This window comes from Bacillus sp. MC1252, assembly GCF_056838025.1.
Window position 1 is genome coordinate 1,783,434 of the sequence record NZ_CM166369.1, and the last position, 57,671, is coordinate 1,841,104.

General features: G+C 42.9%; 50 protein-coding genes and 1 pseudogene (2 of these 51 cut by a window edge). 16 read left to right on the top strand and 35 right to left on the bottom strand.

Going from position 1 to position 57,671, the window contains the following annotated elements:
- The 6 genes from ACYH0L_RS08955 to ACYH0L_RS08980 all read right to left on the bottom strand — a co-directional run.
- Window positions 1-897 carry the 5' portion of a LacI family DNA-binding transcriptional regulator gene (locus tag ACYH0L_RS08955; RefSeq protein ID WP_230030233.1) on the bottom strand. Its footprint begins 144 nt before the window's first position, so only the first 897 of its 1,041 coding nucleotides appear in the window; the start codon lies at window positions 895-897; its stop codon lies beyond the left edge, outside the window.
- A gap of 186 nt (window positions 898-1,083) precedes the next feature.
- Window positions 1,084-1,776 (bottom strand): D-allulose 6-phosphate 3-epimerase, encoded by a 693-nt coding sequence (gene alsE / locus ACYH0L_RS08960; RefSeq protein WP_099728390.1) that lies wholly within the window; start codon window positions 1,774-1,776, stop codon window positions 1,084-1,086.
- An 18-nt stretch (window positions 1,777-1,794) separates the two neighbouring features.
- The gene (locus ACYH0L_RS08965) at window positions 1,795-3,057 is read right to left on the bottom strand and encodes a PTS ascorbate transporter subunit IIC (protein WP_230030234.1); all 1,263 of its coding nucleotides are present in this window, start codon (window positions 3,055-3,057) and stop codon (window positions 1,795-1,797) included.
- A gap of 25 nt (window positions 3,058-3,082) precedes the next feature.
- On the bottom strand, window positions 3,083-3,349 hold the full coding sequence (locus tag ACYH0L_RS08970) for a PTS sugar transporter subunit IIB (RefSeq protein ID WP_099728392.1): 267 nt from the start codon (window positions 3,347-3,349) through the stop codon (window positions 3,083-3,085).
- Between the two features lie 15 nt (window positions 3,350-3,364).
- Window positions 3,365-5,437: a BglG family transcription antiterminator gene (locus tag ACYH0L_RS08975; protein ID WP_482354483.1), complete on the bottom strand. Its 2,073-nt coding sequence runs from the start codon at window positions 5,435-5,437 to the stop codon at window positions 3,365-3,367.
- Between the two features lie 147 nt (window positions 5,438-5,584).
- Window positions 5,585-6,016 (bottom strand): MarR family winged helix-turn-helix transcriptional regulator, encoded by a 432-nt coding sequence (locus ACYH0L_RS08980; protein ID WP_230030538.1) that lies wholly within the window; start codon window positions 6,014-6,016, stop codon window positions 5,585-5,587.
- A 158-nt stretch (window positions 6,017-6,174) separates the two neighbouring features.
- On the opposite strand from ACYH0L_RS08980, the gene ACYH0L_RS08985 reads away from it, so the two are divergent.
- Window positions 6,175-7,695, top strand: coding sequence for an MDR family MFS transporter (locus ACYH0L_RS08985; RefSeq protein ID WP_367308194.1), 1,521 nt, complete (start codon window positions 6,175-6,177; stop codon window positions 7,693-7,695).
- Between the two features lie 41 nt (window positions 7,696-7,736).
- On the opposite strand, the gene ACYH0L_RS08990 is transcribed toward ACYH0L_RS08985, so the two are convergent.
- The 5 genes from ACYH0L_RS08990 to ACYH0L_RS09010 form a co-directional block, all read right to left on the bottom strand.
- Window positions 7,737-8,606 (bottom strand): class II fructose-bisphosphate aldolase, encoded by an 870-nt coding sequence (locus tag ACYH0L_RS08990; protein ID WP_249705543.1) that lies wholly within the window; start codon window positions 8,604-8,606, stop codon window positions 7,737-7,739.
- A 2-nt stretch (window positions 8,607-8,608) separates the two neighbouring features.
- Window positions 8,609-9,067, bottom strand: coding sequence for a PTS sugar transporter subunit IIA (locus ACYH0L_RS08995; protein ID WP_230030238.1), 459 nt, complete (start codon window positions 9,065-9,067; stop codon window positions 8,609-8,611).
- A gap of 14 nt (window positions 9,068-9,081) precedes the next feature.
- A complete protein-coding gene (locus ACYH0L_RS09000; protein WP_230030239.1) occupies window positions 9,082-10,503 on the bottom strand; it encodes a PTS fructose transporter subunit IIC in 1,422 nt (473 codons plus the stop codon).
- Between the two features lie 12 nt (window positions 10,504-10,515).
- A complete protein-coding gene (gene pfkB, locus ACYH0L_RS09005) occupies window positions 10,516-11,430 on the bottom strand; it encodes a 1-phosphofructokinase (RefSeq protein ID WP_230030240.1) in 915 nt (304 codons plus the stop codon).
- A 129-nt stretch (window positions 11,431-11,559) separates the two neighbouring features.
- On the bottom strand, window positions 11,560-12,336 hold the full coding sequence (locus tag ACYH0L_RS09010; protein WP_099727817.1) for a MurR/RpiR family transcriptional regulator: 777 nt from the start codon (window positions 12,334-12,336) through the stop codon (window positions 11,560-11,562).
- Between the two features lie 162 nt (window positions 12,337-12,498).
- On the opposite strand from ACYH0L_RS09010, the gene ACYH0L_RS09015 reads away from it, so the two are divergent.
- Complete coding sequence (locus tag ACYH0L_RS09015) at window positions 12,499-13,905, top strand: phospholipase D-like domain-containing protein (RefSeq protein WP_230030241.1); 1,407 nt, start codon at window positions 12,499-12,501, stop codon at window positions 13,903-13,905.
- A 10-nt stretch (window positions 13,906-13,915) separates the two neighbouring features.
- On the opposite strand, the gene ACYH0L_RS09020 is transcribed toward ACYH0L_RS09015, so the two are convergent.
- From ACYH0L_RS09020 to ACYH0L_RS09030, 3 genes are read right to left on the bottom strand one after another with little or no spacing between them, the layout of a single operon-like run.
- Window positions 13,916-14,401 (bottom strand): DMT family transporter, encoded by a 486-nt coding sequence (locus tag ACYH0L_RS09020; protein WP_099727819.1) that lies wholly within the window; start codon window positions 14,399-14,401, stop codon window positions 13,916-13,918.
- Between the two features lie 21 nt (window positions 14,402-14,422).
- Window positions 14,423-15,109 carry a Crp/Fnr family transcriptional regulator gene (locus ACYH0L_RS09025; protein WP_099727820.1) on the bottom strand — a complete coding sequence of 229 codons (687 nt, stop codon included), beginning with the start codon at window positions 15,107-15,109 and terminating at the stop codon, window positions 14,423-14,425.
- Window positions 15,110-15,122: 13 nt separating this feature from the next.
- Window positions 15,123-15,548, bottom strand: a complete 426-nt coding sequence (locus ACYH0L_RS09030) for a DMT family transporter (protein ID WP_099727821.1) — start codon at window positions 15,546-15,548, stop codon at window positions 15,123-15,125.
- Between the two features lie 211 nt (window positions 15,549-15,759).
- Here ACYH0L_RS09030 and ACYH0L_RS09035 point away from each other — a divergent pair, with 211 nt between their 5' ends.
- From ACYH0L_RS09035 to cysI, 3 genes are all read left to right on the top strand, one after another.
- A complete protein-coding gene (locus ACYH0L_RS09035) occupies window positions 15,760-17,187 on the top strand; it encodes an aldehyde dehydrogenase family protein (protein WP_099727822.1) in 1,428 nt (475 codons plus the stop codon).
- 208 nt (window positions 17,188-17,395) lie between these two features.
- Window positions 17,396-19,213, top strand: a complete 1,818-nt coding sequence (locus ACYH0L_RS09040) for an assimilatory sulfite reductase (NADPH) flavoprotein subunit (protein ID WP_099727823.1) — start codon at window positions 17,396-17,398, stop codon at window positions 19,211-19,213.
- 32 nt (window positions 19,214-19,245) lie between these two features.
- Window positions 19,246-20,964 carry an assimilatory sulfite reductase (NADPH) hemoprotein subunit gene (gene cysI / locus ACYH0L_RS09045; RefSeq protein WP_099727824.1) on the top strand — a complete coding sequence of 573 codons (1,719 nt, stop codon included), beginning with the start codon at window positions 19,246-19,248 and terminating at the stop codon, window positions 20,962-20,964.
- A 29-nt stretch (window positions 20,965-20,993) separates the two neighbouring features.
- On the opposite strand, the gene ACYH0L_RS09050 is transcribed toward cysI, so the two are convergent.
- The 10 genes from ACYH0L_RS09050 to ACYH0L_RS09095 all read right to left on the bottom strand — a co-directional run bounded on the left by ACYH0L_RS09050 (window position 20,994) and on the right by ACYH0L_RS09095 (window position 33,124).
- A complete protein-coding gene (locus tag ACYH0L_RS09050; RefSeq protein ID WP_482354468.1) occupies window positions 20,994-22,925 on the bottom strand; it encodes an AMP-binding protein in 1,932 nt (643 codons plus the stop codon).
- Window positions 22,926-22,942: 17 nt separating this feature from the next.
- Entirely contained in the window at window positions 22,943-24,466 is a 1,524-nt protein-coding gene (locus ACYH0L_RS09055) for an acyl-CoA carboxylase subunit beta (RefSeq protein ID WP_099727826.1), read from the bottom strand.
- Between the two features lie 18 nt (window positions 24,467-24,484).
- Window positions 24,485-25,267: an enoyl-CoA hydratase gene (locus ACYH0L_RS09060; RefSeq protein ID WP_099727827.1), complete on the bottom strand. Its 783-nt coding sequence runs from the start codon at window positions 25,265-25,267 to the stop codon at window positions 24,485-24,487.
- 12 nt (window positions 25,268-25,279) lie between these two features.
- A complete protein-coding gene (locus ACYH0L_RS09065) occupies window positions 25,280-26,188 on the bottom strand; it encodes a hydroxymethylglutaryl-CoA lyase (protein ID WP_099727828.1) in 909 nt (302 codons plus the stop codon).
- A gap of 12 nt (window positions 26,189-26,200) precedes the next feature.
- Window positions 26,201-26,416 carry an acetyl-CoA carboxylase biotin carboxyl carrier protein subunit gene (locus tag ACYH0L_RS09070; RefSeq protein WP_099727829.1) on the bottom strand — a complete coding sequence of 72 codons (216 nt, stop codon included), beginning with the start codon at window positions 26,414-26,416 and terminating at the stop codon, window positions 26,201-26,203.
- Window positions 26,413-27,762, bottom strand: coding sequence for an acetyl-CoA carboxylase biotin carboxylase subunit (locus ACYH0L_RS09075; RefSeq protein WP_482354469.1), 1,350 nt, complete (start codon window positions 27,760-27,762; stop codon window positions 26,413-26,415). Before ACYH0L_RS09075 ends, ACYH0L_RS09070 begins: the two co-directional genes overlap by 4 nt.
- A gap of 8 nt (window positions 27,763-27,770) precedes the next feature.
- Window positions 27,771-29,408, bottom strand: a complete 1,638-nt coding sequence (locus tag ACYH0L_RS09080) for an AMP-binding protein (RefSeq protein ID WP_099727831.1) — start codon at window positions 29,406-29,408, stop codon at window positions 27,771-27,773.
- Window positions 29,409-29,450: 42 nt separating this feature from the next.
- Complete coding sequence (locus ACYH0L_RS09085; RefSeq protein ID WP_230030248.1) at window positions 29,451-30,593, bottom strand: acyl-CoA dehydrogenase family protein; 1,143 nt, start codon at window positions 30,591-30,593, stop codon at window positions 29,451-29,453.
- A 161-nt stretch (window positions 30,594-30,754) separates the two neighbouring features.
- Complete coding sequence (locus tag ACYH0L_RS09090) at window positions 30,755-32,293, bottom strand: glycoside hydrolase family 10-like protein (protein WP_482354470.1); 1,539 nt, start codon at window positions 32,291-32,293, stop codon at window positions 30,755-30,757.
- A gap of 24 nt (window positions 32,294-32,317) precedes the next feature.
- A complete protein-coding gene (locus tag ACYH0L_RS09095) occupies window positions 32,318-33,124 on the bottom strand; it encodes a tyrosine-protein phosphatase (RefSeq protein WP_099727908.1) in 807 nt (268 codons plus the stop codon).
- Window positions 33,125-33,273: 149 nt separating this feature from the next.
- On the opposite strand from ACYH0L_RS09095, the gene ACYH0L_RS09100 reads away from it, so the two are divergent.
- Window positions 33,274-34,035: a DeoR/GlpR family DNA-binding transcription regulator gene (locus tag ACYH0L_RS09100; protein WP_482354471.1), complete on the top strand. Its 762-nt coding sequence runs from the start codon at window positions 33,274-33,276 to the stop codon at window positions 34,033-34,035.
- Between the two features lie 71 nt (window positions 34,036-34,106).
- Here ACYH0L_RS09100 and ACYH0L_RS09105 read toward each other — a convergent pair whose 3' ends face one another.
- Complete coding sequence (locus ACYH0L_RS09105) at window positions 34,107-34,685, bottom strand: branched-chain amino acid aminotransferase (RefSeq protein ID WP_367308205.1); 579 nt, start codon at window positions 34,683-34,685, stop codon at window positions 34,107-34,109.
- Between the two features lie 125 nt (window positions 34,686-34,810).
- Here ACYH0L_RS09105 and ACYH0L_RS09110 point away from each other — a divergent pair, with 125 nt between their 5' ends.
- From ACYH0L_RS09110 to ACYH0L_RS09135, 6 genes are all read left to right on the top strand, one after another.
- Window positions 34,811-35,944 (top strand): CdaR family transcriptional regulator, encoded by a 1,134-nt coding sequence (locus ACYH0L_RS09110; protein WP_099727836.1) that lies wholly within the window; start codon window positions 34,811-34,813, stop codon window positions 35,942-35,944.
- A gap of 77 nt (window positions 35,945-36,021) precedes the next feature.
- Window positions 36,022-37,428 carry a glycolate oxidase subunit GlcD gene (glcD, locus tag ACYH0L_RS09115; RefSeq protein ID WP_249705535.1) on the top strand — a complete coding sequence of 469 codons (1,407 nt, stop codon included), beginning with the start codon at window positions 36,022-36,024 and terminating at the stop codon, window positions 37,426-37,428.
- On the top strand, window positions 37,425-38,762 hold the full coding sequence (locus ACYH0L_RS09120; protein WP_249705534.1) for a (Fe-S)-binding protein: 1,338 nt from the start codon (window positions 37,425-37,427) through the stop codon (window positions 38,760-38,762). The genes glcD and ACYH0L_RS09120 overlap by 4 nt, the downstream gene beginning before the upstream one ends.
- A 78-nt stretch (window positions 38,763-38,840) precedes the next feature.
- Window positions 38,841-40,328, top strand: coding sequence for a spore germination protein (locus ACYH0L_RS09125; protein WP_249705533.1), 1,488 nt, complete (start codon window positions 38,841-38,843; stop codon window positions 40,326-40,328).
- A 12-nt stretch (window positions 40,329-40,340) separates the two neighbouring features.
- A complete protein-coding gene (locus ACYH0L_RS09130) occupies window positions 40,341-41,438 on the top strand; it encodes a GerAB/ArcD/ProY family transporter (RefSeq protein WP_099727840.1) in 1,098 nt (365 codons plus the stop codon).
- Window positions 41,435-42,535, top strand: a complete 1,101-nt coding sequence (locus ACYH0L_RS09135; protein WP_230030252.1) for a Ger(x)C family spore germination protein — start codon at window positions 41,435-41,437, stop codon at window positions 42,533-42,535. Before ACYH0L_RS09130 ends, ACYH0L_RS09135 begins: the two co-directional genes overlap by 4 nt.
- A gap of 44 nt (window positions 42,536-42,579) precedes the next feature.
- Here ACYH0L_RS09135 and ACYH0L_RS09140 read toward each other — a convergent pair whose 3' ends face one another.
- Window positions 42,580-42,810 (bottom strand): excisionase family DNA-binding protein, encoded by a 231-nt coding sequence (locus ACYH0L_RS09140; protein WP_099727842.1) that lies wholly within the window; start codon window positions 42,808-42,810, stop codon window positions 42,580-42,582.
- Window positions 42,811-42,974: 164 nt separating this feature from the next.
- On the opposite strand from ACYH0L_RS09140, the gene ACYH0L_RS09145 reads away from it, so the two are divergent.
- The 3 genes from ACYH0L_RS09145 to uptA are packed head-to-tail and all read left to right on the top strand — an operon-like array spanning window position 42,975 to window position 44,923.
- A complete protein-coding gene (locus tag ACYH0L_RS09145) occupies window positions 42,975-43,382 on the top strand; it encodes a GtrA family protein (RefSeq protein WP_230030253.1) in 408 nt (135 codons plus the stop codon).
- A 4-nt stretch (window positions 43,383-43,386) separates the two neighbouring features.
- Entirely contained in the window at window positions 43,387-44,268 is an 882-nt protein-coding gene (galU, locus tag ACYH0L_RS09150; protein ID WP_482354472.1) for a UTP--glucose-1-phosphate uridylyltransferase GalU, read from the top strand.
- Between the two features lie 52 nt (window positions 44,269-44,320).
- The gene (uptA, locus tag ACYH0L_RS09155; RefSeq protein WP_099727845.1) at window positions 44,321-44,923 is read left to right on the top strand and encodes an undecaprenyl phosphate transporter UptA; all 603 of its coding nucleotides are present in this window, start codon (window positions 44,321-44,323) and stop codon (window positions 44,921-44,923) included.
- Between the two features lie 39 nt (window positions 44,924-44,962).
- On the opposite strand, the gene ACYH0L_RS09160 is transcribed toward uptA, so the two are convergent.
- Window positions 44,963-45,784, bottom strand: a complete 822-nt coding sequence (locus tag ACYH0L_RS09160; RefSeq protein ID WP_482354473.1) for a uroporphyrinogen-III synthase — start codon at window positions 45,782-45,784, stop codon at window positions 44,963-44,965.
- Between the two features lie 142 nt (window positions 45,785-45,926).
- Here ACYH0L_RS09160 and ACYH0L_RS09165 point away from each other — a divergent pair, with 142 nt between their 5' ends.
- Window positions 45,927-46,547 (top strand): acetate uptake transporter, encoded by a 621-nt coding sequence (locus ACYH0L_RS09165; protein ID WP_099727847.1) that lies wholly within the window; start codon window positions 45,927-45,929, stop codon window positions 46,545-46,547.
- 37 nt (window positions 46,548-46,584) lie between these two features.
- Here ACYH0L_RS09165 and ACYH0L_RS09170 read toward each other — a convergent pair whose 3' ends face one another.
- From ACYH0L_RS09170 to nasC, 8 genes and pseudogenes are all read right to left on the bottom strand, one after another.
- The gene (locus tag ACYH0L_RS09170) at window positions 46,585-47,601 is read right to left on the bottom strand and encodes an LLM class flavin-dependent oxidoreductase (RefSeq protein WP_099727848.1); all 1,017 of its coding nucleotides are present in this window, start codon (window positions 47,599-47,601) and stop codon (window positions 46,585-46,587) included.
- A 685-nt stretch (window positions 47,602-48,286) separates the two neighbouring features.
- Complete coding sequence (locus ACYH0L_RS09175; protein ID WP_256498670.1) at window positions 48,287-49,654, bottom strand: MATE family efflux transporter; 1,368 nt, start codon at window positions 49,652-49,654, stop codon at window positions 48,287-48,289.
- Between the two features lie 19 nt (window positions 49,655-49,673).
- Window positions 49,674-51,158 carry a D-alanyl-D-alanine carboxypeptidase/D-alanyl-D-alanine endopeptidase gene (gene dacB, locus ACYH0L_RS09180; protein ID WP_099727850.1) on the bottom strand — a complete coding sequence of 495 codons (1,485 nt, stop codon included), beginning with the start codon at window positions 51,156-51,158 and terminating at the stop codon, window positions 49,674-49,676.
- Between the two features lie 129 nt (window positions 51,159-51,287).
- Window positions 51,288-52,268, bottom strand: coding sequence for a pectinesterase family protein (locus tag ACYH0L_RS09185; protein WP_099727851.1), 981 nt, complete (start codon window positions 52,266-52,268; stop codon window positions 51,288-51,290).
- A gap of 89 nt (window positions 52,269-52,357) precedes the next feature.
- Window positions 52,358-53,059, bottom strand: coding sequence for a DUF421 domain-containing protein (locus tag ACYH0L_RS09190; RefSeq protein ID WP_099727852.1), 702 nt, complete (start codon window positions 53,057-53,059; stop codon window positions 52,358-52,360).
- A gap of 66 nt (window positions 53,060-53,125) precedes the next feature.
- Window positions 53,126-53,449: a nitrite reductase small subunit NirD gene (nirD, locus tag ACYH0L_RS09195; RefSeq protein WP_256498673.1), complete on the bottom strand. Its 324-nt coding sequence runs from the start codon at window positions 53,447-53,449 to the stop codon at window positions 53,126-53,128.
- 23 nt (window positions 53,450-53,472) lie between these two features.
- A pseudogene (gene nirB, locus ACYH0L_RS09200) lies at window positions 53,473-55,883 on the bottom strand (nitrite reductase large subunit NirB).
- Window positions 55,884-55,974: 91 nt separating this feature from the next.
- Window positions 55,975-57,671, bottom strand: the 3' portion of a protein-coding gene (nasC, locus tag ACYH0L_RS09205; RefSeq protein ID WP_256498674.1) for an assimilatory nitrate reductase catalytic subunit NasC. Its footprint extends 442 nt past the window's final position; the window shows 1,697 of its 2,139 coding nt (coding positions 443-2,139); its start codon lies off the right edge, out of view; the stop codon is at window positions 55,975-55,977.

The window sequence follows — 57,671 nt, forward strand, 5'->3', positions numbered from 1 at the left end:
GACGGTCGTGAGCGTGGGGCTTGAAAATGAAGCGGCTTCAATGTCATTAAACCCAACAATGGATACATCTAGAGGCACACGGAGACCCGCTTCATGTAGAGCGCGCATAGCACCGATCGCCATGGAGTCACTTCCGATAAAAAAGGCTTCTGGGAGATTTCCTTTTTGGATGGCTTGCTGCATAAGCGTATAACCTTCTTGCATGGAGTATTCACCAATGTGGATGTCATCCATATGAAGACCTCCTGCCTCTTGCATTCTTTTCATAAAAGTCGTTTGTCTTTCGTCCTCAATGACAGCGTTCCCTTCGAAATAATGTTCCCGTTCTTTCCCGCCGATATAGCCTAGGTGTGTGTAGCCGAGAGATTGCAGGTGACGAATCCCGCGATCAGCCGCTCTTACAAAGTCCACATGTACGCAATCATACAAATCTTCATCTGCATAATGATTGATAAAAACAATGTGCTCCATGCGATTTGTCATTTTTTCAACAGTATCGGGGCTGATTCGTCCAATGACGATCAAACCGTCTATATCCTTTAGCATCGCACCTTTGTCCATGCTTCTCAGGCGAAATGTATGGAGGGTGGACAGGTCTTGTTTGGCATATTCTTTTTCGATTCCTTTTCGAATGGATGAAAAAAAGGGATCATTTAATTCTTCATCAATGGATTGTGCGACAACGACACCGATGACTGGGGATACAGATGGGCTTTTTCCTTCTGGTTGATCGGCTTTTCTTGCTCTCACTGGGGTATAGTTTAATTTTTTGGCTATGTCGAGGATGTTTTGTCTTGTTGCGTGTGAAACGGCTAGCGTTTGGTCGCCATTTAACACACGGGATACAGTAGAAACGGACACTTTTGCATCATGAGCAATATCTTTGAGTGTGGTCATAGGCAAACTCCTCACGGCTTATTTGACTAAATGTTTACTAAAGATATTTGAAGAATAACACATAAATAAAGCGCTTTCAATTATAAATTTGCGCTTTTAGTCATGTTTTTGAGTATGTGTTGGTGAACGTGCAGTGCTTTTAGTAAATTTACGTAAAAAAGAGGATGGGTTTCATCCTCTCTTTTACTAAGGCGATTCAATTGTGGCTGTTTCTTTTGCAAATAATTGCTTCATTGTTTCCCAGGCGGTGTCGAGTTGTTCATGAAGGCCAAATAAGCCTGAGGTGCCGATGATGTAGATCTCATTTCCAGCCTCAGCAAGGAGGCGGAAGGTGTTTTCATTACAAGAGCCGTCTACTTCGATTGAAAACGAGTATCCTCCCTTCTCTTTTACATCCTTCACCTCTTTGATTTTCTGAAGCATTTCTTGAATAAAAGGCTGTCCGGCAAAGCCTGGATCGATCGTCATGATCGTCACTCGGTCTATTAAATGAATAAAAGCATCTAACGCCGCAACTGGTGTGGCAGGATTTAAGACAAAGCCGACCTCACACTCTCTTTGGTGGATATGCCGGATGATTCGAAAGACGTCTTTTTGCACGACTTCTGGGTGTAAACAAATCATGGTTGCGCCTGCATCAATACATGCATCGATTAAAAATTCCTGGGGGTGTTCGGCCATAAGATGAACATCAATCGGTACATCTGTCAGTTTCCGAAGCTGTTCAATGAAAAAGGGTGATAAGGTGATATTCTTCACGTAATGACCATCCATGATGTCGACATGATACCGATTTGCTCTCGTGTTAAGAAGATGAATTTGTTCACGGAAGTGTGTTAAATCCATGCACATCAGTGAAGGTGAAAAAATGGCTGTCATTCTCAGCCTCCTCCTTTTTTAAAGATGAAATAAAAACTTGATCATTCCAATCAAGATTCCGATGATACCGAAGTCTGTATCTCCAAAAGTTGTCCCTTCAAAGCCAAGAGTTCCTAACACAGGGAGTAAACAAGCAGGTAAGAATGAAAGAAGTAATCCATTCACAAATGCCCCTGCGACAGCACCTCTCACCCCTCCTGTTGCATTGCCATACACTCCTGCTGTAGCACCGCAAAAAAAGTGCGGGACAAGACCAGGGACAATCACAGTTAAACCAAACAAAGGCAAAAGGAAAATGGACAAAATTCCTCCTGCAAAGCTGCATAAAAAACCGATGATGACCGCATTTGGAGCAAATGGAAAAACGGTTGGCGCATCAAGGGCCGGCTTTGCTCCTTTCACAAAGCGATCGGCAATCCCTTTAAAAGCAGGCACGATTTCACCAATTGCCATCCGAACCCCTGCTAAAATAATATATACACCAGCTGCAAAGGTAATGGCCTGGATGAGAATAAAGACGGCGAAATTCGTGCCTCCGCTGATCTGTTCTATAAAGGAAATCCCTGCAAACGGTGCGATCGCAAAGAACAGCAAAGCCATTGTGATCGAAATTGCAACAGATGTATCTCTTAGAAAGCCGAGTGATTTAGGCACTTGAATGGTCTCTGTAGATTTCTCTGGACGGCCTACCCATTTGCCGATCATTCCCGCTGTAAAATAACCGAAGGTACTGAAGTGGCCGAGCGCGAGATCATCGTTTCCGGTGACTTTCCTTGTATAGGGCTGAAGGATAGCGGGTGCAATCACCATAGCTGTACCTAATATGATCGAACCGGTGGTGACAAGGAGCGCTCCGTGCATTCCGGCTGTTGAGAGAACGACTGCGAGCATCGCAGCCATATATAAGGTATGGTGACCTGTTAAAAAGACGTATTTAAAGGGTGTGAATTTTGCCAGTAACAGATTGACCAGCATGCCAAAAATCATAATGAGCGCTGTCTGTGTACCGAATTCCTTTTGGGCAATGGCCGCCATGGCATCTGTATTTGGAACAACTCCTTGAATGTGAAAGGCTGCTTCAAACATTTTTCGAAAAACACCAAGTGAATCAGACACGACTGTGGCGCCGGCTCCTAATATTAAGAATCCCATGGTTGTTTTCAAGGTGCCTGACACGGTATCTGCGGCTGATTTTTTCTGCAAAAGTAAACCGGCTAGTGCAAACAAACCGATGAGAATTGCAGGCGTGCCCAATATATCGTTCATGATCAGTTCTATCATGATGTGAATCCCCCTTTTTCCTGACTTATATGTGTTTGCGAAGAACGTCTTTAATGGATTCCTGGTCTAACAAGTTATTTAATCCAGCAACCTTTCTTGTACCGTCATCCAGTTGATCAATAATGTCTTTTGCTCCGATATACAGATCGGCTTTTTCATTTTTACTTGTACTGAGATCGGTATGATCCACTTTAGCTAAAAGGCCTAACTCTTCTAAAGCTTTTTTGACATTCATTTCTACAATAAAGCTGCTTCCTAATCCGTTTCCGCACACAACAAGAATTTTTTTCATTCTCTTTTTCCCCCTTTATACTTGTGAAAATTGATCAATTAGTTCTTGAATCGATGCTAATTCCTCTGCTTCAATTAATTGTTGGATTCGTTTTTCATCACTTAGCAGCATGGTCAGCTGTTTGAGTGCTTTCAGGTGAGTCATACTGTCAATGGCAGCTAGCACAATGACGAGCCGAACCTGCTTTTTTTCATCCTTTGAAAAGTAAACAGGCTGTTTGAATGACATGAGTGACATGCTTAATGTGTTCACGCCGTCCTCTGGTCTGGCATGCGGAATCGCCACTTGTGGTGCAATCACAATATAAGGCCCATTTTGATGAACGGACTGAATCATGGCTTCCACATAACCTCCCTGAATGGCATTTTGATCGAGTAAAGGCTGCGCTGCTTTTGTGAGGGCCTCTTGCCACGTTTCTGCGGTTTGCTGGAGCTGAATGGTTTCTTCTGTTAATAAATCGTTTAACACTGGTTTCCACCCTTTCTGATGGGATACATATTCGGGATGAAGCAGCTCCTTAAGATCACGAAGCAGTGCTTTTTCATTTTGTACGATGGTATGCTGCTGAATGATGTTGAATAAAACGTCTACCCTTTGCTCATCAAGCCTGGTTTCCCCGCCATCCCCATATTGGAGCAATATTTTTTTCTCATAGGCGGTAAGAATAGGGTGAACGACGTGAACGGGTTTTCCTTTAAACGAAATCGGTGTTGTTGATACAACAAAGTCGGCATCGATGGATGACAATTCTTCATATGAACGCTTAGATAACAGAGCGCGTACCTCGATGTAGCCGATTAATTCAAGCAGCTGTGTTTTCAGCATGTGACTTGTGCCAATTCCTTCGCCGCAGACAATGTATACAGAACGCCTCTCAATCGGTGAAATCCCTTCTCTTCTCATCCAGCCGCCAAAATGCATCGCAACATACGCAATTTCGTGGTCGCTCATCTTTGAACAGGTCGCCTTTTCTAAATGGCATGCGACCTTTTGAGTGATTTCAAACACCTCTGGCTGTGCTTTTTTCATCGAATCTGTTAATTCATTGATGATCCCAACGTGATAGATGAGCCTGTAATAGGCCGGAATTAAATGCATGGTTAAGTTTTTCTCTAAGGCTTCTGGCTCTTGAAAGGAAATACAAGCATACCGCTGAAAGTCAAATATCATTTGTCTGGCGATGGTACGAATGAGATGCTCTTCAGGTTTTTTACTTGATGGAAGCTTTTGTTTCTTTGCGCTGAGCCATAGCGTGCTAAGAAAATAGATTTCATCATCATGAACATGAAGACTGGTTTCTTTTTGAATCTGTGCCATGAAGCGAATAGCAGCCAAGCATTCATCTGTTTCCTGCAATGTACGCTTTTCTTCGTTTGAAAGATGCACAGCACGTCCTAGCTTCATCCGCTTGAAGTAGAAAAAGAGATCCAAAGACAGCTGATCCAGCATGTCATCTGCAAACTCGAGCTTAAGTTCTTGTTCTGAGTGCTGGAGGAGAAGGTGTAACCGCTTATATGAAATAGGGCCCTTTAACCAAAACGAAGGAAACGTTTTTTCGTTTTTGATCATTGTTCGAATGAAGTGGATATAGGGCTTTAAAGCCAATCGAATCGCTCTTTCGTCACCTGATAAAAAATAGCCGCAGGCTGCCTGATAATGAAGGGTGAGCTGCTGCTTTGAAAGCGCCTCTTTTAGCTGTTTCATATCTTCAAGCAATGTATTCCGGCTTACCTTTGTCATCTCTATGAAATCATCAATCCTTAAGCGTTTCTCGCTGCACGCAATGGATAAGAGCAGAATCGCACGCCTTTCCTTTACACATGGTTCATAATCATGACCGACGAGAATGGTGTCTGCTTTTTTCAGAATCGCTTCTTTCTCACTTGGATTTAAATAGTAGCCAAACTGTGCTTTTCGCTGAACACGGCTAAGCTGATGTGTTTCGAGCCAGTTATTCATTCGTTTGATGTCGGAGTAGACGGTTCGAGTAGAGACATTCAGTCGATTCTGTAAGTCTTCGATTGATAGATAAGATGTCGTGTGAAGCAGCATCGATAATAAAGTGGTGCCCCTTTTGGTTAAATACAGATGGAATCCCTCCCTTCTTCCCTTTGGTTATAAGTTTAATCAACTGACTGGCGGCAAAGAAGTCCAAATGTCTTCAGCTTTTGATGTGCAGCTTTTGGGTTCCCATTTTTTCCATAAGAAAAAGCACACCCGCATGAGTGTGCTTTGTTACGATTTAGATTTGAGCAGTTGGAGTTCTTGATCCATGATATGAGCTGTTTCGGAAATAAATTGAATGATGAGATCTAATTCTTCGGGCTTGTACTCATTTGTCAGTTCTTTGGTTGAAGCTGATAAAGATCGGAAAAGTTGTTTCACCTGTGATTTCCCCGCAGTCAGTGGAACAATGATGACCCTTCGCTTGTCTTTTGGGTCCTTCTCCCTTTTGGCGTAGCCTGCTTTTTCAAGCCGGTCAATAAGAGCCGTGACGGCACCTGAGCTAAGACCTGTTTTTTCACTTAATTCGCCTGCTGTGAGTGGTCCCAGTTCGTTTAATAAATCGGCTGATTTGAGATCTGTTGGGAAAAGGCCGAGCGATTGAGCGGCCGCTTGGTGGAACAAAACCGTTCGTGTGGCAAGTCGCCTCATCGTATGAATCATCAGGTCTGCTCTGTCTTCAGCCCCGTTCTTTATTGACAACTTGTTCTCCTCCCTTTAAAATCAATTTATCTTGATCATCAAGATAAATGTTCTCTTACTTAATGATTAAATTGATCATAGCAAAAAAAAGAAGAGAACGTAAGCAGGAGGTAAATGAAATGAATACTGTGGATAAAGGCAAGGCATCCACTCGCTTCGTTGTCATCGGTTTGCTGTTAGGTATTTTTATGGCAGCGATGGACAATACCATTGTCGCAACAGCGATGGGGAGCATCGTAGCAGATTTAGGCAGTTTTGATAAATTTGCTTGGGTGACCGCTTCTTACATGGTGGCAGTGATGGCCGGAATGCCGATTTATGGAAAGCTTTCTGATATGTATGGTCGAAAGCGTTTTTTTCTGTTTGGACTTATTTTCTTTTTAATTGGATCTGCGCTGTGTGGTATTGCACAAACGATGGATCAGCTCATTATTTACCGAGCCATTCAAGGGCTTGGAGGCGGTGCACTGCTTCCGATCGCATTTACGATTATCTTTGATATCTTCCCGCCTGAAAAGCGCGGAAAAATGTCAGGTATGTTTGGTGCAGTATTTGGTTTATCAAGTGTACTTGGCCCGCTGTTAGGTGCCATTATTACGGATTCGATCGGCTGGCATTGGGTTTTCTATATTAACGTGCCAATCGGTATCGTCAGTGTGATCTTGATCGCCAGATACTATCAGGAATCGCTTGAGCATCGTAAGCAGAAAATCGACTGGTCAGGTGCCATTACTCTTGTCGTTTCAGTTGTAAGCTTGATGTTCGCACTTGAGCTTGGCGGTAAATCTTATGCTTGGGATTCCGTACAAATCCTAACACTATTTGCTGTATTTGTTGTCTTCGGTACCATCTTTTTTATCGTTGAGCGTAAAGCTGAGGAACCGATTATTTCATTTTGGATGTTTAAAAATCGTTTATTTGCGACATCTCAAATTTTAGCGTTTTTATATGGCGGGACGTTTATAATTCTTGCCGTCTTTATCCCTATTTTCGTGCAGGCAGTGTACGGTGAATCTGCGACAAGTGCAGGCTTCATTTTAACTCCGATGATGATAGGGTCCGTCATTGGCAGTATGATTGGCGGAACGATGCAGACGAAAGTACCTTTCAGACGCCTTATGACCATTTCTGTGATTTCATTTTTCGCTGGGATGATGCTGCTTGCCAACATGTCACCAGATACAGCAAGACTCTGGCTCACGCTCTTTATGATGATATCAGGCTTTGGTGTCGGCTTTAGCTTCTCCCTTCTGCCATCTGCTTCAATGAATGATCTCTCTCCGCGCTATCGCGGCAGTGCGAACTCAACCAATTCGTTTATGAGATCTCTTGGGATGACGTTAGGTGTGACGGTTTTCGGGACGATTCAAACAAATGTCCTGACGAATCGTTTAGCAGATGCCTTCAGCGGAATGAAAGGAGCCCCTTCTCAAATTGGCGATCCGCAATCCATTTTCCAAGAGGGTGCCCGCTCACAAATTCCGCCTGATATTTTAAATAAAGTCATTGATGCGATGTCACAAAGTATTACGTACGTATTTATGATTGCTTTATTCCCGATTGCACTTGCGGCGATTACGGTCGTATTTATGGGGAATGCACGAGTACGCACATCAAACGAAATGAAAGAAAGTGAATAATGTGAAAAAGCAGAGCGATGGTGGCTCTGCTTTTTTTCGTCTCATTGATATAAAAGATGGGCTTTGCCTTCACTGCCAACGATCCGTATTTTAGATGTGACCATGTCCTTTGCTGCTTGTTTTGCTTTTTGTAAATACATACGCGGATCTAAGCTTTCGGGTTCGTTTGAGAAATGATCACGAATGGCTTCGGAGTAGGCGTTTTTTAGTTCAGTTGAGACATTGACCTTAGCCATACCAAGTGTTACACATCTTCTGACATCCTCTTCTGGTACAGCTGAACCTCCGTGCAGGACAAGTGGTACATTGACAAGCGCTGCAATTTGTTCAATGCGGTCAAAATCAATATCCGGTACCCCTTTATAAATGCCGTGGGCGGTGCCGATCGCAGGCGCTAAAGTGGGTACCCCTGTTTCTTCTATAAATTGACGGCACTCTGATGGAATGGCTTTTTCAGCATCCTTTTCATCTACCACGATGTCATCTTCTACGCCGCCTACCTTGCCTAGCTCGGCTTCTACATTCACACCTACTTTTAATGCAAGATCAACCACTTCTTTTGTGCGGCGTACATTTTCTTCATACGAATGCATCGATGCATCGATCATAACGGATGTATAACCCGCCCTGATACAGGTAAGAATCACATCAAAGTCAGTACAATGATCCAGGTGAAGACCGATTGGGATTTGATATTGGTCAGCTGCCGCCTTCACTGTATCTGCAATGGCTTTTGCTCCAAGAGATTGAACCGTTCCGACCGTCGTTTGCAAAATCACAGGTGACTTTAATTCAGCTGCCGTTTCGAGCACCCAATAAATACTGTCAAAGGAGTGCACATTGAATGCGACAATTCCGTATTTTTCTTTTTTTGCAGCTTCAAGCATCGGTGTTGTTGAAAGTAAAGGCATGGTCAAACATCCTCTCTAGTCAAAATTTCTGTTTTTAATACAGCGAGCATTTCTTCATTTGTTCTTGTTTCGAGCAGCTTTTGACGTTTCGCTTCATCCATTAAGCCTCGTGAAAGAGCAGAAAGTGCTTTTAAATGAGTGGTCCCTGCTTCATTTTTTGGGATCAGTAAGGATAAAAAGAAAAAGCAAGGCTTTCCATCAAAAGCGTCCCATTCAATTCCGGTTTCAGTGCGGACGATCACTAGTGCTGGTTTCGTGATGGCGTCTGTCTGTGTATGCGGAATGGCAAATCCATCTTGAAAGCCTGTTGTACTAAGAGCTTCCCTTTCAGCTAAGCCTTCTTTGACATCCTCTGGCGATGTGCAAATACCTGCTTTGCAGGCAATGTCAGCAATGGCTGCGAAAACGCCTGCCTGTGAAGAAGCTGTTTCATGAAGATTCATATAAATATGTTCCATCATTTCTCTTCCCCCTATTAAACTGCGGCTTTGTCTATTTTTTTACGGTAAAGTCCGTATAGAATCGCACCGATCATAGATCCGATCAATATGGAAAGCACCCACTGAAATGCGCCTGTGACGACTGGTAGGACAAGGAATCCGCCATGCGGTGCAGGAACCTGTACGCCGAACAAATAAGTCAAAATAGCAGAGATGGCCGAACCAAACATAATAATCGGCAGGACAACGACTGGGTTTTTGGCCGCAAACGGGATGGCCCCTTCGGTAATATGTGTAGCACCTAGAATATAGTTGATCGCCCCTGCATTTCGTTCTTGTGGTGTGAAATGTTTTCGGAAAATCGTTGTCGCAATCGCAATGATAAGCGGCGGTGTAATGCATGCAGCAGACACACCTGCCATGAAATAAAGATTGCCTTCTGCAAGTAAAGCCGTTCCTGTCACATAGGCTGCTTTGTTAAAAGGTCCACCCATATCAAATCCACACATAGCCCCAACAATTAAGCCTAAGAGCAGCGGATTCGTGGATTGAACGGATGAGAGAAAATCCATTAGTGAATTATTTAACCCTGTAATTGGAACTAATAGAGGAGTCATCACAGCCCCTATCAAGAAAATACCGATGACGGGATAGATGAAGATCGATTTTAATCCATCAAGTGATGCAGGTAATTTTTGAAGCATGAATTGAAGCAATAGAATGATATATCCTGCTGCAAAACCTGCGATAATACCACCTAAGAAACCGGCACCTCCATCGTTTGCAAGCAGCCCTCCTATAAATCCAACAACCATCCCTGGCCGTCTTGCGATCGAATCAGCGATAAATGCTGCTAAAATCGGAACCATTAAGCTAAAGCCGAGTCCGCCAATGCTTTTCAAATAGGCAGCAAACGGGTGATACGTTTCATGCTGAGGGTCAGCAGAGTAGATGCCAAATAGAAAAGAAAGGGCAATTAAAACCCCGCCGCCTACGACAAATGGAAGCATGTGTGATACACCGTTCATTAAGTGCTTATAGATGGTGTGTATCCATTTATTTGACGTCTTTTGCTGAGTGGGTGAAGGTGCAGATGCAGATGTATTCTCGGTAACAGCAGCCCTGCCTTTCACTTGATGAATAGGTGCATCTCCATTTAAAATACTCTGGATCAGCTCAGCTGGCGTGCGAATTCCTTTAGATACAGGCACTTCTATGAGTGGTTTTCCATGAAAACGGTCTGTGTGCACATCTTTGTCAGCTGCAACAATGACTCCATCAGCTTCCATAATGTCTTGGTCCGTTAAAGCGTTTTCAATTCCTACTTGACCATGCGTTTCGACTTTGATGTCGACCCCTAATTGCTCAGCAGCTATTTTTAAGGCCTCAGCTGCCATAAATGTGTGCGCAATGCCTGTTGGACAGCCGGTTGCAGCGACAATTTTTTTACGGCTCATGTTGACTCCCCCTTATATGTTGTGAATGTGAATTTGCTCTATCAGCGACTTGATATCATGTAAATCACTTAAGCCTTTTGAAAATGCGGTAGATGCTCCTGTTGCAATCCCGTAGCGTAAGCATTCTTCGGCTGAATGTCCTTCAAGCTGTTTACTAATAAATGCTGCGAGCATGGCATCTCCTGAACAAGCTGTGTTTACTACCGTGCCTGTTGGTGCGTTTCCTTTTAACACGTCTTCCTTCGTGATGAATAGAGCCCCTTCTCCTCCGCGGGAAATGAGTACTTGCTCTGCACCCATCTCGATGAGTTTTTCTCCGGATTGAATGAGTTCTGTTTCTGATAAATGATGTGTTTTGCCGAAAAAAGCGGCCAATTCTTCTTCATTTGGTTTTAATAAATACGGATTGTACTGAAGCGTCTCAAGAACCGCTATAGAGCTTGTATCTAAAATGAATTTGACGTTGTTTTGATGACAAATTGCAGCTACTTCTGAAAAAATGCTGGCTGGTACGCCCTTTGGCAGACTGCCTGACATAATGAGGATACCGCCCTGCGGGATTGCTGAAATTTTCTCGCGAAAGGCGTGAAGTGCTTTTGCCTGAATGGCAGGACCTTGATTCACAAGCTTGTATTCTTCTGTTGTATTGATAAAAACGTTAATGCGCGTAATTCCTTCAACCGGGATAAAATCTGTTGGAATGGAAAGATCTTTTAAGGATTGCTCAATATATGAACCAGAAAACCCGGCAATAAAGCCTAATGCAGTGCTGTTAACGCCATATTTTTTTAGCATAATCGACACATTGACGCCTTTTCCATTCGGCTGATAATCCTCATCTTCTGTGCGGTTCACTGTATTTGCCCGCATTTCTTTTAATGCAATATATAGGTCAATAGCAGGATTTAAGGTGCAGGTATAAATCAATTGGTTTCACCTTCTTTCTTTTCTCTAAAGAAAGTATCTCATACGATTCAATGAAAATGTTTTCAGATTGTGTAAAGGTTTTCATGAGGAAAAGCCTTCCAGCACAAAGTCTAGAAGGCTTCTTATCGGTTATTTCATTCGGATCACGTAGGCGTCTAGTAAAATGCGGGCAATGACATGAAGAGACAGGCGGGAGCGGACTTCATAATCTGGGAAGAAAGATTGTTCGCCTTTATATCCGACTAGTGTCATGTCTGATATTTTACTTAATGTAGAATCAATTCTTGTTGTGACGGTAATGGTTGTGACCTGCTTCATGCTTAGATTTTGACAGGCTTCAACTAGTTCTGCTGTTTCTCCATTTAATGAAACAAAGATGGCAAGTTCGTTTTTATCAATGTCGCGCGATTTTAGTCGAATGATATTCGGATCGTCGTGCACTTCACATGTTTTTCCGATGAGCTGTAATTTGATGGTCATCTCTTTGGCAATCATCTCTGAGAAGCCTCTGCCAAAAATATAAATTTTATCTGCATCATGTATTTTTTGAACGGCATCTTCAATTTGCCCAATACTTTGCAGCTGTATCGTCTTTAAAACCTCTTCTTCATTTTTACGAATCGCCAGTTTGATGTCTTCATCAATATTTTTTAGCTGGTCGCTTTCATCTGTCATTTTCTTTTCTTGTTTCAATCGATATTTAAAGGATGTATAGCCGTTGTAACCAATTTTCTTCATCAGTCTGACAATAGTGGCTGTCGACACATTGGCTCTTTCACTTAAAGTAACGATGGATAAGGTGGAGATGTCCTCTAAATGCTGGTGAATATAATGGAGTAAGTACCGTTCTGTTTCACTTAATGTTTGATACACATCACTTGGAATATTAAATAATGGTTCATTCAATGCGATTCCCCCTTACTTATTTCATACTATAATTAAATGTCCTGTGAAAACAAGTTGATTCTTTTGTCCTGTAATTTTTTATTAGAAGGCGAAAATGAGTGGAATTTTATTTTTAACATAAACTAAGAAAAAGTAGTGTCTGTGCGAAAGGAGCTGATGACTATGCTTCATCTCTTCATTTTTCTAATTCTTCTATATGTGGTATATGTATTTTTGACCGCATTTGTTTTGTTTTATTTACCGGTACAAAAAACATGCAAGGAGCATTGCATTTATAAAGCCTCTTCTATCTCAGGAGACGACCAAGGCACAAATCAAGTCATGCTTCTTGACGACGGGTTTGAGTCGGGTCAAGTCAGAATCCAAATGATTCGTGAGGCTAAAAAGGTGATTCGTCTGAGTTATTATTCCATTCAAAAGGGAAAAACAGCCGAATGGGTACTTGGTGCTTTAATTGAGGCAGCTGATCGAGGAGTGAAGGTTCAGCTATTATTAGATGGCATCTGCCACAGCCTGCGTGGGCCGCTGAAGCATTTGCGCTATGCCGTAGCAAATCATCCGAACATGGCGATTCGTTTTTATGAGCCCTTTCGTTTGTTCAAGCCTTGGACGTGGCATAACCGTCTTCATGATAAGCTGCTTTTGGCTGATGGAAGAGTCGCAGTGATGGGCGGAAGAAATATCGGTGATAAATACTTTGCAGATCAGCCGCCGAAAAACTTTGCTTATGACCGTGATGTGCTGCTCTATAACGCCAAAAAGGGAAAAGTATTAGATGAAATGGAGCAATATTTCGTTTATCTATGGAATCATAACTTTACGAAAAGAACGAAAGATGTGTTCTCTAAGCAAAAAGCGAAAAAAGGGTTAAAACTGAGAAAGCAGCTGCTCAGATCCTATCACGAAGCGATGCACACGAAAGAACCTTTTGTCATGTCCTCCTTTGATTGGACAGCAGATGCCACTTGTGTGAAACAGATTGCATTTTTCACAAATCCAGTGGAGCGCTTCAATAAGCGTCCTCTCGTGCTGAAAAAATTAAACGATCTAGCTCACCGGGCAAAGCGTTCTGTTCTCATACAGACGCCTTATGTGATACCAACACGTCCCATGAAAGATGGACTTACTCCCTTAGCTGAAGACATTCAAACGACGCTCGTCACGAATTCTCTTACAGCAACACCAAATCCTTTGGCTTTTGCAGGATATTTAAGCACGAAAAAGGAACTGATGAAAACTGGCGTTCATTTGTATGAATATGAAGGCCCGTATTCGATTCATGGGAAATCGATGGTCATTGATGATTACTTAAGTATTATCGGGACATATAATTTAGATGCAAGGTCCAGTTTTTTAAATACAGAATCGATTTTGGTCATTGATAGCGCACCGTTTGCGTTATCTCTTACGCAGGCAATCGAGCGGAAAATCGCCTATAGTGTCCTCGTGGCTAAAGACCGAACAGAATATAAAACGAGCAACTATGGGAAGAAAAAAAAGCCTTTGATGAAAAGGCTCTTTTTAAATGGCTTATCGACGATAACCGTTATTTGGCGGCGATTGATCTGAAAAAGGGCAGCTACTTTTGTGGCAGCCCTTTTTCTTGCGATTGACCCTCTTCTGCTGACTCCAATTTGGTCAATTTAAACACCAAGATCCCAGCAACAATCACAATGACACCTAATAGTTTTGTAAAAGAAAATGCCACTTTTTCTAACCCAAGCCAGCCAAGCGAATCAAACAAAAGCGCGCAGCCTAGCTGTGAGGTGAGGACAATCGAGATCCCATAAGTGGGGCCTAGACGTTTGATGCTCTGAACAAGGCAGATGACAACCCCTACCCCAATGGCTCCGCTTACCCAGTACCAGGCTTCCATATGCCTTAATTGAAACATGCCAGTTCCTTCTAACATAAGACCCATAAAGAGTGAAGCAATAAAGCCCATTCCAAGAACAAGTGTCGTTGTTGACCAAGAGCCTGTATGCTCATTGACTTTACTATTAAAAATGGTTTGTAAGCTGACGAGTGCACCAGCTGTGATCGCTAATATTATTCCTATGATCATATATAAATCCCTTCGTTTCTTCTATTCATAAATGTTGTGCTCTGCTATTTCTAAAAGCCCTTTCCGGTCACGAATCGTAATCTTTCCTCTTCGCCTTTCAATCAGCCCTTTTTCCCTGAATTGCTGAATGACCCGATTAATATGACGGTAGCTCGTCCCAATTAAGCTCGCCGCATCAGTGAGACGCAGAGGGCGCGTTCGCGTGGTGTCGTCATCTGTTAAAACAGATAATAAATAGCTTGCGAGCCTGACTTCCACAGGATATAAAAGGTGGAAGCTTAAATCGTTTGATTTTGTATAAAATTTGTTTGTGATGCCTTTTAGCAAAAAGGTTAAAACATGAGGGTCATCCTTTGCATGGTGCATGAGCGCTTGATGGGAAATTCTTAGTATATGTACTTCTGTGACAGCTTCGACTGTATTGACCATATCCGTCTGCTGGACATATTCAATATCTCCAATCGCTTCAAGAGGATTTTTAAAGCAAAGAATAAAGGTTTTCCCTTCCTTTGTGGTGGTGAAAATCTTTAATTTTCCTTTCACTAACAAGTACAAGTACTCCCTCTTATCCCCTTTTGAACAAATCAGCTCACCTTGTTCATAGCGCCACAACGTCACATGTGACATCAAGTTCTGATGAAAGACGTTTTGTAAATGATGCGCCTTGATATAAGAGGAAAAAAGAGATTCATCGTGAAGCTCCTCCATCTGACTCCCTCCTTTATAGCTTTAAAATGATCACGCCCGCAATCATCAAAAGAATTCCTGCATAATGAGGCCATTTCATTTTCTTCTTCTGTACACCAAACCATCCTTTTGCATCAATTGCAAAGGTCAACGCAAGCTGTGCTATCAGTAAAGCAGCGATGGTGAGTGTCACACCAATCATTTGAATCGCGGTGACTTCATTAAAAATAATAATGGCTGCAAATGCCCCGCCAATTAAATAGAGTGGCTGCACCTTTTGATATTCTCGAAAGTGCCCATCCCGTACGATGAGTAAAATGAATAGAGAGATGATAAAACCGGTTAGCTGCGTGATAGTTGCCGCCTGCCATGTGCCGATATCCTGGCTGATTCTTGCGTTGGCTACGCCTTGCAGTGTAATACAAGCGCCTCCTAATAATGCGAAAATAACACCTTTCATTCTTTCAAATGCTCCTTCTTTTTCAGTCTAGTTCTATTAAATGATAGATGCCCTGATGTTGAAAAGGACATATGTCCCACTTTGCGTATTATATCAGAAACTTTTTCTATTGCAGTTTCTTCGTTTTAGATTTTTCACAGTGGGTACAGTTTTATATCAGCTGAAAACAGAATATTGAATTGAATCACATATAAAAAGGAGACATGTCAGAATGAGAAATCAAGAGAAACATTTTATTAATGGACAATGGGTCGCTTCAACAGGAAACGAAACGACGGAAGTGATTAATCCCGCTACAGAGGAAGTCATTGGCACAATTAGCTTAGGAACAAAAGAAGATTTAGATAAGGCCGTCAAGGCAGCTCGTGCCGCGTTTCCTTCTTTCTCAAAGACGTCTCGAAATGAACGAGTAGAGATGCTGGAAAACATTGTGCGCGGGTATGAAAAGCGCAAGGATGAACTTGTAGAAGTCATGACACAAGAGCTCGGTGCTCCGCTTAAAGTATCAGAAGAGGTTCATTACAAAATGGGACATGAACACTTCTCTAAAGCAGCAGAAGCACTTAAATCCTATACATTTACCGAGGACCGCGGCGGTCATACCATTATAAAAGAAGCCATTGGCGTCAGCGGACTGATTACACCGTGGAATTTCCCAACAAATCAAACATCACTTAAAATTGCTGGTGCGATTGCAGCAGGCTCACCCGTTGTCTTAAAGCCTGCGGAAATTACACCATTTGCTGCGATGATTCTTGCAGAAATCATTGATGAAGCAGGCGTACCAAAAGGTGTCTTCAACCTCGTGAATGGAACCGGTGAAGTCATTGGGGACGGCATTAGCTCACATCCTGATATTGATTTTGTTTCATTTACTGGTTCAGGTGCCGTCGGCTCTAAAATTATGGAAAATGCTGCAGACAATATGAAGAAAGTGGCCCTTGAGCTTGGCGGGAAATCCCCTCTTATCGTTTTAGGTGATGCAGATATGGATGAGGCAGCTGAAACCGCCGTTCATCATATTGCGATGAATACAGGTCAAGTGTGTTCGGCAGCCACACGAGTTCTCATTCCAGAATCGATGAAAGATTCGTTTGAAAAAGCGCTGCTGAATGCCCTGCCGAAGTTTACAGTTGGTGATCCGAGAGAAGATCACGCCACTGGCCCGCTCGTATCCAAAAAACAATGGGATACCGTGCAGTCTTATATTGAAAAAGGAATCGAAGAAGGCGCTACCCTCCTTGCAGGCGGAACTGGTAAGCCGGACGGCATTGACAAAGGATATTTCACGAAGCATACGATTTTCACAAATGTGAAAAATGATATGGCCATTGCACAAGAAGAAATATTTGGACCAGTGATGAGTGTCATCACGTATCAGGACCTAGATCATGCCCTTGACATCGCCAATGATACGGTTTATGGCCTTGCCGGATATGTTGTTGGAAAAGATGAAAAAACATTAAAATATGTCGCTGAACATATTCGTGCTGGCCAAATCACCATTAACAATGCCGAAACAGATTACTTTGCCCCATTTGGAGGCTTTAAGCAATCTGGTATCGGAAGAGAATGGGGAGATTTCGGTATCGAGGAATATTTAGAAGTGAAAGCTGTGATGGGGCTTCCAACTGCATAAGTCAGATAAAAAAGGAAAACGGCCATCCGTTTTCCTTTTTTATGCCCTCCCCTATTCGTACGTTCTTTGTCATTAGAAATCTTAATCATGACAATCAATATTATATATTTTACTTAATGGCAAACTTTCGGTAAAGTTCAAATTGAACCTATATATATAATTCCTATCGAATTAATCTATGTTTATATTCCTTGTGAGGTGGATATCGTTGCAACTTCATGTATTGAACAGTCCGTTTAGCCAGCAGCAGGCAGAACTACTCAATCAGCTGCTTCCGACTTTAACAGATCAACAAAAAATTTGGCTTACCGGTTATTTATCAGCACAGGCAGCTCTAGCCGGATCAGAAACGGCCACTCTGGCCCCTACTCCTTCCGCCGCAGTACCTGCACAGTCTGTCAGTAAAGATGTGACCGTACTTTATGGCTCGCAAACAGGCAATTCCGAAGGTTTAGCGAAAAAGACAGCGCAGCATCTTGAAGAGAAAGGTTTTCAAGTGACGCTCTCTTCTATGTCAGATTTTAAACCAAATAATCTGAAAAAAATAAACAATTTACTGGTGATCGTCAGCACACATGGCGAGGGAGATCCGCCTGATAATGCCCTTTCTTTCCATGAATATGTCCACGGCAGACGTGCGCCAAAGCTTGATCATTTAAGCTTCTCTGTTCTTTCACTAGGCGACAGCTCATACGAATTCTTCTGTCAGACGGGGAAAGAATTTGACGAGCGCTTAAAAGAACTTGGTGGAACGCGTCTTTTCGACCGGGTCGACTGTGACCTTGATTATGATGAACCGTTCTCTGAATGGCTTCAAGGGGTGACATCTTCTCTAAGCGAAGGTGAAGCAGCAATACTACCGCAAGAATCAGCGGGAGAAATAAGTAAAGCTGCTTCTGAATACTCAAGAACGAATCCCTTTTATGCTGAGGTGCTTGAAAATGTTAACCTGAATGGCCGCGGATCTAACAAAGAAACCCGCCATTTGGAGCTTTCTCTTGAAGGATCAGGACTTGTTTATGAGCCGGGCGACAGTCTTGGCATTTATCCGACAAATGATCCTACGCTTGTTGAGGAACTAATCAAGACATGCGGATGGAATGCAGAGGAAGCCGTAACCGCTCATAAAAACGGAGACACTCTTCCTTTAAAAGAAGCACTTACCTCGCACTTTGAGATTACAGTATTAACAAAACCTCTTCTTCAAAAGATCGCGGCATTCACGAAAAGTGAAGACTTGCAGGCCCTTTTAGAAGAAGGAAACGAAGAAAAGCTAAAAGCGTATATAGCAGGCCGAGACTTATTAGATGCGGCTCGCGATTTTGGTCCTTTTGAAGGAACAGCAGCAGATTTCACGTCTATTTTAAGAAAAATCCCTGCACGTCTATATTCGATTGCAAGCAGTCTAAAAGCAAATGACGAAGAGGTTCATTTGACAATAGGTGCTGTGAGATATGATGCACACGGGAGAGAACGTCAAGGGGTCTGCTCGATATTATGTGCAGAGCGCTTGCAGCCAGGTGATACGTTACCTGTTTATATTCAGCACAACCAAAACTTTAAACTTCCTCACGATACTGATGCACCGATCATTATGGTAGGACCAGGCACAGGCATCGCCCCTTTCCGTTCATTTATGCAGGAACGCGAGGAAATCGGTGCAAACGGAAAGTCATGGTTATTCTTCGGTGATCAGCACTTTGTGACGGATTTCTTATACCAAACAGAATGGCAAAAGTGGTTAAAGGATGGCGTCTTAACGAAAATGGACGTGGCTTTCTCAAGAGATTCAGAGGAAAAGGTATATGTCCAGCACCAAATGAAGAAACACAGTAAAGAATTATTCGAATGGCTTGAGCAAGGTGCCTATGTCTATGTTTGCGGTGATGAAAAGCATATGGCGCATGATGTTCATGGTACCCTTCTATCGATCATTCAAGAAGAAGGTGCGATGAGCAAAGAGAAAGCAGAAAGCTATCTTGCCAATTTACAGCAGCAAAAACGCTATCAGCGTGACGTCTATTGATTTGATGCTTGAAAGAAAGGAGCTTTTACGACATGGTGAAGACAGCATTAACAGCGCCGGATGGACCTCCGAGCGACGTAGAGGAAATTAAAGAAAAAAGTGATTATTTACGGGGTACGTTAAAAGAAGTCATGCTTGATCCGATTTCAGCGGGAATTCCTGATGATGACAACCGGCTGATGAAGCATCACGGCAGCTACTTGCAGGACGATCGTGACCTTAGAAATGAACGGCAAAAACAAAAGCTTGAACCTGCCTATCAATTTATGCTGCGCGTACGCCTGCCTGGCGGAATCGCCACATCAAAGCAGTGGCTTGTGATGGATGAGCTTGCTCACAAATACGGCAACGGCACGTTAAAGCTGACAACTCGTGAAACCTTCCAGCTTCACGGTATTTTAAAATGGAACATGAAAAAGACCATTCAAGACATTCATTCCACCATGCTTGATACGATCGCTGCTTGCGGGGATGTGAATCGGAATGTCATGTGTACTTCAAATCCCTATCAATCAGAAGTGCACCATGATGTGTACGAGCTGGCAAAAAAATTAAGTGATGACCTGCTTCCACAAACAAGAGCGTATCACGAGATTTGGCTTGATGAGGAAAAAGTAGCGGCAACGCCAGACACTGAAGTTGAGCCGATGTATGGTCCGCTTTATTTACCAAGAAAATTCAAGATTGGCGTTGCGGTCCCTCCTGCTAACGATATTGATGTCTTTTCACAGGATCTAGGCTTCATTGCGATTATCGAACATGATCAATTAGTCGGCTTTAATGTCGCGATTGGCGGCGGAATGGGTATGACTCACGGTGATACAGCGACCTACCCTCAACTTGCAAAGGTCATCGGTTTTTGTACACCTGAGCAGGTTGTGGAGATTGCCAAACAAGTGATCACCATTCAGCGTGACTACGGAAACCGTTCAGTAAGAAAAAATGCCCGCTTTAAATATACGGTGGACCGGCTCGGCCTTCAGAATGTAAAAGAAGAGCTTGAACGCCGCCTTGGATTTGCCCTTTTAGACGCCAGAGGTTATCACTTTGATCATAACGGTGACCGCTATGGCTGGGTAAAGGGCATTAACGGAAGATGGCATTATACGATGTTTGTTGAAGGCGGGCGCATCACAGATTATGATGATTATCCGCTGATGACAGGCATTCGTGAAATTGCAAAGATTCATACGGGTGACTTCCGCTTAACAGCGAATCAAAATTTAATCATTGGAAATGTCACATCTCATAAAAAGAAACAAATCGAGCAGCTGATACAGGAATTCGGTTTGTCAGACGGCCAGCAGCACTCTGCACTGCGCCGCAGTTCAATGGCTTGCGTTTCTCTTCCAACATGCGGCTTAGCAATGGCAGAAGCAGAACGCTACCTCCCTCGCTTGATTGACAGAATTGAAGAGATTGTAGAAGAAAACGGCTTAAGTGATAAAGAAATCACCATTCGAATGACTGGATGTCCAAATGGATGTGCCCGTCATGCTTTAGGTGAAATTGGCTTTATCGGAAAATCACCTGGCAAATACAACATGTATCTTGGCGCTGCGTTTGATGGCAGCAGGTTAAGTAAACTGTACCGGGAAAATGTGGGTGAGGAAGACATTTTAAGCGAGCTTGGCTCTTTGCTCCCTCGCTACGCAAAAGAACGAGAAGAAAATGAACATTTCGGTGATTTTGTGATACGGGCAGGTATTGTCAAAGAAACAACCGATGGAACGAATTTTCATGTGCAGTAAAAAAGACAGGGATCCTTCCTGTCTTTTTTCTATTGATTCTGTTTCCTTTTCAGGTATGCGGAAATGCTCTTATACACATTTGGGTTTTCTAGTGAAGAAAGATCTGGTGAAGGCTTCTGTTCATACGCCCCTTTTAATAAACGCCGGACAATTTTTCCGTTTCTTGTTTTCGGTAAAGCTGAAATGAGATGAATCTCTTTTGGTATGAGCGCTTTTCCCGCACGTGAACCAACATGTGCTTTGAGCTCTTGAATGAGCTTGGCTTCTTCAAAAGATTGTGAACTGGTCACTATGAAACACACGAGCGCCTCTCCCTTTACCTCATCCTTTACGCCAATTACAGCGGCTTCGTGCACGGCCGTATGTCCCACAAGGATGGATTCAATTTCAGATGGACCGACGCGTTTGCCTGCTGTATTAATGACATCATCCGATCTGCCCGTGATATGGAATGCTCCGTCCTCTGTTTGCATGACCCAATCACCATGTGTCCATACCCCGTCAAATCGTTTGAAATACGTGTCTTCATAACGCTCAGGCTCATTCCAAAAACCACAAGTCATGCCGACCCAAGGCTTTTTCACAACAAGCTCCCCTACTTCATTCATGACGCTCTGACCTGATTCGTTATACACATCTGCCGCCATGCCTAAAATCGCCGTATTAAAAAGAATCGGTTTGATTGGACGAAGCAAAGTACTTCCTACAATGCCACCAGACACTTCGGTCCCCCCTGAATAGTTTAAGATGGGGATGTTCTTTTGACCGATTGTGTCAAAAAGCCATTGCCACGGTGCTTCATTCCAAGGTTCACCGGTAGAAATGATGGCTTTGACATGCGTCAGTTCAATCTCTGCAAGGTTTTGCTGCATCGCAGAACGAACAAATGTAGGCGAAAGCCCAAAATGGGTGACTTTCTGCTGGTGGATGAATGACCAAAGATGCTGCTGATCTGGATAATCGGGTGCGCCGTCATATAGAACAATCGCGGCTCCATTGATCAAGCCGCCAAAGACTAGAAACGGTCCCATCATCCAGCCCATGTCTGTGAGCCAGAACAGCCGGTCTCCTATTGCGACATCCATACAAAGACCAGCATCAAAAGCCGCTTTTACAGGAAAGCCTGCGTGTGTATGAACGGCTCCTTTTGGCGTGTCAGTTGTTCCAGAGGTGTACAAGATCATGAGAGGGTCTTCATTTGTGACATAGGTCGTATCTTTTATCGGCTGTTCTTTTAATACATCATTTAGTCTTACATCATCTTGATATTCAGTATCAGAGGAAGCATGCACAATGACTGTTTTGACGGTATTTGTTTTTTTGATTGCATCAGCTACACATTCTCGCATGTTGATGGTTTTCCCCCGGCGCGTCATTTCATGCCCTGTGACGACAATGGTTGCACCTGAAGCACGAATGCGTACGGCAAGAGGCTCACTTCCATAGCCCGAGAAGACCGGACTAAAGATCACTCCAATCTTTGCAAAGGCAAGCATGACGGCAACCGTTTCAGGAAGCATAGGCATATAGATGATCGCCACATCCCCTTTTTGAAGCCCTCTCTTCAAAAAACCAGCTGCGAGACGATTGACTTTTTCCTGAAGATGGAGGTAGGACCAACTCTTTTCTTCCCCAGCTTCATTTCCCAAAATCAGCGCTGGTTGATGTTTGGTCTCTTCTTTCTCCGCCCATTTGTCCACGGCCGTTTCGGTGATGTTCAATTGGCCGCCTTTATACCACTTTGGCCACATGAATGACTCTTGACCTAATGCGGCTTCATACGGCACCTTCCACTGAATGCCGATGGCTTTTTCAGCTTCTTTCCAAAACCATTCTGTGCGCTCGATACTAGCTTGATAGAATGCGTCATAAGTAGAAAAACCAAGTGAGTGCATCCACTTGCAAAGACGTGTTTTTTTGATCATCTGCTCTCCCGGTATCCATGCTGGTTTCAGGTTCATCTTGAGGACGCCTCCCTTTAGACCGGATAAACCGGATGTTTTCGTCTCGTAAATGTCATCTCTTTAGAGGTATAGGCTTGTAATCTATTACACAGTTCAGCTCTTAAACGGTCAAATGGGATGACGCCGTCGACAATCATTTCAGAGGCAAGCTCGTATATATTCATATCTTCCTGGTATTCCTTGCGTTTCTCTTGTATAAATGAGGCTCTCTCTTCGGCAGGCAGTGCGGCAATTTTATTCGCATAGACAGCATTTACTGCGGCTTCTGGCCCCATCACAGCAATTTGGGCAGATGGAAGAGCAAGACAGCAATCTGGCTCAAAGGCAGGCCCTGCCATTGCATATAACCCTGCACCGTATGCTTTACGCACGATGACGGATATCTTCGGTACGGTCGCCTCTGACATAGCGGAAATCATTTTCGCCCCGTGACGAATAATGCCCGCTTGTTCTACTTTTGTTCCAATCATAAACCCCGGGATATCCGCAAGAAAGAGAAGTGGAAGATGAAAGGCGTCACATAGCTGAATAAACTTGGCGGCTTTGTCAGCCGAGTCATGAAATAATACGCCGCCTTTCACCCTCGGCTGGTTGGCAATAAGACCGACAGGCTGACCATTCATGCGGCCAAAGCCTGTGATAAGCTCTGCGGCAAACAGCTTTTTGATTTCAAAAAATGATCCTTCATCGATGAGTAAATCAATGAGTTGATACATATCGAAAGGCGTATTCTGACCTTTAGGGATGAGGTTTTGGATGGATATCTCAGATGGTTTAGGTGCTTTTGCGGCTATCGTTTTTGGTCTTTCCGTATAGTTGGCAGGCATGTAGGTTAAATAATCACGCGCGATTTGAATGGCCTCTTCCTCTGTTTGCGCTAATACATCCCCGCACCCAGAAATGCTGCAATGCATTTTTGCCCCGCCCATTTCTTCAAGGGATACTTTTTCTCCAATCACCATTTCGGCCATTCGCGGAGAGCCTAAATACATGGAGGCATTTCCTTCGACCATGACGACGATATCACAAAAAGCAGGGATGTAAGCACCGCCGGCCGCAGAAGGACCGAATAGTAAACAAATTTGCGGGATACGTCCAGACAGCTTGACTTGGTTATAAAAAATGCGCCCTGCCCCCCTCCTGCCTGGAAACATGGCGATCTGATCTGTGATTCTGGCTCCAGCTGAATCGACTAAATACAGCATCGGACAGTTGAGCTTCTCGGCTGTTTCTTGGATTCTAATGATTTTTTCTACCGTTTTGACGCCCCATGATCCCGCTTTGACGGTAGAATCATTTGCCATGAGGCATACGGTTTGTCCATTCATGCGTCCCGTCCCTGTGACGACACCATCTGCTGGTAAATGTTCATCTTGACATTCGGCAAACATCGCATCCTCAATAAAAGAATCCTGATCTAATAATAACTGGAGCCGATCACGGACGAACAATTTTCCTTTTTCTTTGTTTTTTTGATGGTATCGTTCGGCGCCGCCTTTTACAATCCGCTGTTTTTTCACTTCATATTCTTCGATCATGTCCATTCCCCTTTCTTGCTAGTTGCCTCTGTAATGAGGCGTTCGTTTTTCTTGGAAAGCCTGAAGACCTTCCATTCGATCTTCTGTATCAATGAGCCGTACATAGGCTTCGTATTCTTTCATCAGACCTGTACGTAAAGCGTGATCAAGGCTCATTTGAATCGCTTGTTTCGCTTCTTTTAAAGCAATTGGTCCGTTTTTAGAGATTTGTTTTGCGAGAGAAATGGCGTCATTCATGAGAGCATCTGCTAAAGAGATGTGCTCAATCAGCCCAATTTGAATGGCTTCTTCTGCTTGTAATGAAGACCCTGTGAAAATGAGTTCCTTTGCTTTACCGAGTCCGATGAGGCGCGGGAGACGCTGCGTCCCTCCTGCCCCTGGTATGATAGCTAGTCCTGTTTCTGGCAGGCCGAGCCTGGCTTCGGCTCTTGCGATGCGAAGATCACAAGCCAGCGCTAGCTCAAGACCTCCGCCGAGTGCGTGTCCGTTCATCACGGCAATGACAGGTATAGGCAGGGCTTCAATCTCAGTAAAGGTTTGCTGAATCGTAAGAACGGCTTCTTTGGCTTCTTCTTCTGTCATCAATCGTCGTTCTTTTAAATCTGCTCCTGCGCAAAAGACTTTAGAGCCAGCTCCTGTTATGAGCAAACAGCGGATGCTTTCATCGTGTTTGATTGCTTGAATGGTTTGATTAATCTCCTCGAGCATCGCAGCAGATAGGGAATTCGCTTGTTCTGGCCTGTTTAAGGTCATGATGCCAATCTGCTCATCTTGTATCGAAAAATTGACCAATGATGTCATGTCATTCATCCTTTATGAAGTAGTATGAGAGTGAAAAGCACGTAAGCAGTGACTAGGCAGGGTTCGATCTACTTTTGTTTCAATCCATTCTGCTGCTTTAATCAATCCAGGAAGGTCGATATTTGTTTCAATCCCCAGTTTTTGAAGCATATGCACCACATCTTCTGTCGCCACATTCCCGCTAGAGCCAGGTGCATATGGACAGCCGCCAAGCCCGCCGCTAGAGGAATCAAATATCGTGATTCCAGCCTTTAATGCCGTATATATATTCGCAAGACCCATCCCCTTCGTATCATGAAAATGAAGAGCGATTTTATCAGCAGGAAAACGCTCTAGTAAAATGTCTAATCGTCTTTCTACTTGCAGCGGATGGGCTTCTCCGATGGTGTCACCGAGTGATATTTCATCGATGCCGTAGGAGAGCAGAATATCCGTTAACCGCAGCACTTGATCCATTGACACTTGTTTTTCATAAGGGCAGCCAAACACGGTAGAAATATATGCGCGAGTATTTCGTCCTTCTGCTTTTAAATCTGCTGTCATTTGTTTGATGACAGGAAGGGTTTCATGTATGGATTGATTCATATTCTTCTTGTTATGTGTTTCACTCGAAGAGATAAACATAGCGCCTACATCAAGATTTGCTTCAAAGAAATAGGCTAAGCCTTTTTCATTAGGAATAAGTGCGGCATAAGTGGTATCGTCTTTTTTGTGTAAGGATTGGGCTAATTGTTTGGCGTCTTTTAAGGCTGGAACCCATTTCGGATGGACAAATGATGTGACCTCAATATAAGGGAGATGGGCTGCCGCGAGTAAATCAATCCATGTTCGCTTCTCGTTTGTGTCCAGCCAAGCTGATTCATTTTGCAGTCCGTCCCGCGGGCCGACCTCTCTGATAAGCACACTTTTTGGTAATGCCATTTGGCTTCCCTCCTATTCTGTCAGCTCCAGTAGCACCTCTCCCTCATCGACAAATTCACCCTCTGCCTTATACACTTTGCTGATCACACCTGCCTCTTCTGCAACGATCGGAATCTCCATTTTCATCGATTCTAAGATGGCGACTTCCTGTCCTTTTTGCACTTCATCACCTTGTGTCACAAGAAGCTTCCATAAGTTCCCGGCCATTTGTATCGTGACGGTTTTCATGAACGGTTTTCCTCCCTTTTTTTCATCAGAAAATCGGTTGTGATCCTTCCATGTAAGAACGCAGATGATCCGGCCATTTCCCTTAAAAGTGGTAAATTCGTTTTGATCCCTCCTATTTCATATGCTTGTAATGCTGCTTTTAATCGTTCTATTGCTAGTTTTCTTGTATCACCGTAAACAATCATTTTTGCAATCATTGGATCGTAAAATGGGGTAATGACGCTCCCGCTTGTCACACTTGACTCATGGCGTATATACGGGGCGGCTGGTGCAGAAAGTGTAGTGATTGTACCTGGTGATGGATAAAATGTGACTGGATCTTCAGCATAGATTCGGACTTCGATGGCATGCCCGATTTGATGAATATCCTCCTGATTGAAGGAAATCGGCTCTGATGCAGCGATTTTCAGCTGCTCCTCGACAAGGTCAATTCCTGTGATTTCTTCAGTGACAGGGTGCTCTACTTGCAATCTCGTGTTCATTTCTAGGAAATAAAATTGTTGATTTTGATCGACTAAACATTCAATCGTTCCTGCATTTTCATAGCCAATCGCTTTGGCTGCTTTGACGGCCATTTGCCCCATTTGAAGTCTCACTGAGTCATCGAGACAGGCGGCTGGTGCTTCTTCAATAATTTTCTGGTGTCTTCTCTGGAGTGAGCAGTCTCGTTCAAATAAGTGAACCCCGTGGCCGAAGGAATCAAAGAGGACTTGAATTTCAATGTGCCGCGCGTGTTCAATCACCTTTTCCATATACAAAGTACCATCATTGAAAAAGCTTTGCGCCCTTTTTTGATTTCCTTCAAACGCTCTGTACAGCTCCTCGTCATTTCGAACGAGCTGCATGCCAATCCCCCCGCCTCCGCTTGATGCCTTTAGCATGACCGGATAACCGAGTGACTGCGCTTTACTGACCCCTTCATCTGCGTCATGCAGTGGATCTGAAACTCCCGGAACGATTGGGATGCCCGCCTGTTCCATCGTTTTTCTCGCTTCAATTTTATTCCCCATTTGCTGGATGACGTGTGCAGATGGTCCAATAAAGGCCATTCCTTCGTTGCGGCAGCGCTCAGCAAAAGCGGCGTTTTCTGATAAAAGACCATATCCAGGATGGATGGCATCTGTATTTGTTTGTTTGGCAACCTTGATGATTGCCTCCACATTTAAATAGCTTTCAGATACTTTTGCGCCTCCGATCGGAAATGCGCTATCTGCTTCTTGCACATGAAGTGCATGCTGATCTGCCTCTGAATAAACGGCGACTGTTTTGATCCCGAGCCGTTTACAGGTCCGAATAATTCTACGAGCTATTTCGCCTCGATTGGCGATCAGTACTTGTTGAAACATCTCTGACTTCACTCCTTTATTAGATCAAGCGCCTGCTTTTTCAGTCGAAATTTTTGAATCTTTCCTGAGGCGGTCATTGGATACTCATCTGTAATGAAAAAGTATTTCGGGATTTTGTAGCGTGCCATTTGGGACTGACAATAGCTGGTTAATGTCTCAATCGTGACCGTACTCCCTTGTTTGAGCCGAATGAATGCGGCTGCTTCTTCTCCGTATGTCTCGTCAGGAATGCCAACGACCTGTGCGTCAAGAATGGCCGGATGAGTGTAAAGAACGTCCTCAATCTCTTTTGGATACACATTCTCTCCGCCTCTGATGATCATATCTTTCAGGCGGCCTGTGATTTTCACATAGCCGTCATGATCCATCTCAGCTAAATCCCCCGTATGAAGCCACCCGTCCTTATCAATGACTTCATTTGTTGCTTCTTCATTTTTATAGTAGCCTTTCATGACATGATAGCCTCTTGTACACAGTTCCCCCTGCTCTCCTCTTGGCACCTCACTCGACGTGCCTGGTCTGGCGATTTTCACTTCGATGTGAGGAAGCGCCCGACCGACCGTTTGAACCCGTCTTTCAAATGAATCATCGGTTCTTGTTTGGGTAATGACAGGAGAGCTTTCGGTCTGACCATAGGCAATCGTGAGCTCCCTCATTCCCATTTTTTCAATGACTGCCTTCATCACATGGGATGGGCAAAGTGAGCCGGCCATAATACCCGTTCGTAATGTGGACAGATCGTAATGGAGAAAATTCGGATGATCCAGCTCTGCGATGAACATCGTCGGGACGCCGTGAAGAACGGTACACTTTTCTATTTCAACTGTTTGCAGCACACGCTCTGGATGGAAAGATTCAACTGGGATGATCGTTCCTCCTTTTGTCAGACAAGCAAGCACGCCAAGCACAGAGCCAAAGCAATGAAAGAAGGGTACTGGGATACACATTCGGTCTTGTTGGGTGAGCTTCATGCAATCTGCGATTTGGCTGGCATTGCAGACGATGTTGGTATGGCTGAGCATGACTCCTTTTGGGTAGCCGGTTGTGCCCGAGGTATATTGCATATTTATCACATCATCAGGCAGCAGCGCATCCATTCGTTTCTCCCATTCATGATCTGCGGTTCTTTTGGCAGCAACTTGAATACTGTCCCAGCTGCGCATGCCGTTTGGTGCGTGCTGGCCAATATATACGCATCTTTTTAAATAAGGAAATGATGCGGATGTGATCTCATCTTGATGAGCTGTTTGAAGCTCCGGGATCAGCTCTTCAATCATTCTGACATAGGATGTCTCTTTGACCCCGTCTACGATAAACAGCATTTTACTATCAGAGTGCTTTAGTAAATAAGCGAGTTCCTGTGATTGAAAATTCGTATTCACGGTGACAAGAACAGCTCCAATGGAGGCGCAGGCGAATTGCAGAATGAGCCATTCAGGTACATTTGGTGCCATGATGGCGAGATGATCCCCCTTTTGAACCCCTATTGCCATTAGACCTTTACCTGTTTCCTTGACCTCTCTATAAAACGCTTCGTATGAATAACGTAAAGAACGTTCTGGATAAACAATGGCTTCATGTTCTGGGTGCTGCTCCTTTTTTTCTCTTAATAGGGAGCCGATCGTCTGTGGCTGAATCGACATCATTGCTTTCCTCCCTCACAAATAGTAAGCGTTTTCATTGCGGTGTTACGCTAACAGTTGTCTTGCGATGACGAGCCGCTGAATTTCAGATGTCCCTTCTCCGATTTCCATCAGCTTGGCATCTCTCACGAGTCGTTCAACACCGCATTCTTTCATGTAGCCTGTTCCGCCGTGAATTTGGACTGCATCAAGACTTGCTTTTGTCGCCATTTCAGAAGCGAAAAGCTTGGCATAGGCTGCTTCCTTTGTAAACGGCTTGCCGTTATCTTTCAGCCAAGCGGCTTTCCATACCATTTGTCTTGCGAGCTCTATTTGCATCGCCATATCCGCCAGCTTAAACTGAATGGCTTGAAAGGATGAGAGGGTCTGACCAAATTGCTTTCTTTCTTTTGCATAGGAAAGCGAGGCGTCAAGTGCCGCTTGCGCGATTCCAACAGAAAGGGCGGCAATCGAAATTCGTCCTCCGTCTAATGTATATAAAAACTGCTTGAATCCTTTGTTTGGGTCTCCTAATATATGATGCGCTGGTACGCGCACTTCGTTTAAAATGATTTCAGCCGTATCTGATCCGCGCACCCCCATTTTGTCATATGGATTTGTAATTGATAGCCCTTTTTGTCCTTTCTCAACAATGAAGGCTGAGATGACCGGGCGGCCGTGCTCATCATGATCCGTAACAGCGGTGACGATAATGGTTCTGGCAAAATTGGCATTTGTGATCCAGCACTTCTCCCCGCTGATGATGTATTCTTGTCCGTCTTTGATCGCTTTTGTTTTCGTTCCTTTTGCATCTGAACCTGCGTTTGGTTCTGTTAATCCGAAGGAACCGAGTGCTGTTCCAGATGCTAGCGGGACAAGGTGATCCATCTTTTGCTCCTCTGTACCGAAATAATAAAGCGGGCTTGCACCTAAGGAGACAGCAGCGGCATAGCTAAGACCTGTACTGGCACACTGTTTTCCGATTTCTTCTACAGCCAGTGCATACGATATCGTATCTCCACCCGAGCCTCCATATTTTTCTGGAAAGGGTATGCCCATAAAGCCTAGCTCCCCCATTTTTTGAAATGTTTTGACAGGAAATACTGCCTGTTCATCAATCGTTTGAGCGAGCGGTGCAATTTCTGCTTTTGCGAATTCTTTGACCATCTGACGGATCATTTGTTGTTCTTTCGTTAATTCAAAGTCCATCTTGCTTCCCCCTTTGTCTCTTCTCTATCATATTTATTAATCAAGTAGCTGCTTCATGCCAAGCTTGATTGAATTCAGAAAATTAAAATAAGATTAGTAGAAAAAAAGAGGAAATGAAAAAAGCATAAATGAAAGAAAGTTCTCATTCATGCTTTTTTTCGTTATTTTACTGTTTTTGTAGAAGGCTTGCTTTCATGATGAAGGCGATTAAGAGCCGTTACTTTGTAGGTAGCACTCTTCTTCTGCTTCACTGAAAGGTCTTTGACAGGTGTCATCGTGCCTTTTTCTTTTCTGACCGTTTGCAGTAATTCATACGTCCCTTTATTCGTCAATCGATAGACCGCATAATAGGATGCAGTAGAATGTGGGTCATTTTTGATCTGTAAAGCCGCGCCATCTGCTGTCTTTTTCACAGATTGGATGATTGGTTTTTTTGGAGCTTTCTGATGAAGCCACGGCATTTCTGGAATGAGAGCCGGTTTGCTATATGTCTCCTCTATTAATCGATCCTTTACATTCAAAGGGTTACGATTGATATCCTTTAGACTAAAATGCATGCTTCCCTGCACGAGTGGAGACTCCCTGTTCAGCTCGATTTGGCGAAAATATTCCTCGGGATCAGACCAAGCGGGATCACTGTTCTGATTGATTTTATAAGTCGCCTGACCAATGTATAGGTGAACGGGCTCTTCCTTCACTTCATTTGACCACCATTGCGTCAGTACATCATAGGCGGCTGCCTGAAAGCCGATGCTCCAGTAAATTTGCGGGGTGACATAGTCGATATTGTGCTGCTGAATCCACTCTCTTGTATCAGCATACAAATCATCATAATTGGTCATCCCCGCTGTGGTGTTTGAACCAGTTGGATCATCTTTTATATTGCGCCATACACCAAACGGGCTAATACCAAATTTCACATACGGCTTTTCTTTCTTAATGGTTTCGTTGATTTGCTGCACCAATTGGTTCACATTATCTCTTCGCCAATCTTCTATATGCGGGAATGATTTTTTTCCATATGTTTCATATGTTTCTTGATCTGGAAATGGCACACCAGCAATTTTATTCGGGTAAAAATAATCATCCATATGCACCGCATCAATATCATAGTTTTTCACTACTTCTTCTATGCCGCCTACAATGAAGTCCTGAGCATCAGGAATGCCTGGATTGTAATAAAGCTGATTTCCGTAAGCAAGCGTCCAATCAGGATGTTTTCTTGCTGGGTGATCGGCTGATAACCGGCTGAGGTCTGTATGATTCATTGTGATTCGATAAGGGTTAAACCAAGCATGAAATTCCAGGCCTCGTTTATGTGCTTCTTCTATCATGAATTGAAGCGGGTCATATCCAGGATCTTTCCCTTGCGTCCCGGTCAAATATTCTGACCACGGTCCGAATGCCGAAGGGTAAAAGGCATCTGCTGTTGGTTTAATTTGCATGATGATGGCGTTCATATTCATCGCTTTAATCTCATCTAACAGATGGATGAACTCTTGTTTCTGGTCTGCGGCAGACAGTCCTTTCTTTGAAGGCCAATCCAAGTTATAAACCGATGCGACCCAAACCGCACGCATCTCTCTGCTGCTTTCAAGCTTCCCTTTTGGCATTGGACGAGCTAGACTGCTAGATGGAATCAATAAGAATATAAACATCAAAGTCATTGTCAGAAATATCATACTGATCTTTTTCAGCATGTTTTGCATCACCTCATATCAAGTTTATTCTGCGATTTGTGATGGAATGCCAGCAGATGGTGTAAGCAGGATGTTTTTCATTGCTTTGAGCTGAGCTTCAGGTACTTCGCAGGCTTCGATTAAATACCGCTCTGCACTCCCGTATGTATCCATCATCTCGTTTAGCACATCTTCAAGATAATCTTGCTGCACACCAAGCAGCGGCTGAATTTGCTTTTTTGATACCCGGTATAAACTCATCATTCGGACAAATCGTTCCTGCCTTTTGACAAGCATTTGCACTCCTTCATTTGAACGCATGTATTCACTTAAAACGATATGTACCGGTACACCGGCTGCTAATTGAATAAGGGCAGATAAAAAACCCGTACGGTCCTTTCCGCTCGTACAGTGAAGCATCAGCGGATAATTTTTTTCATCTGACAGTAATGTGAACAACTGCTGAATCTCTTTTTTTCGTTCGGTGAGCATACTTTGATATAAATCTTTCATGATCGGCGTAAATGATAGAGACTTTGCTTCTGCTACCAGCATACGAAACATGGTCCATTTACTAGGCATCATACTGTCAGGCTGCATAGGGATATGGACGATTTTGTCGTGTTCCTTGATCTTTGGTGGATGTGATTTACGTTCTGAGGTTGTACGGAGGTCACAAACGGTTTGAATCCCAAGCTTCGAGAACATCGCGATATCGTGTTTTGTCAGACGGGATAAATCTGCGGATCGATAAAGCATTCCCGGCTTGATCACCATCTCGTCTGTTGTTTGAAGTCCCCCTACTTCTCTAAAATTTGCAAGCTTTGAAAATGGGTTGTTTGACTGATTCATAGAAGTTAAAGTCCTTTCCTTCATCATTCCTTTCTCTATCATACGCTTTTATAGAAAAGGAGAAAAGAGAAGCAGATGACGGATCATCATGTAAGAGGAATTATTGGTATAATGAAAAAAAGACATTCGGATTGATTGGAGATTGTAGCATGATAAAAACAAAACGGATCCAGCAAATCAAAGAGTACGTGTTTGACCGGGAATCTGCCTCACTTGATGAGCTAGTGGCGCATTTTGGCGTCTCCAAAAACACGATACGCCGGGATGTTCAAACATTGGTTGAATCCGGCGTACTAAAGAAAGTATATGGCGGTGTGGCTGTGAACCACTCAACGTTAGTGGTGTATCAAGAGCGTAAGACACGTCAGCTGAGTAAAAAACAATTGATCGGTCAGACCGCCGCCGCTTTTGTCCAAAATGGCGATATGATCTTTGTTGATTCTGGTACGACGACGCTCGAGATGCTTCCGTATTTGACGGAAAAACAGGTGACCGTTGTGACAAATAACGTAGATTTCATTACACAGGCGATGCCTTTTGAGAATCTCACCATCTTTTCGACTGGCGGGATGCTTGAGCGAAAAACGAATTCTTTCGTTGGCTATCAAAGTGTAGAACGTCTAAAAGCATATAATGTCAATAAAGCATTTATTGCGTCAACTGGTTTATCCATTGATCACGGGGTCACGAATTCCTCCCCGCTTGAAACGGATATTAAAAAAACACTCGTTCAAAAAAGTGCAAAAACGTTTTTATTAGTCGATGACAGTAAATTCGATCATTATGCACTGACCACGTTTTGTGATTTACAAGATATTGATGTCGTCGTGACCAATAAGCAGCCAAATGAAGATTATCTTCAATATGGAAAAGAGCATGATGTGCGGTTTGTCACGCCTTCAGCAACTTAGGAGACACGAAGGCTAGTAACAGCTTTCTACGGTCCAAAACGGAGAAAAGAAAGGCTGCTAAAAAAAACGGCTCAGGAATTTGAGCCGTTTTTTGATTCGTTCATCTCAAGCTGCATAATAAAGTGGAATAAAAATCGGTACACTGCCGAGATGATGTCGATGAAAGACGTATCTTCTTGGATGTCCTCAAGCTCAAGAAGCTGTAAATTCACATCAAATAAGCCATCTTGTCCATTAAATTGAAGCTGAGCACCATTTAATTGCGACAGCATTTCCTTTAGAATGCCTGTGTCTTTTTTAGGACGCTTTAATCCGAATAACACGGTATACGTTTGAAACACTTCGTCCCATTCAATGGCTAATCCATCGACTTTCACCACATCAAACCACTTCGATTCGATATAAATGAATTCTTTTTGTTGTGTTTTTACATATGTAAGCGGTGTGTTTAAAAATGAGGAGGCTTCCGTTTGAATCAAATCCTCTGATTCCTTGTCCACACGCTCTATATATACATCGCCAAAGCGTGCTTCTTCCTTTATTCTTGCACCTTCTAACGCCCAATTGTGACGCGCCGCTTCGTCATATTCAAAGTCTGTCAGCGCCTGCCCTTCTTTCAATAAATCTTGTAAGCGATTTTGCAATGACATGGCTATGTCTCCTTTCATCTACTTCATTTGCGTTTATTATTTTAGCATAACACACGAAAAGAAAGATATGTCCCAGTAGATGATGGTATCATAGTGTAAAAAGAAACATCTCGGAGGGGTACGTTTTGCTCACAATGACACTGGCAGAAAAAATCGTAGACGAGGTCAAAAAAGTGCTGACTGAGGAAGTCATCATCGCACAAACAAACGGTACCATCATTGCGGCAACAGATCCAGCGCGCATTGGTCAATTTCATGAAGGGGCATATGTTACGTCCTTGGAAGGGCAGAAACGAATCCTCACAAAGAATGATGAACAGCATATGAAAGGCGTCAAAGCTGGCATCAATCTGCCTATTTACTTTGAGCAAGAGGTCATTGGTGTAATTGGGATGACAGGAGACCCTGTACATGTGTCCCCTTTTGGCGAAATATTACGAAAAATGACAGAGCTGCTCATACAAGAACATGAATTTTTTCAAGAGTCTGAAACAGATGAACGGCAGCTAGAAGCGTTTGTGTTCGACTGGCTTCATCTGCCGGAGACATCCATTGATATCACTGAAAAGGCGAAGCGGCTTCAGCTTGATGTTCAAAAGCAGCGTGCGGTTGTCCTGATCGATTGTCAGGATGAATCATTTATGAAACAGGATCAATACAAAGCGATGAAGGCTGTGCTGCATCTCACCAAGCAGGAGATCATCGTGCGCTGGGGACATGCGCGTTTTTTGCTCATGCTGCAAACAACTGCGGAAGATCGTGACGCTTTGCAGCAGCGCCTTTTTCACATGCATGCCTCGCTCTCAGCGCTGTCCACCTCGAAGATATTGATTGGTGCGGGGAAACCAGCAGCTTCTCATTTGATGAAGCAATCCTTTCATCAAGCCTTTCGTGCATTAAAATTGGCGCATGCAGATACACCGATTGTGTTTGATGAAGATTTGACGCTTGAGCTTTTTATCGAGGAAGTTAGTCAGGAAACAAAAGAAGTGTTCCTTGATCGAACGATTGCGCCCCTTCTCCCCTATCCTGAGCTGGTGAAAACATTGCGGGTACTCATGACATCGGATTACTCATTGAAATATACAGCTGGAGCGATGCATGTACATATTAATACGCTGCATTACAGGTTAAAACGCATCCAAGATTTAACGACACTTGATCCAAAGCGCATGCAAGATGCGATGCTCTTTTATTTAGCATTGATGCTGTTAGATCATGATACAAAAAAATCAAAAAAACAGTCCGATATTTTGTAGAATCGTCCATAGGCATGAGGCGGTTCTTTTTTTATACTGGAAGAAATGATACGTCAAATCAGTGGGAGTGCATGTACATGTTAGATTCTGAATTTTCAAATCAATTAAAAAAGGTTGTCGGTGCGTCTTATGTACAAGACAGCAAGGCGGATCGTCTTGCCTACTCTTATGATGCGACACCGAATTTTCAGCATATGCCAGATGCCATCGCGAGCCCTCACACAGCCGAGGAAGTAAAGCAAATAGTCCAGCTTTGCACCTTATACAACGTGCCGATCGTGCCAAGAGGATCAGGAACCAATCTTTGCGCAGGAACTTGTCCCGCAAAAGGCGGCCTTGTGATGCTGTTTACAAGAATGAACCAATTATTAGAAATAGACGAAGAAAACCTCACCGCAACGGTGCAGCCTGGTTTGATTACGCAGGAGCTCATTCGCCAAGTAGAGGAAAGAGGTCTCTTCTATCCACCTGATCCAAGCTCTATGAAAATCTCCACATTAGGCGGAAATATTAATGAAAATTCAGGTGGTCTAAGAGGCTTAAAGTATGGTGTGACAAGAGATTATGTCCTTGGTCTTGAAGTGGTTCTGCCAAACGGTGACATCATCAAAACAGGCGGCAAGCTCGCAAAGGACGTGGCTGGATATGATATGACCCGTTTATTCGTTGGTTCAGAAGGAACACTAGGGATTGTCACAGAAGCAACGCTGAAGCTCTTGCCGCTTCCAGAAACAAAACAAACGATGCTTTGCTTATACGAAAGCCTAGAGGAAGCCGCTACTTCTGTCTCGGCCATTATTGCAGAGCGGATCATCCCCGCCACATTAGAATTTATGGATCAGCCAACTCTTGAAGTCGTTGAAGATTTTGCGAAAATTGGTCTGCCTACTGACGTTCAAGCGGTGCTATTAATCGAACAGGACGGCAATCCTGAGGCGGTTTCCCGTGATATGCAAACAATCGCAGAAGTTTGTCAGCAGCACGGTGCAAAAAGCGTCAATATCGCACATTCTGAAGAAGAGGCAAGTGCGCTCTTAACGGCGAGACGCTCTGCTTTATCTGCCCTTGCCCGGTTAAGCCCCACAACGATTTTAGAAGATGCCACAGTACCTCGTTCTGAAATTGCCAACATGGTGCGTGCGATCGAAGAAATTGCGCGAGAGTATCAGGTGAAAATTTGTACGTTTGGGCATGCAGGTGATGGAAACTTACACCCCACTTGTGCAGCAGATGCAAGAAATAAAGAAGAAATGGAACGTGTGGAAGAAGCCTTTCAAGCCATTTTTGAAAAAGCGGTCTCACTTGGCGGCACCATTACCGGAGAACATGGCGTTGGTCTCATGAAAGCTCCTTATTTGGAGCTAAAGGTCAAAAAAGAAGGAATCGCGGCAATGAGAGCGATTAAACAGGCACTTGACCCTGCAAATATCATGAACCCTGATAAAGTGTTTGGGACAGCAAGAAAGCGGGTGGTGGTCTCATGAATTCCTCTAAACAAAAAGAGATTCAGCAAAAATTCCAGCAGCAAATGGATGAAAAGGAGCTGCTCAATTGTATGCGCTGCGGCTTCTGCCTCCCTTCCTGCCCTACCTATATTGAATCCGGACAACAAGAAACGCACTCTCCCCGCGGCCGAATTGCTTTAATGAAGGCGGTAAGAGACGGTGTGATTGAACCAGATGAAGATGTCGAACATTCACTTAATCTTTGTCTTGGCTGCCGTGCATGTGAACCGGTCTGCCCTTCTGGCGTCAAGTATGGGCGATTACTTGAAGATGCAAGAGACATCATTCAGCAGCATAAAAAACAATCGTTTCCTGTTAAATTGATGAGGCGTGCTGTTTTTAAAGGTCTTTTCCCTTCACAAAGCCGTATGCGGCAAGCTGCAGGTCTTCTTCGATTTTATCAAACATCTGGTCTGCAAACTGCTGCCCGTAAGACTGGCATGCTGAAGGTGCTTCCTTCGCATTTACAGCTGATGGAACAGGCACTCCCAAAGGTGCCGCGTCAAAAGAAAAGCCGTTTGAATGAATACAAAGCCACCAGCCCAGCAAGAAAACGTGTAGCATTTTTTTCTGGCTGTTTAATGGACACGGTTTTTTCCAGTACAAATGAAGCGACGATCCAGCTTCTGCAGCTGTCAGGCTGCGACGTTGTCGTCCCTCCTATTCAGACGTGCTGCGGAGCGCTTCATGGCCATAGTGGAGAAAAAGAGCAAGCGAAACAGTTAGCAAAGCAGAATATTGAAGCCTTTGAGGAGACGGATGTAGATGCGATTGTCATGAATGCGGGCGGATGTGGTGCCTTTTTAAGTGATTACGATCATTTGCTTCACGATGATCCGGCTTTTCAAAAGCGAAGTGAAGCCTTCTCAAAGAAAATCACGGATATATCAGACATTCTAGTGGAGCTGGCGTTTCATCACCGCATTCCTTTGGCTTTGCCTGAGCAAGTCATCACCTATCAAGACTCTTGTCATTTACGGAATGGAATGGGTGTACAAAGTGCGCCAAGGGTGCTCATGAAGGCTATTCATGGTGTTTCGTTCAAAGAAATGAAGGATGCAGATCGCTGCTGCGGCTCGGCAGGGATTTACAACATCTTGCAGCCAAAAATGTCGATGCAAATTTTAGATCATAAAATGACGGAAGCAAGTCAAACAACGGCTGCTGCCATTGTCACATCTAATCCAGGCTGTCAATTGCAAATGGTGGCAGGGATCAAACGCTCAGGGCACTCGCCCAGCATGAGGGCTGTTCATCTCGCTGACTTATTATTAGAAGCCGTCCAATATGGAAAAGAAGCGTCCAGCTCATAAAGCTGAACGCTTTTTTCATGCATATCTTCAGACGATTGGTTGGATAATAGATGCAAATCGCGGAAGGAGATGGTTCAAATGCTGAAAAAAAACAAACAACATCAGAAGGACCCGAATTCAGTATTTGAGGCATTATCGCGTTCCTCTGATTTTACAAATGAGTTATCTCGCAGTGAAGGTTTTCTTTATCGAATTTCTTTTTTTCGATCCTTAATCAATGGAAATCTACTACATGAACAAATTCTGCCCTTCATCAAACAATTGCATCTGACACCCACTCTGGAGGAGCTAAAAGAACACATCCCGATTGAACAGGCTGTGATCACGAGTGACCTTCAAGAAGTGGAACAAGCCCTTCATCGAGGCAGTATTGCCATTCGACTCGAGACGGACTGGGCTAAAACGCTTCTTTTGCCGATTGAAGAAAAAAAAGGCAGACAAGTGGGTCCACCTGAGATTGAATTTGGCATTATTAGTGCACAGGAAGCGTTTGTTGAGGTTCTGGATACCAACTTAAACTTGCTTAGGCGACGGCTTCCGACGCCGGACCTCAAAGTGGCCGAAAAGACCGTTGGCACCCTTACTCAAACAAAAGTAGCCGTGTTATATATTGAAGAAATCGCCAACCCGCAAAACATAGAAACCGTTCTTCAGCGAATTGAGGACGTCGATTATGATCAAATTTTAGATGCGAATTATCTGGCTCAAATGCTTTATGATGTGTCCAATACGATTTTTCCATTGTTCTTAAATACAGAAAGACCAGACCGAGTTTCTTCAGGTCTTACGGAAGGAAAAATTGCCATCATGGTAGATGGGTCGCCTCATGTCTTGCTTGCCCCGACGATTTTACTTGAGTATTTTTCAACAATGGAAGATTATAACATGTCATGGATTGCCGCCTCCTGCTTTAGGCTATTACGTATATTTGCAGTGATATTTTCTATTTTTGCGACGCCTTTATATGTAGCCGTTTTAACCTTTCATTATGAACTGATTCCTAAGGATTTATTAGAAACGATTGTGGCCTCACGCTATCTTGTCCCATTTCCGCCGATTATCGAAGCATTATTTTTAGAGATTTCCATTGAATTACTTAGAGAAGCCGGGTCTCGCCTGCCAGCAAAGGTCGGACAGACACTTGGGATTGTTGGAGGGATTGTCATTGGGCAGGCTGCGGTGGCAGCAGGCTTAACAAGCAATATCTTACTCATTATTGTCGCCCTGTCTGCTCTTGCCTCTTTTGTCACACCTATATACAAAATGGGGACTACCATTCGGCTTTTGAGATTCCCTTTTCTTTTCTCGGCACAGATTTGGGGTGCATTAGGAATTGCTATGATGGGATCTTTTCTTCTTACCCATTTAATGAAATTAACCTCTATTGGCCGGCCTTATCTAGAGCCTATTTATCCACTTCGTCTGGCTGATTTAAAGGGCAGCTTGATTCGTCCTCAGCTCCGCTTTTTGAATAAAAGACCGGATAATTTACGTGGAGAAAATAGAACCATTCACCAGCCAAAGCCTAAGCAAGGCCGGAAGGGGAAAAATGATTTTTACGAATAAGGAAGTGAAAGTATGGGCTCTTCTGTTAAAGAAAAATTTCAAATCTCCCCTTTTTTTGTGTTTTTTCTCATCAATGCCAATCAAGTAGGTGTCGGCATTTTAAATTTTCAAACGAATCTTGTTCGTTCAATGAATAATGATGGCTGGATCGCCATTCTTATTTCCGGCATCAGCGTTAATCTGATGATTTTTCTGATTTATTTTATGTTTCGCAAGGCCCCTTCTAATGAATTTGGTGATATTACACAATACGTGTTTGGCAAATGGATTGGGCAATTATTCAATATTCTCTATATCTTCTATTTTTCGTTTTTGTCGTTGACCGTTCTCGTCCATTATATGGATGTGATCCATGTGTGGCTGTTTAAAGAAATCCCCGGTCTTTTGTTTGCGTCTGTATTGCTGCTGCTTGTCTATTACATACATACTGGCGGTTTTAGAACAATCGCTGGCTGGGCTTACTTTAGCATTGTCCTAACGTACTGGATGACCTTTATCTGCTTTTATGTCATGAAATATAGTCACATTCGCTTTATGTTCCCAATGTTTGATCATTCTTTCTCGCAAATCATGGCGGGAGTCAAAGATGCCTCTTTATCCATGTTTGGTTTTGAAACGCTGCTTGTCTATTATCCCTTTATTAAAAATGCAAAAACGTCTCAAAAATTCGCCCATATGGGGGCATTATTGACCACATCCCTCAATTTGCTTGTTTTTCTCGTATCTATTGCGTATTACTCAAGTGCTCAGCTTGAACTCACGAAATGGCCGACATTGACGTTAACTAGCATCGTGAAACTTCCCTTTATCCAGCGCTTTGAATTTATTGAAGTGTCCCTATGGCTTCTACTAGTTATACCAAATATCGCCATTCCATTATGGGCAGCCAGCAGAATGGCGAAACAAGTATTTCATACGAGTCAGCGTATCACGTTAATTGTTCTCAGCGTTCTTATTTTGGTAATGTTTTCGTTTTTTGTCGGAGCTACCTCTTTTGAATCCTTTAACAAATGGGTGGAATACAGCGGATACATGCTTGTATATGGATTGATTGTATGTATGATTATTGGATTGATGCTGAAAAAAAGGTGGGTGAAAAAACGAGCATGAAACATTATGTTCTCGTGGGTCTCATGTTATTTAGTCTTTTCTTAACTAGCTGTGCACAGCCTCGCCTTTTAGATGAATTAAATATCTCTCAGGCGGCAGGATTTGATTTAGTGGAAGATGGAGAAATGAAGGGCTTTTTTGTCTTCCCAGTCTTTAAAAGTGAAGAGCAAGGAAACTATCAAATATTAAGCGCTAAGTCAAATACCATTAGTAATATTCAGTTTCTCGTTTCAGAAAAATCCCCCTTCCCAGTTGTCATGGGACAAGTGCTTGTTATTTTAATTAGTGAAAAGCTAGCAAAAGAAGTCGGGATGATTGATTTGATGAATTACATTTACCGCGACCCTATTATTGGGTCAAGACAAGTTTTTGCAATCGTTGAAGGAGAGGTTGAAGATGTCTTGCACACAAAAATGAATCAAACCAATTTAAATGTTGGTATGTATATTTCAGACCTGTTAGCTCAAAATATGCGAAATGGCAATGAACCGGTCACCAATCAGCACATTTTTATGAACCAGATGCTTGCAAAAGGTGTTGATGCATACCTCCCTTACATCAAAAAAACAAGTAATGCCATCAAAGTCTCTGGTGTCGCACTTTTTAATCAAGAAAAAATGGTAGGTCATATCCCTGGAGAAAAAACGTTTGCATTTAAAGCCATGATTGAAAATCATAAAAACGGCATTTATGAATTTCGATTGAATGATAAGGCGAAGACCCATGTCGTCATTGAAAATATCAAATCACATGCGTCCTATCATATCAAACCAACTGAAAATCTCACAAAAAAGCCTCACATCACCATTGACATCAAGCTTAAAGGTGAATTAAAAGAATTCATGAAGTCCAAAAAAATTGATTCACCTTCGATCTTGCAGCATGTCGAAAAAGAAATTGAGAAGCGTGTGGCTCAGCAAGGACAAGACCTTGTTCAGTCATTTAAAAGGCAAAAAATAGATCCGCTTGGACTTGGTCTGAGGTATCGTTCTAAAGACAAAGCAATGACACCTGAGAAATGGCAGGAAATCTACCCTGATGCGGATGTACAAATCAAATGCCAGATGAAGGTTGTCCAAACAGGAGTTAGCCAATAAAAAAGACTGTGAAAAGGGTCTTCCCTTCTCAGACAGTCTTTTTTTTAATCTTCATCTTTTACATCCGGGTCATCAGGTATCGGTTCATTTAAGATCTCTTGGACGAGCTCTTTGTATTGTTCAAGCTGCTTCATATGTGTTTGAAACTGCCCTTGATAAATCAGGTAAGATTCCCCATCAAATACGTAGCGGATCTTTTTTTGCTGGATTAATTTTTCAATATACGCTTCTGATACTTCTAGGTATTCAGCTGTTTCTGCGATTGTTAAATACATGTATGTGCACCACCAGTTCGTTTCATCTTACAAATTATATCACGAGCTGCTGGAAAAACGGATACAGCCTGTTCATGTTTTTTTCATCTTTTCTTCACTGATTCGTCAACTCCCTTTTGTACAGTATTCATACACACAATTTATAGGAGGTGACCATTCTTCACATGACAAGGAAAAACATTCGAACCTATGCCGCGTTTTCAATTGTAGGAGCAGGCAATACGCTCATTGACTTCATCTTTTTCTTCTTTCTAACGGCCTGCTTTGTACCCCCCTTCCTCGCGCAGTGCCTTTCCTATAGTGCAGGGATGATGAACAGCTATTTTTGGAATCGAAAATGGACATTTCAAGTGAAAAAGAAAGCTGACAAGTGGGAATGGATCAAATGGATGACTGTCAATGGGGCAGCGTGTTTTCTTACCTACTTCGTCTTATATGTCATGCAGCTAGCAGATTTCTCATTATTCATCAGTAAATTGGTCGGCACCCTTCTTGGTCTTATGATCACTTTTACTGGAAGCCGCGTTTGGGTCTTTCAAACAGAAAATCAACAATCAGAAATGGAGCGATGATTCAATGAACATTAAAAAAGCCATTATACCAGCAGCCGGGTTAGGCACACGTTTTTTACCAGCGACTAAAGCACAGCTGAAGGAAATGCTGCCCATCGTCGATAAACCTGCCATTCAATATATTGTCGAAGAGGCAGTTCAATCAGGCATTGAAGATATCCTCATTATTACAGGAAGGAATAAAAAATCGATTGAAGATCACTTTGACCGGTCCATTGAGCTAGAGCAAAATTTACTCGAAAAAGGGAAAAAGGAACAGCTGGCTGAAATCAAGCATATTGCGGATATGGCCAATATTCATTATATTCGTCAGAAGGAACCTCTAGGTCTCGGACATGCAGTGTTATGTGCACGTCATTTTACCGGAAATGATCCTTTTGCTGTTCTTTTAGGTGATGATGTGATGGTATCAGACAAGCCCGCCCTCTCTCAGCTCATGGAAGTCTATGAAGACAAACAAACAGAGGTAATGGGTGTTCAGCAAGTAGATCGTCTAGATGTCAGTAAGTATGGTATGATAAGACCAGCTAGATTAGAAGGGCATGTGTTTGAAGTCACAGACTTGGTGGAAAAGCCAGCCATTCATGAGGCACCTTCCGATTTAGCCGTGATGGGCAGGTATCTTTTAACCCCATCAATTTTTTCTGTGTTAGAAAGAATCGACAGAGGCGCTGGTAATGAAATACAGCTGACAGACGCTCTGAAAGAGATTGCACATCAATCACCCATTTATGCTAGACGATTAGATGGTTTGAGATTTGATGTTGGAGATAAGCTTGGCTGTTTTAAGGCAGCGACTGAAATTGGATTAATGCGTCATGATATGAGACCAGCCATGCTAGCATATATAGAAAGCATACTCATGAGAGAAGCAAAACAAGCATAGGCTCTTATAAGAATGCTTGAAGAAAATCGTATTTAAAGGCAGTGTGAAATGAATGGGAACCTTTTTTAATGAAATTTTAACATGGCTGACAAGCCTTGGTTACGTAGGTGTTGCACTTGGACTCATGATTGAAATTATTCCGAGTGAAATTGTCCTTGCTTATGGCGGATATATGGTATCAACAGGAACCATTGGTTTTGTTGGGGCTGTTATTGCTGGGGTCATTGGAGGCACGCTTGCTCAGTGCTTTATTTACTGGATTGGTCTTTACGGCGGAAGACCTTTTTTAACAAAGTACGGAAAATATTTATTCATCCATGAGCATCATATTGCCACTGCAGAGCGATGGTTTGACCGATATGGAACAGGTGTGGTGTTTACAGCGCGCTTTATCCCTGTTGTGCGCCATGCCATCTCGATTCCAGCCGGCATTGCCAAGATGCCATTTTTCAAATTTGTTCTTTTGACGGGATTAGCCGCTATCCCTTGGTCCATCTTATTTATCTATCTCGGGATGCAGCTCGGGACAAAGTGGGATCACATTCAAAGCGTTGCTCACACTTATACAACACCTATTATGGCCATCGCCATCGTCCTTATCGTTCTGTATTTCATGCTAAAAAAAATGCGTACAAATCGAAAACGGACAATCTAACGAAAACGCCTTCCACTGATTCTGTGAAAGGCGTTTTTGCTATGAGGGTGTCGATTGCTTTTTCATATATTGGGATAATTCCATAATCATTGCACCCATTCTCTCAAGTGACGGGGCAAGAATGCGGTCTATTTCCTCTTCTTTTAAAGCTTCAGCTGTTACTTTTCCGACAGCCACTGCCAGTACTTGCTGCTCAAATAGATTTTGCAGTTCTTCTTTTCTGCCCCATTCTTCTGCTAGTTTAAAAAAGGCATGAACCTGGACAGCGGTCGTAAAACAGACGGCATGGACTTTCCCATCTTTCATTTCTTGAAGCAAGGTTTCAGCAGCCTCTGGTTCAGGAGGCGTGTGCTGATAGGGTAATAGCGGCAAAACATCTGCCCCCTTATCATGTAAAAACTGCATGAGAGCTGGCGCATTTTCGCCGTGAAGCTGAACCATGACCCGTTTGCCTTGAAACTCTTTGTCTTCAAGCTTTGAGATGAGGTCACGAACGGTTCCATCTTCATCCGAAACATCTGGCTGAATTCCGAGTTTTTTGAGAGCAGCAAAGGTTTTGTACCCTCTTGAAGCGATGTGGGCTTTTGATAAAATGTTCATAAATGCTTCTCCGAGAGTTAGTTCTTCTGCACTCTCAATTAATGTATTTGTGCCGATGCCTGTTGTTAAAATCACCCAGTCAGCCCCTTGTTTCACAAAGGTTTCGATGCCTGGTTTTAACTCCTCTTTGGCTAAAAACACTGTTCCTTGAAGAGAGCGAATAACGGCTTGTCCTCCTTGTTTTTCAACAAGTGTACGCATTTCTTCTGTTTTTCTCGTTCCACAAATGGCAATCGTTTTTCCAGCTAAGCCTTTACTCATTCTATCCCTCTTTTTCTATTACATATGATATGTATTAAATATAGATTTATTTGGAAGAGGTTGCAAGTGTCTACTAAAAAAGAGCTTGACGTTTCTGTGGAATTCGAGTATCTTTTGTAAGTGCAAATTGTAGGAGGTCATTATGGAAAAACAGAATGTTCAAGCAATTCGATTATCAATTGCAGACCCAACACCACTTGGTTTGTTTGGTTTAGCAATGGTGACGCTCGTTGCGTCCTCACAAAAACTAGGAATCACAGATGGCACTTCCCTTATTTTACCTTGGGCTATCTTCCTTGGAGGAATCGCGCAGCTTATTGCGTCCATACAAGATTCAAAGCATCAGAATACTTTTGGTGCCACTGCCTTTGGCGCATTCGGTCTTTTTTGGATGGGCGTTGGAACGACTTGGCTCATTCAAGCCGGCGTTTTTGGGAAAACGCTTGCGGGAGCTGCGGATCCAAAACAACTAGGTTTTGCTTTTATTGGTTATTTGATTTTCAGCTTGTTTATGACGATCGGTGCAATGGAAACACATAAAGTGTTATTTTTGATTTTCGTCTTTATTGATTTCTTATTTATCGGTCTTTCCCTTAGCTCGTTTGGTGTGATGTACGATGTGACCCATACTATTGCAGGCGTTTCAGAACTGATCATTTCCCTGCTTTCGTTTTATGGTTCAGCAGCTGTTGTCCTCAATACACATTTTGGCCGTACTGTGCTGCCAGTTGGACAACCATTTCGCATTTTTATAAAAGCATAAATCAAAAAGAACTGCTCTGTGCAGTTCTTTTTGATGCTTATTTTTGTTCCTCTTGAAATATCTCTCCGATGATTTCATAAGAGCGCATTCTTTCTTGATGATCAAACATATCAGAATTAATCATGACTTCGTCTGCTTGAGTGGCTTCAATAAAGGCTTCCAATTCTTTTTTCACCTTTTGTTTATCTCCGATCATTGTCGAACTTAATTGTTCATCAACCATCGCTTTTTCATAAGGACTCCAAAGGCCATCCATACTGTCAACAGGGGCCTTGAGTTTTCCTGGAGTATTGCGAATGAGACTCAAAAACCGCTGATAATGGGAGGTTGCCAAATATTCAGCACGCTCTGTTTGATCAGCAGCAAAAACCGTCACACCCACCATGGCATAAGGCTCTTTTAACACATCAGAAGGTTTAAATGATTGTCTGTACAATTCTAATGCAGGAATTGTATTTTTAGGTGAAAAATGTGCAGCAAAGGCAAATGGCAGCCCAAGTTCTCCTGCAAGCCTTGCGCTAAAACCGCTTGAACCAAGGAGCCAAATGGGAATCTCCAGTCCCTCACCTGGAACGGCCCTTACATGTTTTTTGACCTGACCGGTCGGTTTGAAATATTGCCGAAGCTCTTCAAGCTGCTCCGGGAAATCTTCTCCATTATGAAGATTACGTCTGAGAGCTCTTGCCGTTAACTGATCCGTTCCCGGTGCTCTGCCAAGACCTAAATCAATTCTCCCCGGATACAATGTCTCAAGTGTTCCAAACTGCTCTGCAATGATAAGTGATGAGTGGTTTGGAAGCATAATACCGCCAGAACCCACCCGAATTTTTTCGGTTCCTCCCGCAATATATCCAATCAAAACAGACGTTGCAGAACTCGCAACCCCTTCCATATTGTGATGTTCTGCAAGCCAGTATCTATGATAGCCCCACTTCTCCACCTTTTTTGCTAGATCCATACTATGCTCAAAAGACTCTTTAATGGTGCCGCCTTCTGTTACAGAGGATAAATTTAAAACGGAATATGCAGTGCGCTGTAAAACTGATTGACTCATAAATGATGTCCCCATTTCTGTCAAAAATCATACTAGTTTCATACTTTCAACACCATAACATAAAATCGTTTAACTTTTAAATCATTTGATTCGATGATTTTCGAAATGATGAATTTCTAGGTTTTACTTCCGATTTGAAAATTCGCACATAGAACGAAATATCAACTTTAGGAGGTGGGCAATTTGTATAATCAATTCGATCACAAATGTCCCTTATGCGGTAATATCATGAGAGCAGCCTCATTACAAAAGATCACAGCATGACCTTCCTCAAAGAAAAGACTGTCCATTCGTCAGACAAAAACATCCAAAACAAATCGCCTCAGAAGTAAATCAGCCTTTGTCACATTGCAAAAGGAGAAAAACGTGAAAGCCAAATCAAACAATTGGAAGAAGAGGTTCAGCAGGCCCCGCTGGACCGGCCGGCGGTTTAAGCAATTTAACAGCTGGAAATACGATTTCACTTCAGCTTTTAGGAGCCGTTGTAACAGCTGTTTTGGTAGGCCATGGTGGTGCTGCTGGTGCTACTTTGACATCATACAGCTCAGCTAAACTAAAAAAGAAACGCTTTTTCAGCCTTTCTAAGATTGTTGACAAAGGGCTAAAATGATCTTTATTTTAGCCCTTTGTCTTCTTTTCAGCACTTCGTTTGCGATGGAACAAAACTTCCCAATGTTTAGTGTCGTTATGATTGAACAAGTGCAACGATTTGTTTTTTCTTCCATACCAATCGATAGTAGCCATATTGAAGTAATAAGTTCACAAAGAAAGCTGCAGGATAGCCTATCCAGATTCCCTTGATACCAAGAGATGTATAGTGTGATAGCACATAAGCAACTGGTACTTCAACAAGCCAAATGGAACAAATACTAAAGATCGTCGGCCATAGAACCGTACCACTAGCTCTCATCGTGGCTGCAACGATTTGAGCCGTCCCAAATATGAGATAGCTCCATAGTGTAATGACAACCAAACTATACGCAATATCAATCGTCCCAGGATCTGTTAAAAAGATGGATAAAATCTGCGGTGCAAATATATAGACGAAAATAATGATCAATCCGCCTATGGCGAAGTTTAGTCCCAGCCCAATTTTAATGACATCTTTGAGACGATTCATATTCCCTGCACCAATGAATTGTGCTGCAAAGATAGAGACCGCAATACCAAGACTCACTGCCGGCATCTGTACGTAACTCACGACCTGATTGACAACACCATAGGCAGCTGTCGCCTGTGATCCATAATCGTTTACAAAAGAAATGACAGCAATTTCTGATAAAGAAATGAGAATCATATTCATACTTGAAGGAATACTTAGCTTTAATAACGTTTTTAATAGTTCCCCTTTCATCAATAAATGCTTTCTAACCGACGCATCGATGCGCAGCGGGTGTTTTGTTTTATATAGATAGATATGCAGAATAATGAACGTCACAATTGTTGAAATCACAGAGGAATACGCAGCTCCGTATAAACCAAAAGCCGGCAGTCCGAGCCAGCCGAATAATAAAATTGGCAGCAGCAACATATTCGTTGCGGTGCTAATCATTAAGAAATAAAAAGGCGTTTTCGAATCCCCTGTCCCTCGTAAAAAGGTCGTATAAACAAAATATAGAAATAAGATCGGCATTGAGAAGAATAGAATTCTGGCATATGCTGCACTTTCCTCCACAATATTTGTGGGTGTTCCCATTAGATTTAGGATATCTGTTGCGAATAAACCTCCAATGATAGCTAAAGAAAGTCCGATCAAAAAGGTGAACGAAAGCGTTGTGCCAATAATTTCTTTTAATCTCTGTTCATTTTTTGCTCCATATGCTTGTCCAATTAGGATGGAGCTTCCTGATCCAATTCCAATGGAAAATGAAACGAGTAAAAAGAAAAGCGGAAAGAATGCAGAAATAGCAGCTACTGCATCCTCTCCAATCCATCTGCCGACAAGTACTATGGACACAAGCTGTCCGATTGATTGCAAAATATTGCTTAGCAAAAGTGGAATGAGAAAAATGGACATGGTTTTTACTAAAGATTGATTGTTATCTAACGACATGATGGTTCTCCTTCTCTGTCTAAAGATCCTCAGCTAAGATGCTGACAATACGGTCTTCTATATCCTTTCCTTTTTCGTCATCTACAAGATGGTTTAATAGGATAGAAAAAGCGAGCGTCTTTCCGCTCTGCGTTTCAATATATCCAGAAAGTGTGCTGACCGTTGTTAATGATCCCGTTTTCGCACGTACTTTTTCTAGTGTAGCTGGTTCTTTCAATCTGTTTCTTAACGTTCCTCCCACCATTCGTTCACTTGCCCCTGCTAACGGAAGCGCATGTTCATAGGTCTTAAACCATTTTTTCTTTTGAATGTTTGTTAAAAATAAAGTGAATTGATTTGCAGAGACAAGGTTAATAGGTGATATGCCCGATCCATCTCGCAGCACTGCAAGTGAAGGATCGAAGCCAAAAGCAGGAAGCCGATCATACATCACGTCCAGCCCATCTTCAAAGCTCCCTTTGTTCTTCACTTGTTTGCCAAGTTCCTTAAGCAAAATTTCTGCATGGGTATTGTTGCTTAATTTCATCATTGGGATAAGCAGCTCTGATAAAGGCATAGATGAATGAGAAGCGATTTTCTTGGCTCTTTTAGGAACGTGTTTTGTTTTGAGCGGTCCTTTTACCTGAATCCCTTCAGCTTTTAGCGCTCGTTTCATTAAATCTAAAGCATAGGTTGTCGGCTCCCATAATGCTACCCATTGTCTAGATGAACTTGCTTTAAGCGGAATGGTTCCAGTCAAAGTAATCTTGTTTGTGCCGTGAGAGCGCTTAAAAGAGATCTTCTTTTTTCCGCCTTCTGGCACAGTTTTCACTCGATTGATGACTTGAGCAACATCAGTCTTCGGGATCATCTCATAGGTGGCTTTCTGCCCTGCTTTCTTTCCTGGCTTTACTTCGAGAATAATGGTTCCTGCATCATAATCTTGATTCGGTGAAGCGGTGAGAGCAGATATTTGTGCGCCGTAATATTGATCCTCATCACTCCACGGCAAATCAATGGAATATCTCGTGTCATCAAACCAAGTGTCATCTGCCGCAAGCTGCCCGTGAACTGTATGTATTCCAGCCTTTTTGACTTGTTTGGCAAGTGTTGCAAAATCCTCCTCTAATAAAGTCGGATCTCCAGTGCCGCGAAGATAAAGGTTGCCATGTAACGTTTTCTTTTGAATAGAACCATCCATCCAGATGTCTGTAGAAAATGTGTGTGTTTCTCCAAGTATATCAAGGGCGATGGCTGATGTGAGCAGTTTCATATTAGAAGCAGGAGTTAGACGGATATCAGCTTGATGTTCATAAAGAAGAGAGGTGTCAGAAGTATCGCGGACGCTGATGCCGGAGATGGCGCCCTCTATGTCAGGTGCTGTTCGTATGAATTCGTCTAAAGCTGTGATCCATTTTGATTGATCATCACGAGCTGTGAGTGGTTCATCTTTTACTGAAAAAGGGAGAAATAAAATCGACAGGATACATATTTGTAAAAACATGAACTGTGAAAAACGCTTCACGCAATTCCTCCTTTTTAGGGCAGCAGCCAATTTTAGAAGATTATGTTCATTATACACAAAAGAACGTTTGTTCTCAAAGGTTTTTTAAACAGAAAAGTCAGCTTTCTTTGACGAAAACTGACAAGCCCTTTACCTCTTTTCTGGATTCCAGCCGTCGGTGCCGCTAACGACAGCCTGAACCGTGATTTGACTTGCTTCGTTTTTTGTTAATATCGTTGACCATTTCACCCGATTTGTCACATTACCCCCTGCTCCCGTTGATCCATATTCTTTGTAACGGGCAGTTCTTTCATTGTCACGGTTATTCCAATTATGCCAGCCCTCTGTTTTCATATGATCTTCCATTTTTGTATGGAGAAACGTCACAGCGGAATGAGGTCTCCACGGACGGCCTAAATAAACAGATTGAGCAGCTGCCGTTCCTTTTTTTAGCGTGGAATCAATGAAAACGTATCCGTACCTTTGCGCTTCTGTTGTGGATGCCGCAGTAATATACCCATTTCCAAGACTTTTTATTTCAGCTTTTTTAAACACAGCCGTGGCTGAACCAAAAATGAAATCGACCGTTCCCTCAATATAGCAGTTTTCGTAATATTGCCGGCCAGTGCCTGTTGCATAAAGCGTATCTTGATAGCCAAGGACACGTACTTGCTTGAACGCTGCCCGGTCTCCAGACACATAAAGGGCCACAGCCTGACCTGCATGTCTTCCAGCTGTATTTTGAAAGGTGATATTTTCTGCATAAAAGTCGTTCGCACGAATCATTGTGCTCGAGCTATTTGTCGTGCTGCCAGTGCTTGCATTTGTATCATCATACGTCAGAATCGTCTTGTACTGATTTTCTCCGATAAAGGACACGTACGGCTTATTTTGCGGAAGGAGGATCTTTTCTTTATAAACACCATTCTTCAAAAATATCGTCGTTGGCTGTTGATTGTTTGCTGGAATCGCATCAATAGCGGACTGAACGGTTCGAAATGAACCATTTCCTTTTTGATCGACCACAAGGACACGGTTCGTTTGATTCTTGTGTCCACCTGCTTGAAGTGAAGCCGAGTCCAAAAGGAAGAAAGACAATACCATCACAAGCAGTACTTTTCCATACTGCATCACACATCTCCTCCTTATTTTGTGAACGTTTTCATTGAAGCATTCTTTTTGATCTTATTCATTCACCACACGAAAAAACACCCACCGCGTTATGTTGTGGATGTTTTTTCAGATTTTTCATATTTCATCGCATAAATTCCTTCATTTTCAATCCATTCACAAAATAGGACTTCTTTATAGGAAGAAATGTGCTGCTTTTTTAATTGCCTGCGCAGCCATGTCTCATCAAATCCAGCTTCCTGTAAGTCTTGTCTTAAGATTTCCCCGTCGATAATAAACGTTCTAGGCAATTTGACTTCTTTTCCTTTCACGTTCACATCTTCTGCTGTGGCTGGTGCGTATTTCATTTTCGGAAGAACGCTGACAGAGCCGTCCGTTTCTAAAATCGCATATTCAATTTCGTGAAGAGCAAAATGTCCTTTCGCTCGTATAAGCGTCTGCAGCTGATTTAAATCAAGCATATTCTTCTTCAAGCGATTGTAGCGAATGTTCCCCTTATCAATCACAAGTGTTGGTCTTCCTTCTAAAAGAGCCCGAATGGATTTAAATCTTTGCGAAAGCCATTCAACTGTGTAAATTAAAACGCCCCATATCGCAACAGCAAATAAAATGTGCTGAATCTTGACTTCTGGATCAAAGATGGCGTTTCCGACCATTTCCCCTAAAATCAGCGCAGAAATAAAATCAAACGGCGTGATTTGTGCAAATTGTGTTTTCCCTAATAATTTTGTAATAAAAAATAAGGCGGAAAATCCAATAAAGAGTTCAACTAAAATACTCAAAAACGGCACAGAGCTTCCTTCCTTTCTTGCTGCATTTACTTACAGCATATACATGAAAAGAAGGATCTAAACAGTTTATGAGGGCAATAAAATAAAGACATTTTCCCCCTCAACCAATGTTTCATACGTTTTGACGCATCCGTGATCTGGTGCTTGAACGTTACCTGATGAAAGATCGATTTTCCAATCATGCATCGGACAGAAAACATGATCTCCGCTCACCATTCCTTCAGCCAGTACGCCGCCTTTATGAGGACAGCGATTTTCAATGGCTTTGAACTGCTTGTTAGAGGTTTGAAAAACAGCTAATTCAATTGTATCGGCTGCGACTGTTTTCCCTAGCTGCAGCGGAAAATCTGATATGGTACCAATGTGAACTTTCACAACGGAAACTGTCATCTGATCTCATCCCTTCAATTGATTTATACAGAAGCCGTAGCTTTATGAAACAATTGTCTCGTGTCTTTTTGGTTCTCGCGAAGCTCCCGCCAAGGCTCTTCATACGTTGAAAGTGCGATGTCCATTCTTTGGATTAATGCTTCGCGTTTCTCGTCATCTAAGAGTATGGATTTAATATGATCTAGTCCGAGTCGTTCGACCCAAGCAGACGTTCTCTCTAAATAATTTGCTGTTTCTCTGTAATATTGAAGGTAAGCTGCGGCTATTTGTTCTACTTCTTCTGCTGTACTTACCTTCATCAATAAATCTCCAGCACGTAAATGTGTACCGCCATTTCCGCCGGCGTACAATTCAAATCCTCCATCGATCCCTACAATGCCAAGGTCTTTGATCCCTGATTCTGCACAGTTTCTAGGGCAAGCAGACACGGCCATTTTCACTTTATGTGGGGTAGCAAGTCCTTCGAATTTCTTTTCAAGCGCAATCCCAAGAGAAATGGAGTCCTGCGTTCCGAATCTGCAAAATTGTTCTCCGACACATGTTTTGACCGTTCTTAAAGACTTTCCATATCATAACCAGATGGCATATCCAGATCCGCCCAGACTTTAGGTAAATCTTCTTTCTTTACACCTAGAAGGTCGATCCGCTGACCGCCAGTCATTTTCACAAGCGGTATTTGATATTTGTCGACGACGTCTGCTATTTTTCTCAGGTCGTTTGCATTTGTGACACCTCCATACATACGTGGAACAACGGAATAGGTGCCATCATTTTGAATATTGGCATGCATACGTTCATTCACAAATCGTGAGCTCTTTTCATCTTTGTATTCAAGAGGGTGAAGCATGCCTAAATAATAATTCAGTGCCGGCCGGCATTTTGAACAGCCTTCCTCTGTCTCCCAGCCTAATACATTCATCACTTCTTTGACATGCTGCAAGCCTTTTTCTTTGATTTCATGAATCACTTCATCTCGTGAAAGAGTGGTGCAGGCACAGATGGTTTCTTTTTGCGCTGTGCGGTTCGCATCATCGCCTAAAGTGTGCCATAGAATCTCTTCGACAACGGGCTTGCAGCCTCCGCATGATCGTGAGGCACTTGTACATTGCTTGACTTCCTGAATCGTTGTTAAGCCTTCTTCCTGAATGGCCTGCACAATCTGACCCTTTGATACACCATTACAGCCACAAACGATATGGTCGTTTGCCATGCTCTCTATCGTGCTTTCTTGTGCCAGATCATTTGAGGTTAGGACGGATACCTTTTCCATATCCGACATATCTACACCTTCTCTAATGTAGGAGAATAATCGAGGTCCATCACTTGTTTCTCCAAACATCACGGCGCCTACTAATCGGTTTTGCTGGAAGACTAGTTTTTGATAAATGCCTTTTTGTTCGTCAAAAATCTTAATCGCTTTTTTCTCATCGTTTTCTATAAAATCACCAGCTGAAAACACGTCAACTCCTGATACTTTCAGCTGTGTCGACAGAACGGAGCCTTCATATGGAGCAGGTTTCATGTCACATACATGCTTTGCGAGCACATTCGCTTGGTCGTATAAAGGAGCGACAAGTCCGTACGTTTGCCCCCTGTGCTCTACACATTCTCCGACGGCATAAATGCCTGGGACACTTGTTTCCATAAAATCATTGACGATAATTCCTCGGTTGACTGCAAGACCACTTGTTTCTGCAAGCATTTTACTTGGTTTAATTCCTACTGACATGACGACCAGGTCTGTCTCAAGTGTGGAGCCATCTGAAAATGTTAATCCTTCAACTCTTGTATCTCCTAAAATCTCATTTGTCTGTTTTCCCAACAGGAAGTTCATGCCCTGTGCTTCTAATGCTTTTTGAAGAAGCTGGCCTGCAATAGGATCTAGCTGGCGTTCCATTAAATGAGAACTGAGGTGAATGACGGTCACTTCCATGCCTAAGTTTAATAGACCGCGTGCCGCTTCAAGTCCAAGGAGCCCGCCTCCAATGACCGCTGCTTTTTTATACTTAGTGGAGGCATTCACCATTTTCTCAGTGTCTTGCAATGTACGAAAGGCTGTTACACCTTTTTTATCACTCCCTGGAATTGGCAGGATAAATGGAAGAGAGCCCGTCGCTAAAATCAGCCGATCATAATGCACGGTCCGTCCTTGATCACTAATCACTGTTTGGTTCACTGTATCGATCTTCACGATGGTTTCATTTGTAAACAGCTGAATATCATGATCTTGATACCAATTCCAATCGTTTAACGTAATATCATCTGCCTTCGTATCTCCTTGAAGAACCTTCGATAAAAGAATTCGATTATAGTTAGGGTTTGGTTCACTTCCAAATACCGTCATGTCAAATTGTTCGCTGTCTGTTTTTAAAATGTTTTCAAGCGTTCGAATGCCAGCCATACCGTTTCCAACTAGTACGAGTTTTTCTTTCATGATAAAAACACCCCTCATGTGATCATTTTTTAGAAAATACCATAATCTAAACAAAGATGGAAAATACATGTTATGATTTCTCACATAGTTTTCAATTCATGTAGGCTGACAGCTGTACAGGACAATATTTAAAGCCTGGCATCTTACTGTGAGGATCTAGGTCATCACCAATTAATTGATTAATGGATTGATGTTTGCTCCAGTGAAATGGTACAAACACTGTATCTTTTCGAATGGTGTCTGATATGTGGCATCTCATGATGACACGACCTCTTTTCGACTGGATGATGATGAGCTCCCCGGCCTGAAAGCCATACGTTTTCGCGGTGTCAGGATGAAGCTCTGCATAAGCTTCAAACTGCCGGGCAACAAGAGAGGTACTTTTTCTTGTTTGAACCCCTGTTTGGTAGTGAGCCATCACCCTGCCGGTCGTTAAATAAAGAGGGTATTCTTGACTGACTGGTTCCTTTGCAACCTTTTGCTTGTGCGCGACGACTGCAAACTTTGCTAGACTGTCAGAGTGTGAGAATTCATGTTCAAATAATCTTTCTGTTCCTGGATCTTCTAAATTCGAACAAGGCCACAGTATGCCTTGCTCTTTCCTCAGCCTTTCATAGGTCATACCGGAATAATCAGCTTTTCCTCCTTTCGATGCAGCCCTTAATTCCTCAAAAATATCTTCTGCTGATGAAAAGGAAAAATAGCCGCCTTTGCCTAATACAGCTGCTATGTCACAAATGATTTGCCAATCGTGCTTTCTTTGATGCTTGAGTGGATATGTTGCTTCTCTGAGCGTAACGCGCCCCTCTACGTTTGTCATGGTACCTTCGTCCTCTAAATATGACGAAGAAGGTAAAATGACATCTGCCAGCTCAGCAGTCTCTGAGACAAATAAATCAATCGCCACAAAAAAGGATAACTGCTCGATCGCTTTTTTAATAAAGCTCGCTTGCGGGCCAGATTGAACAGGATTAGAGCACATTAAAAAGAGCGCTTTTATCTCACCTTCCTGCATTTTTTCAAACATTTCAAAAGCAGACACGCCTTTTCCAGGCAGTTCTTTTTCATCGATGTTCCATATTCCTGCGATTTCTTTTCTGTGAACAGGGTTTGTGATATCACGATAACCTGGAAGCTGATCTGCTTTTTGTCCATGCTCTCTTGCCCCCTGTCCATTTCCCTGTCCAGTAATCGCACCGTAACCGCATCCAAAGCGACCGATCTTCCCAGTCACAAGCAGAATATTCAGGAAATTACGAACGGCTGCTGTTCCGTCTATTTGCTGCTCAATGCCTCTTGCGGTGAGAATCATGCCTGTCGATTCTTGGGCAAATTTCCTCGCTATTTTTTGAAGGACTTCAGTCGCCACACCGGTCTGCTCAGCGATGTCTGACAGAGAGATGCGCGAGACATACTCCTTTAATTCTTGGAAACCTGACGTTCGTTTTCTAGTAAATGCTTCATCTATTAAGTTTTCATGAAGCATGATGTGCAATATGCCATTAGCCAGCGCGGCATCTGACCCTGGTTTAAGGCTTACATGTAAATCGGCTAATTTGGCTGTCTGTGTTTTGCGCGGATCGATGACGATAAGAAACGCTCCGTTCTTTTTTGCCTCTTCGATGTAAGGTATGAGGGTTGGCTGACATTCGGCTATATTCGTTCCAACTAATATCAACACCCGTGTATGCTTAATGTCACAAAGAGGAAACGTGAGACCACGGTCAAGTCCGAATGTTTGGTTAGCTGCTGTTGCTGCCGACGACATACATAGTCTTCCATTGTAAT

Bases quoted from the DNA above. Each gene is read 5' to 3' on its own strand.
- alsE (WP_099728390.1), bottom strand. From the start codon at position 1,776: ATGACAGCCATTTTTTCACCTTCACTGATGTGCATGGATTTAACACAC.
- ACYH0L_RS08965 (WP_230030234.1), bottom strand. From the start codon at position 3,057: ATGATAGAACTGATCATGAACGATATATTGGGCACGCCTGCAATTCTC.
- ACYH0L_RS08970 (WP_099728392.1), bottom strand. From the start codon at position 3,349: ATGAAAAAAATTCTTGTTGTGTGCGGAAACGGATTAGGAAGCAGCTTT.
- ACYH0L_RS08980 (WP_230030538.1), bottom strand. From the start codon at position 6,016: ATGATTCATACGATGAGGCGACTTGCCACACGAACGGTTTTGTTCCAC.
- ACYH0L_RS08985 (WP_367308194.1), top strand. From the start codon at position 6,175: ATGAATACTGTGGATAAAGGCAAGGCATCCACTCGCTTCGTTGTCATC.
- ACYH0L_RS08990 (WP_249705543.1), bottom strand. From the start codon at position 8,606: ATGCCTTTACTTTCAACAACACCGATGCTTGAAGCTGCAAAAAAAGAA.
- ACYH0L_RS08995 (WP_230030238.1), bottom strand. From the start codon at position 9,067: ATGATGGAACATATTTATATGAATCTTCATGAAACAGCTTCTTCACAG.
- ACYH0L_RS09000 (WP_230030239.1), bottom strand. From the start codon at position 10,503: ATGAGCCGTAAAAAAATTGTCGCTGCAACCGGCTGTCCAACAGGCATT.
- ACYH0L_RS09015 (WP_230030241.1), top strand. From the start codon at position 12,499: ATGCTTCATCTCTTCATTTTTCTAATTCTTCTATATGTGGTATATGTA.
- ACYH0L_RS09020 (WP_099727819.1), bottom strand. From the start codon at position 14,401: ATGATCATAGGAATAATATTAGCGATCACAGCTGGTGCACTCGTCAGC.
- ACYH0L_RS09025 (WP_099727820.1), bottom strand. From the start codon at position 15,109: ATGGAGGAGCTTCACGATGAATCTCTTTTTTCCTCTTATATCAAGGCG.
- ACYH0L_RS09030 (WP_099727821.1), bottom strand. From the start codon at position 15,548: ATGAAAGGTGTTATTTTCGCATTATTAGGAGGCGCTTGTATTACACTG.
- ACYH0L_RS09035 (WP_099727822.1), top strand. From the start codon at position 15,760: ATGAGAAATCAAGAGAAACATTTTATTAATGGACAATGGGTCGCTTCA.
- cysI (WP_099727824.1), top strand. From the start codon at position 19,246: ATGGTGAAGACAGCATTAACAGCGCCGGATGGACCTCCGAGCGACGTA.
- ACYH0L_RS09050 (WP_482354468.1), bottom strand. From the start codon at position 22,925: ATGAACCTGAAACCAGCATGGATACCGGGAGAGCAGATGATCAAAAAA.
- ACYH0L_RS09055 (WP_099727826.1), bottom strand. From the start codon at position 24,466: ATGATCGAAGAATATGAAGTGAAAAAACAGCGGATTGTAAAAGGCGGC.
- ACYH0L_RS09060 (WP_099727827.1), bottom strand. From the start codon at position 25,267: ATGACATCATTGGTCAATTTTTCGATACAAGATGAGCAGATTGGCATC.
- ACYH0L_RS09065 (WP_099727828.1), bottom strand. From the start codon at position 26,188: ATGGCATTACCAAAAAGTGTGCTTATCAGAGAGGTCGGCCCGCGGGAC.
- ACYH0L_RS09070 (WP_099727829.1), bottom strand. From the start codon at position 26,416: ATGAAAACCGTCACGATACAAATGGCCGGGAACTTATGGAAGCTTCTT.
- ACYH0L_RS09075 (WP_482354469.1), bottom strand. From the start codon at position 27,762: ATGTTTCAACAAGTACTGATCGCCAATCGAGGCGAAATAGCTCGTAGA.
- ACYH0L_RS09080 (WP_099727831.1), bottom strand. From the start codon at position 29,408: ATGATGTCGATTCAGCCACAGACGATCGGCTCCCTATTAAGAGAAAAA.
- ACYH0L_RS09085 (WP_230030248.1), bottom strand. From the start codon at position 30,593: ATGGACTTTGAATTAACGAAAGAACAACAAATGATCCGTCAGATGGTC.
- ACYH0L_RS09090 (WP_482354470.1), bottom strand. From the start codon at position 32,293: ATGCTGAAAAAGATCAGTATGATATTTCTGACAATGACTTTGATGTTT.
- ACYH0L_RS09095 (WP_099727908.1), bottom strand. From the start codon at position 33,124: ATGAATCAGTCAAACAACCCATTTTCAAAGCTTGCAAATTTTAGAGAA.
- ACYH0L_RS09100 (WP_482354471.1), top strand. From the start codon at position 33,274: ATGATAAAAACAAAACGGATCCAGCAAATCAAAGAGTACGTGTTTGAC.
- ACYH0L_RS09105 (WP_367308205.1), bottom strand. From the start codon at position 34,685: ATGTCATTGCAAAATCGCTTACAAGATTTATTGAAAGAAGGGCAGGCG.
- glcD (WP_249705535.1), top strand. From the start codon at position 36,022: ATGTTAGATTCTGAATTTTCAAATCAATTAAAAAAGGTTGTCGGTGCG.
- ACYH0L_RS09120 (WP_249705534.1), top strand. From the start codon at position 37,425: ATGAATTCCTCTAAACAAAAAGAGATTCAGCAAAAATTCCAGCAGCAA.
- ACYH0L_RS09125 (WP_249705533.1), top strand. From the start codon at position 38,841: ATGCTGAAAAAAAACAAACAACATCAGAAGGACCCGAATTCAGTATTT.
- ACYH0L_RS09130 (WP_099727840.1), top strand. From the start codon at position 40,341: ATGGGCTCTTCTGTTAAAGAAAAATTTCAAATCTCCCCTTTTTTTGTG.
- ACYH0L_RS09135 (WP_230030252.1), top strand. From the start codon at position 41,435: ATGAAACATTATGTTCTCGTGGGTCTCATGTTATTTAGTCTTTTCTTA.
- ACYH0L_RS09140 (WP_099727842.1), bottom strand. From the start codon at position 42,810: ATGTATTTAACAATCGCAGAAACAGCTGAATACCTAGAAGTATCAGAA.
- ACYH0L_RS09145 (WP_230030253.1), top strand. From the start codon at position 42,975: ATGACAAGGAAAAACATTCGAACCTATGCCGCGTTTTCAATTGTAGGA.
- galU (WP_482354472.1), top strand. From the start codon at position 43,387: ATGAACATTAAAAAAGCCATTATACCAGCAGCCGGGTTAGGCACACGT.
- uptA (WP_099727845.1), top strand. From the start codon at position 44,321: ATGGGAACCTTTTTTAATGAAATTTTAACATGGCTGACAAGCCTTGGT.
- ACYH0L_RS09160 (WP_482354473.1), bottom strand. From the start codon at position 45,784: ATGAGTAAAGGCTTAGCTGGAAAAACGATTGCCATTTGTGGAACGAGA.
- ACYH0L_RS09165 (WP_099727847.1), top strand. From the start codon at position 45,927: ATGGAAAAACAGAATGTTCAAGCAATTCGATTATCAATTGCAGACCCA.
- ACYH0L_RS09170 (WP_099727848.1), bottom strand. From the start codon at position 47,601: ATGAGTCAATCAGTTTTACAGCGCACTGCATATTCCGTTTTAAATTTA.
- ACYH0L_RS09175 (WP_256498670.1), bottom strand. From the start codon at position 49,654: ATGTCGTTAGATAACAATCAATCTTTAGTAAAAACCATGTCCATTTTT.
- ACYH0L_RS09185 (WP_099727851.1), bottom strand. From the start codon at position 52,268: ATGCAGTATGGAAAAGTACTGCTTGTGATGGTATTGTCTTTCTTCCTT.
- nirD (WP_256498673.1), bottom strand. From the start codon at position 53,449: ATGACAGTTTCCGTTGTGAAAGTTCACATTGGTACCATATCAGATTTT.